General features: G+C 71.3%; 58 protein-coding genes and 1 pseudogene (2 of these 59 only partly in view). 19 read left to right on the forward strand and 40 right to left on the reverse strand.

Features of this window, described 5'->3' with window-relative positions; genetic code table 11:
* The 6 genes and pseudogenes from ACWDLG_RS01990 to ACWDLG_RS02015 form a co-directional block, all read right to left on the reverse strand.
* A protein-coding gene (locus ACWDLG_RS01990; RefSeq protein WP_449914969.1) for an NADH-quinone oxidoreductase subunit N crosses the window boundary here: on the reverse strand, positions 1-1,434 show its 5' portion. It extends 309 nt beyond the left edge of the window; the window shows 1,434 of its 1,743 coding nt (coding positions 1-1,434); it begins with the start codon at positions 1,432-1,434; its stop codon lies off the left edge, out of view.
* 124 nt (positions 1,435-1,558) lie between these two features.
* A complete protein-coding gene (locus ACWDLG_RS01995; RefSeq protein ID WP_449914972.1) occupies positions 1,559-3,286 on the reverse strand; it encodes a complex I subunit 4 family protein in 1,728 nt (575 codons plus the stop codon).
* On the reverse strand, positions 3,283-5,283 hold the full coding sequence (locus ACWDLG_RS02000; RefSeq protein ID WP_449914974.1) for an NADH-quinone oxidoreductase subunit 5 family protein: 2,001 nt from the start codon (positions 5,281-5,283) through the stop codon (positions 3,283-3,285). Before ACWDLG_RS02000 ends, ACWDLG_RS01995 begins: the two co-directional genes overlap by 4 nt.
* A 515-nt stretch (positions 5,284-5,798) precedes the next feature.
* Positions 5,799-6,080: pseudogene (nuoK, locus tag ACWDLG_RS02005) on the reverse strand (NADH-quinone oxidoreductase subunit NuoK); the annotation flags it as partial.
* Positions 6,080-6,649: an NADH-quinone oxidoreductase subunit J family protein gene (locus ACWDLG_RS02010; protein WP_449914977.1), complete on the reverse strand. Its 570-nt coding sequence runs from the start codon at positions 6,647-6,649 to the stop codon at positions 6,080-6,082. The gene ACWDLG_RS02010 and the pseudogene nuoK, both read right to left, overlap by 1 nt.
* Positions 6,649-8,106, reverse strand: coding sequence for a 4Fe-4S binding protein (locus ACWDLG_RS02015; RefSeq protein WP_449914979.1), 1,458 nt, complete (start codon positions 8,104-8,106; stop codon positions 6,649-6,651). Before ACWDLG_RS02015 ends, ACWDLG_RS02010 begins: the two co-directional genes overlap by 1 nt.
* A gap of 211 nt (positions 8,107-8,317) precedes the next feature.
* Here ACWDLG_RS02015 and ACWDLG_RS02020 point away from each other — a divergent pair, with 211 nt between their 5' ends.
* A complete protein-coding gene (locus tag ACWDLG_RS02020; RefSeq protein ID WP_449914982.1) occupies positions 8,318-9,589 on the forward strand; it encodes a serine/threonine-protein kinase in 1,272 nt (423 codons plus the stop codon).
* Here ACWDLG_RS02020 and ACWDLG_RS02025 read toward each other — a convergent pair.
* The 6 genes from ACWDLG_RS02025 to ACWDLG_RS02050 form a co-directional block, all read right to left on the reverse strand.
* Positions 9,567-10,013, reverse strand: a complete 447-nt coding sequence (locus tag ACWDLG_RS02025) for a DUF4407 domain-containing protein (protein WP_449916166.1) — start codon at positions 10,011-10,013, stop codon at positions 9,567-9,569. The genes ACWDLG_RS02020 and ACWDLG_RS02025 overlap by 23 nt on opposite strands.
* Before the next feature lie 175 nt (positions 10,014-10,188).
* Positions 10,189-10,335: a hypothetical protein gene (locus tag ACWDLG_RS02030; RefSeq protein ID WP_449914985.1), complete on the reverse strand. Its 147-nt coding sequence runs from the start codon at positions 10,333-10,335 to the stop codon at positions 10,189-10,191.
* The gene (gene nuoH / locus ACWDLG_RS02035) at positions 10,332-11,285 is read right to left on the reverse strand and encodes an NADH-quinone oxidoreductase subunit NuoH (RefSeq protein ID WP_354907632.1); all 954 of its coding nucleotides are present in this window, start codon (positions 11,283-11,285) and stop codon (positions 10,332-10,334) included. Before nuoH ends, ACWDLG_RS02030 begins: the two co-directional genes overlap by 4 nt.
* Entirely contained in the window at positions 11,278-11,874 is a 597-nt protein-coding gene (locus ACWDLG_RS02040) for an NADH-quinone oxidoreductase subunit C (RefSeq protein ID WP_449914988.1), read from the reverse strand. Before ACWDLG_RS02040 ends, nuoH begins: the two co-directional genes overlap by 8 nt.
* Positions 11,871-12,395 (reverse strand): NADH-quinone oxidoreductase subunit B, encoded by a 525-nt coding sequence (locus tag ACWDLG_RS02045; RefSeq protein WP_449914990.1) that lies wholly within the window; start codon positions 12,393-12,395, stop codon positions 11,871-11,873. The genes ACWDLG_RS02040 and ACWDLG_RS02045 overlap by 4 nt, the downstream gene beginning before the upstream one ends.
* A gap of 302 nt (positions 12,396-12,697) precedes the next feature.
* The gene (locus ACWDLG_RS02050) at positions 12,698-13,069 is read right to left on the reverse strand and encodes an NADH-quinone oxidoreductase subunit A (protein WP_354907636.1); all 372 of its coding nucleotides are present in this window, start codon (positions 13,067-13,069) and stop codon (positions 12,698-12,700) included.
* Between the two features lie 87 nt (positions 13,070-13,156).
* Here ACWDLG_RS02050 and ACWDLG_RS02055 point away from each other — a divergent pair, with 87 nt between their 5' ends.
* The 4 genes from ACWDLG_RS02055 (at position 13,157) to ACWDLG_RS02070 (ending at position 18,452) form a co-directional block, all read left to right on the forward strand.
* Positions 13,157-14,596, forward strand: coding sequence for a polysaccharide deacetylase family protein (locus ACWDLG_RS02055; protein ID WP_449914995.1), 1,440 nt, complete (start codon positions 13,157-13,159; stop codon positions 14,594-14,596).
* A 235-nt stretch (positions 14,597-14,831) separates the two neighbouring features.
* Positions 14,832-16,667 (forward strand): 2-oxoacid:acceptor oxidoreductase subunit alpha, encoded by a 1,836-nt coding sequence (locus tag ACWDLG_RS02060; RefSeq protein ID WP_354907638.1) that lies wholly within the window; start codon positions 14,832-14,834, stop codon positions 16,665-16,667.
* Positions 16,660-17,703 carry a 2-oxoacid:ferredoxin oxidoreductase subunit beta gene (locus tag ACWDLG_RS02065; RefSeq protein WP_449914999.1) on the forward strand — a complete coding sequence of 348 codons (1,044 nt, stop codon included), beginning with the start codon at positions 16,660-16,662 and terminating at the stop codon, positions 17,701-17,703. Before ACWDLG_RS02060 ends, ACWDLG_RS02065 begins: the two co-directional genes overlap by 8 nt.
* A 95-nt stretch (positions 17,704-17,798) precedes the next feature.
* On the forward strand, positions 17,799-18,452 hold the full coding sequence (locus tag ACWDLG_RS02070; protein WP_449915002.1) for a hypothetical protein: 654 nt from the start codon (positions 17,799-17,801) through the stop codon (positions 18,450-18,452).
* Here the strand turns inward: ACWDLG_RS02070 and ACWDLG_RS02075 are convergent.
* The 7 genes from ACWDLG_RS02075 to ACWDLG_RS02105 are packed head-to-tail and all read right to left on the reverse strand — an operon-like array spanning position 18,436 to position 26,907.
* Positions 18,436-19,752, reverse strand: coding sequence for a hypothetical protein (locus ACWDLG_RS02075; protein WP_449915005.1), 1,317 nt, complete (start codon positions 19,750-19,752; stop codon positions 18,436-18,438). The genes ACWDLG_RS02070 and ACWDLG_RS02075 overlap by 17 nt on opposite strands.
* Positions 19,753-19,754: 2 nt before the next feature.
* On the reverse strand, positions 19,755-21,035 hold the full coding sequence (locus ACWDLG_RS02080; protein WP_449915007.1) for a hypothetical protein: 1,281 nt from the start codon (positions 21,033-21,035) through the stop codon (positions 19,755-19,757).
* A complete protein-coding gene (locus ACWDLG_RS02085; RefSeq protein ID WP_449915010.1) occupies positions 21,032-23,170 on the reverse strand; it encodes a glycosyltransferase in 2,139 nt (712 codons plus the stop codon). The genes ACWDLG_RS02080 and ACWDLG_RS02085 overlap by 4 nt, the downstream gene beginning before the upstream one ends.
* Positions 23,171-23,191: 21 nt before the next feature.
* Positions 23,192-23,926, reverse strand: coding sequence for a WecB/TagA/CpsF family glycosyltransferase (locus ACWDLG_RS02090; RefSeq protein WP_449915012.1), 735 nt, complete (start codon positions 23,924-23,926; stop codon positions 23,192-23,194).
* Positions 23,927-23,970: 44 nt separating this feature from the next.
* On the reverse strand, positions 23,971-25,380 hold the full coding sequence (locus ACWDLG_RS02095; protein WP_449915015.1) for an O-antigen ligase family protein: 1,410 nt from the start codon (positions 25,378-25,380) through the stop codon (positions 23,971-23,973).
* On the reverse strand, positions 25,377-26,087 hold the full coding sequence (locus tag ACWDLG_RS02100; protein ID WP_449915018.1) for a hypothetical protein: 711 nt from the start codon (positions 26,085-26,087) through the stop codon (positions 25,377-25,379). Before ACWDLG_RS02100 ends, ACWDLG_RS02095 begins: the two co-directional genes overlap by 4 nt.
* Before the next feature lie 34 nt (positions 26,088-26,121).
* Positions 26,122-26,907, reverse strand: coding sequence for a hypothetical protein (locus ACWDLG_RS02105; protein WP_449915021.1), 786 nt, complete (start codon positions 26,905-26,907; stop codon positions 26,122-26,124).
* Between the two features lie 215 nt (positions 26,908-27,122).
* On the opposite strand from ACWDLG_RS02105, the gene ACWDLG_RS02110 reads away from it, so the two are divergent.
* On the forward strand, positions 27,123-28,043 hold the full coding sequence (locus ACWDLG_RS02110; RefSeq protein WP_449915024.1) for a glycosyltransferase: 921 nt from the start codon (positions 27,123-27,125) through the stop codon (positions 28,041-28,043).
* 1 nt (position 28,044) lies between these two features.
* On the opposite strand, the gene ACWDLG_RS02115 is transcribed toward ACWDLG_RS02110, so the two are convergent.
* The 7 genes from ACWDLG_RS02115 to ACWDLG_RS02145 are packed head-to-tail and all read right to left on the reverse strand — an operon-like array spanning position 28,045 to position 35,362.
* Positions 28,045-29,493 carry an oligosaccharide flippase family protein gene (locus ACWDLG_RS02115; RefSeq protein WP_449915027.1) on the reverse strand — a complete coding sequence of 483 codons (1,449 nt, stop codon included), beginning with the start codon at positions 29,491-29,493 and terminating at the stop codon, positions 28,045-28,047.
* Positions 29,494-29,508: 15 nt separating this feature from the next.
* Complete coding sequence (locus ACWDLG_RS02120; protein ID WP_449915030.1) at positions 29,509-30,468, reverse strand: hypothetical protein; 960 nt, start codon at positions 30,466-30,468, stop codon at positions 29,509-29,511.
* Positions 30,437-31,705, reverse strand: a complete 1,269-nt coding sequence (locus tag ACWDLG_RS02125; protein WP_449915033.1) for a DUF4910 domain-containing protein — start codon at positions 31,703-31,705, stop codon at positions 30,437-30,439. Before ACWDLG_RS02125 ends, ACWDLG_RS02120 begins: the two co-directional genes overlap by 32 nt.
* Complete coding sequence (locus ACWDLG_RS02130; protein ID WP_449915036.1) at positions 31,702-32,721, reverse strand: NAD-dependent epimerase/dehydratase family protein; 1,020 nt, start codon at positions 32,719-32,721, stop codon at positions 31,702-31,704. Before ACWDLG_RS02130 ends, ACWDLG_RS02125 begins: the two co-directional genes overlap by 4 nt.
* 16 nt (positions 32,722-32,737) lie before the next feature.
* Positions 32,738-33,346 carry a PIG-L deacetylase family protein gene (locus ACWDLG_RS02135; RefSeq protein ID WP_449915039.1) on the reverse strand — a complete coding sequence of 203 codons (609 nt, stop codon included), beginning with the start codon at positions 33,344-33,346 and terminating at the stop codon, positions 32,738-32,740.
* Positions 33,347-33,353: 7 nt separating this feature from the next.
* Positions 33,354-34,163, reverse strand: a complete 810-nt coding sequence (locus ACWDLG_RS02140; protein ID WP_449915042.1) for a sugar phosphate nucleotidyltransferase — start codon at positions 34,161-34,163, stop codon at positions 33,354-33,356.
* Complete coding sequence (locus tag ACWDLG_RS02145) at positions 34,160-35,362, reverse strand: methyltransferase domain-containing protein (protein ID WP_449915045.1); 1,203 nt, start codon at positions 35,360-35,362, stop codon at positions 34,160-34,162. The genes ACWDLG_RS02140 and ACWDLG_RS02145 overlap by 4 nt, the downstream gene beginning before the upstream one ends.
* Positions 35,363-35,428: 66 nt before the next feature.
* Here ACWDLG_RS02145 and ACWDLG_RS02150 point away from each other — a divergent pair, with 66 nt between their 5' ends.
* A complete protein-coding gene (locus tag ACWDLG_RS02150) occupies positions 35,429-35,998 on the forward strand; it encodes a dTDP-4-dehydrorhamnose 3,5-epimerase family protein (RefSeq protein ID WP_354907664.1) in 570 nt (189 codons plus the stop codon).
* Here the strand turns inward: ACWDLG_RS02150 and rfbD are convergent.
* The 7 genes from rfbD to ACWDLG_RS02185 form a co-directional block, all read right to left on the reverse strand.
* A complete protein-coding gene (gene rfbD / locus ACWDLG_RS02155; RefSeq protein WP_449915048.1) occupies positions 35,980-36,831 on the reverse strand; it encodes a dTDP-4-dehydrorhamnose reductase in 852 nt (283 codons plus the stop codon). The genes ACWDLG_RS02150 and rfbD overlap by 19 nt on opposite strands.
* On the reverse strand, positions 36,828-37,754 hold the full coding sequence (gene rfbB, locus ACWDLG_RS02160; RefSeq protein ID WP_449915051.1) for a dTDP-glucose 4,6-dehydratase: 927 nt from the start codon (positions 37,752-37,754) through the stop codon (positions 36,828-36,830). The genes rfbD and rfbB overlap by 4 nt, the downstream gene beginning before the upstream one ends.
* On the reverse strand, positions 37,751-38,815 hold the full coding sequence (locus ACWDLG_RS02165; protein WP_449915054.1) for a glucose-1-phosphate thymidylyltransferase: 1,065 nt from the start codon (positions 38,813-38,815) through the stop codon (positions 37,751-37,753). The genes rfbB and ACWDLG_RS02165 overlap by 4 nt, the downstream gene beginning before the upstream one ends.
* Positions 38,816-38,817: 2 nt before the next feature.
* The gene (locus ACWDLG_RS02170) at positions 38,818-40,272 is read right to left on the reverse strand and encodes a sugar transferase (protein WP_449915056.1); all 1,455 of its coding nucleotides are present in this window, start codon (positions 40,270-40,272) and stop codon (positions 38,818-38,820) included.
* Between the two features lie 219 nt (positions 40,273-40,491).
* Complete coding sequence (locus ACWDLG_RS02175) at positions 40,492-40,833, reverse strand: hypothetical protein (RefSeq protein WP_354907672.1); 342 nt, start codon at positions 40,831-40,833, stop codon at positions 40,492-40,494.
* 28 nt (positions 40,834-40,861) lie between these two features.
* Positions 40,862-41,476, reverse strand: a complete 615-nt coding sequence (locus tag ACWDLG_RS02180) for a GntR family transcriptional regulator (RefSeq protein WP_354907673.1) — start codon at positions 41,474-41,476, stop codon at positions 40,862-40,864.
* Entirely contained in the window at positions 41,439-42,320 is an 882-nt protein-coding gene (locus ACWDLG_RS02185; RefSeq protein WP_449915059.1) for a DMT family transporter, read from the reverse strand. The genes ACWDLG_RS02180 and ACWDLG_RS02185 overlap by 38 nt, the downstream gene beginning before the upstream one ends.
* A 51-nt stretch (positions 42,321-42,371) precedes the next feature.
* On the opposite strand from ACWDLG_RS02185, the gene ACWDLG_RS02190 reads away from it, so the two are divergent.
* The 3 genes from ACWDLG_RS02190 to ACWDLG_RS02200 all read left to right on the forward strand — a co-directional run bounded on the left by ACWDLG_RS02190 (position 42,372) and on the right by ACWDLG_RS02200 (position 43,462).
* Positions 42,372-42,749, forward strand: coding sequence for a ribonuclease domain-containing protein (locus tag ACWDLG_RS02190; RefSeq protein ID WP_449915062.1), 378 nt, complete (start codon positions 42,372-42,374; stop codon positions 42,747-42,749).
* Positions 42,746-43,048: a barstar family protein gene (locus tag ACWDLG_RS02195; RefSeq protein WP_449915064.1), complete on the forward strand. Its 303-nt coding sequence runs from the start codon at positions 42,746-42,748 to the stop codon at positions 43,046-43,048. Before ACWDLG_RS02190 ends, ACWDLG_RS02195 begins: the two co-directional genes overlap by 4 nt.
* A gap of 87 nt (positions 43,049-43,135) precedes the next feature.
* Positions 43,136-43,462: a DUF742 domain-containing protein gene (locus ACWDLG_RS02200; protein ID WP_449915066.1), complete on the forward strand. Its 327-nt coding sequence runs from the start codon at positions 43,136-43,138 to the stop codon at positions 43,460-43,462.
* On the opposite strand, the gene ACWDLG_RS02205 is transcribed toward ACWDLG_RS02200, so the two are convergent.
* The 3 genes from ACWDLG_RS02205 to ACWDLG_RS02215 form a co-directional block, all read right to left on the reverse strand.
* A complete protein-coding gene (locus tag ACWDLG_RS02205; RefSeq protein WP_449915069.1) occupies positions 43,449-43,841 on the reverse strand; it encodes a hypothetical protein in 393 nt (130 codons plus the stop codon). The two genes, ACWDLG_RS02200 and ACWDLG_RS02205, sit on opposite strands and share 14 nt — an antisense overlap.
* Positions 43,842-43,946: 105 nt before the next feature.
* On the reverse strand, positions 43,947-44,807 hold the full coding sequence (locus ACWDLG_RS02210; protein ID WP_449915071.1) for a hypothetical protein: 861 nt from the start codon (positions 44,805-44,807) through the stop codon (positions 43,947-43,949).
* Positions 44,808-44,879: 72 nt separating this feature from the next.
* Positions 44,880-45,635 (reverse strand): phosphotransferase family protein, encoded by a 756-nt coding sequence (locus tag ACWDLG_RS02215; protein ID WP_449915074.1) that lies wholly within the window; start codon positions 45,633-45,635, stop codon positions 44,880-44,882.
* A gap of 138 nt (positions 45,636-45,773) precedes the next feature.
* Here ACWDLG_RS02215 and ACWDLG_RS02220 point away from each other — a divergent pair, with 138 nt between their 5' ends.
* Both ACWDLG_RS02220 and ACWDLG_RS02225 read left to right on the forward strand, forming a co-directional pair.
* On the forward strand, positions 45,774-46,121 hold the full coding sequence (locus tag ACWDLG_RS02220; RefSeq protein ID WP_449915076.1) for a PadR family transcriptional regulator: 348 nt from the start codon (positions 45,774-45,776) through the stop codon (positions 46,119-46,121).
* A complete protein-coding gene (locus ACWDLG_RS02225) occupies positions 46,118-46,732 on the forward strand; it encodes an HAAS signaling domain-containing protein (protein WP_449915078.1) in 615 nt (204 codons plus the stop codon). Before ACWDLG_RS02220 ends, ACWDLG_RS02225 begins: the two co-directional genes overlap by 4 nt.
* Before the next feature lie 69 nt (positions 46,733-46,801).
* Here the strand turns inward: ACWDLG_RS02225 and ACWDLG_RS02230 are convergent, their stop codons facing one another.
* Together ACWDLG_RS02230 and lpdA are read right to left on the reverse strand one after the other, a co-directional pair.
* Positions 46,802-47,134 (reverse strand): MmcQ/YjbR family DNA-binding protein, encoded by a 333-nt coding sequence (locus tag ACWDLG_RS02230; RefSeq protein ID WP_354907684.1) that lies wholly within the window; start codon positions 47,132-47,134, stop codon positions 46,802-46,804.
* A 122-nt stretch (positions 47,135-47,256) separates the two neighbouring features.
* Positions 47,257-48,636: a dihydrolipoyl dehydrogenase gene (gene lpdA / locus ACWDLG_RS02235; RefSeq protein ID WP_354907685.1), complete on the reverse strand. Its 1,380-nt coding sequence runs from the start codon at positions 48,634-48,636 to the stop codon at positions 47,257-47,259.
* A gap of 74 nt (positions 48,637-48,710) precedes the next feature.
* On the opposite strand from lpdA, the gene ACWDLG_RS02240 reads away from it, so the two are divergent.
* The 3 genes from ACWDLG_RS02240 to ACWDLG_RS02250 are packed head-to-tail and all read left to right on the forward strand — an operon-like array spanning position 48,711 to position 50,060.
* A complete protein-coding gene (locus ACWDLG_RS02240; protein WP_449915081.1) occupies positions 48,711-49,229 on the forward strand; it encodes a TetR/AcrR family transcriptional regulator in 519 nt (172 codons plus the stop codon).
* Between the two features lie 56 nt (positions 49,230-49,285).
* Complete coding sequence (locus ACWDLG_RS02245) at positions 49,286-49,669, forward strand: DUF4267 domain-containing protein (protein WP_449915084.1); 384 nt, start codon at positions 49,286-49,288, stop codon at positions 49,667-49,669.
* Positions 49,670-49,673: 4 nt separating this feature from the next.
* Positions 49,674-50,060 carry a hypothetical protein gene (locus ACWDLG_RS02250; protein WP_449915087.1) on the forward strand — a complete coding sequence of 129 codons (387 nt, stop codon included), beginning with the start codon at positions 49,674-49,676 and terminating at the stop codon, positions 50,058-50,060.
* Here ACWDLG_RS02250 and ACWDLG_RS02255 read toward each other — a convergent pair.
* Together ACWDLG_RS02255 and ACWDLG_RS02260 are read right to left on the reverse strand one after the other, a co-directional pair.
* Positions 50,019-50,453, reverse strand: coding sequence for an NUDIX domain-containing protein (locus ACWDLG_RS02255; protein WP_449915090.1), 435 nt, complete (start codon positions 50,451-50,453; stop codon positions 50,019-50,021). The genes ACWDLG_RS02250 and ACWDLG_RS02255 overlap by 42 nt on opposite strands.
* Before the next feature lie 21 nt (positions 50,454-50,474).
* Positions 50,475-50,921, reverse strand: coding sequence for a hypothetical protein (locus tag ACWDLG_RS02260; RefSeq protein ID WP_449915092.1), 447 nt, complete (start codon positions 50,919-50,921; stop codon positions 50,475-50,477).
* Positions 50,922-51,080: 159 nt separating this feature from the next.
* On the opposite strand from ACWDLG_RS02260, the gene ACWDLG_RS02265 reads away from it, so the two are divergent.
* The 4 genes in view from ACWDLG_RS02265 to ACWDLG_RS02280 are tightly spaced (at most 7 nt apart) and all read left to right on the forward strand, a layout consistent with a single transcriptional unit that may run on beyond the window.
* Positions 51,081-51,683 carry a biotin transporter BioY gene (locus ACWDLG_RS02265; RefSeq protein WP_354907691.1) on the forward strand — a complete coding sequence of 201 codons (603 nt, stop codon included), beginning with the start codon at positions 51,081-51,083 and terminating at the stop codon, positions 51,681-51,683.
* 7 nt (positions 51,684-51,690) lie between these two features.
* On the forward strand, positions 51,691-53,010 hold the full coding sequence (locus ACWDLG_RS02270) for a class I adenylate-forming enzyme family protein (protein ID WP_449915095.1): 1,320 nt from the start codon (positions 51,691-51,693) through the stop codon (positions 53,008-53,010).
* Position 53,011: 1 nt separating this feature from the next.
* Positions 53,012-54,115 carry a thiolase family protein gene (locus tag ACWDLG_RS02275; protein WP_449915098.1) on the forward strand — a complete coding sequence of 368 codons (1,104 nt, stop codon included), beginning with the start codon at positions 53,012-53,014 and terminating at the stop codon, positions 54,113-54,115.
* Positions 54,116-54,352: the 5' end (the start) of an energy-coupling factor ABC transporter ATP-binding protein gene (locus tag ACWDLG_RS02280; RefSeq protein WP_449915101.1), read on the forward strand. 438 nt of this gene lie beyond the right edge of the window; only the first 237 of its 675 coding nucleotides appear in the window; the start codon lies at positions 54,116-54,118; the stop codon falls past the right edge of the window. It begins immediately after the preceding gene.

Consider the following 54,352-nt stretch of genomic DNA (forward strand, 5'->3'; position numbering starts at 1 on the left):
GCTGAACGCCAGCGCCAGCGCGGCCGCCGGGCGCCTGAACACCAGCCCGCGGTAGTCGTCGATCTCGTTGCCCGGACTGGTCCTGGACACCAGCATGACCACCGCGAACGCCCCGAGGTTCATGGCCGCGTAGAACACCAGGTACGCCACCGACGCCCCGGCCGCCAGCCCGCCGTTCCTCGCCACCGTGATCACCGCGAGCGGCGCGAGGATGTAACCGGACTGCGCGACGGAGGACCACGCCAGCAGCCGTACGGCGGAGCGCTGCCGCATCGCCAGGAGGTTGCCCACCGTCATCGTGAGCGCCGAGACGATGGCGACGATGGGCGCCCAGGTCCGCGTCTGCCCGTGCAGCGCGCTCGTCAGGACGAGGATGAGCCCCGCGAACCCCGCCGCCTTGGAGACGACCGAGAGCAGCGCGGCCACGGGGATCGGCGCGCCCTGGTAGACGTCGCCCGCCCAGGAGTGGAACGGCACAGCGGCGATCTTGAAGGCGAACCCCGCCACCACGAGCACCACTCCGACGGTCACCACCATGGGCAGGCCCGTGGTGATCTCCAGCGCCGAGGCGTAGCCGGCGGCGGATCCCTGCTGTCCGGCGGGCACCGCGCCGCCCACGACCGCTGACATGTGCACGCCGTCCAGAGCCCCGCCCAGACCGGCCCCGCCCAACGCCCCATTCGGGCCGGCCCCGCCCGACGCCGCCCACAAGCCGGACCCGCCCGACGCTGGCCTCGGGCCGGCCCCGCCCAACGCCCCGCCCGGGGCGGACCCGCCCGACGCCGCCCTCAGGGCGGATGCGCCCAACGCCTCGCCCAGGCGCGACAGGTGGACGGTGCCGCTCATGCCGTAGAGCAAGGAGACGCCGAACAGCATGATCGCCGTGGACACCACGGAGACCAGGAAGAGCTTGACCGCGGCCTCGGAGGCCCTGCCGTCGTAGCGTTTGAGCGCTGTCAGCGCGAAGACCGGCAGCGAGACCAGCTCGAGGGCGACGACCAGCATGATCAGGTCACGCGAGGCGGGCAGGGTGGCGGCGCCGACGAGCGTGCAGAGCAGCAGGAAGTACCACTCCCCGACCGGGATGCGGCCACCCGCCAGCTCGGTCATCGACAGCAGCACGACCACCGCTCCGGCGACGAGCGCCAGCCCCGCCAGGACGAGCGTGAACGTGTCGACCACGAACGAGCAGGCCGGAGGACCCTGGCCCGCCAGGTCCGGTGGGACGCAGAACGTCCGCAGGGTTCGGCCCCCCAACGCCTGCGCCACGACGAACCCGAGCGCGACCGCGACACCGGTGAGGGACACGACTCCGAGCGCCGTCCGGACCGCCGCCGAGTGCGGCAGGAAAGCGTCGAGCAGCAGCACCAACCCCGCGACCACGGTCAGGACCAGCGGCGGCGCGATGGCGAAGTAGTCGATCGTCTGGATCACGACGCCACCGCCCTCCGCTGCCGAGCCCAGCGGAACCTGCTCACCCGTGCAACCGTGGGAAGCACGAGCGCCTGGCGAGCAGAGGAGATCGCAGCCGCCTGGCCGGCAGGAGGAGACAGGGCGGTCATGGCGTGCCTCCCAGCAGCATCTGGACGGCGGGCGTGGTCAGCGCCAGGAGCGCCTTCGGCCAGAGCCCGAAGACAAGAGTCAGCACGACGAGCGGCACCCACGCCACGAACTCGTATCCCCGCACGTCGAGCCCGCTGCGGTCGAGCGTGGCGACGGCCGCGCCCTGGTCGCCTTCCCGTGCCTCGGCCCCGCTCCGGTCCGGCGCGGAGACAGCCGTGTCTTCGCCGCCGGGCCCGCCCCTGGCGGGTCGTGCCATGTCGGGGCCGCCCCGCGCGCCTTGCGCCGCGACCAGTTCGCCGTGGTCGTCTCGCGCGACGTCAGGGCCGCCCTGGTCGAACGGGGCGGCGGCGAGTGCCTGGTCACCCTGTGGGCGCACCTCCGCCGGCTGCCCGTGCGTGACACGGGACAGCATGGTGAGGAAGTACGCGGCGGTCAGCACCGCGCCGATCCCGCCGATCGCCATGTACGCCAGGAAGAGCGGCCTGGGCAGCCCGGGTGCCGGTTGGAAGGCGCCCAGGAGCGCCAGCATCTCGCCCCAGAACCCGGCCAGCCCCGGCAGCCCGAGCGAGGCGATGGACGCGAAGGTGAGCAGCGAGCCCAGGTGGCGGTAGCGGGCCAGCATGCCGCCGCCGAGGGTGGGCATGTCGGCCGTGCCGTACCTTTCCTTGACGGCACCGGCCAGGAAGAACAGCAGGCCGGTGATCAGGCCGTGGGCGACGTTGGCGAACAGGGCGCCGTTGATGCCGACGGTGGTCAGCGTGGCGAAGCCGAGCAGGACGAAGCCCATGTGGCCGATGGAGGAGTAGGCGATCATCCGTTTGAGGTCGGTCTGGGCGAGACAGGCCAGCGCGCCGTAGACGATGCCGACGACGGCGAAGGCGCCCAGCCACGGGGCGACGGTGGCGGCGCCCTCGGGCAGGACGGGGATGGCGATCCTGGCGAAGCCGTACGTGCCCATCTTGAGCAGCACACCCGCCAGCAGCACCGAGCCGACGGTCGGCGCCTCGGTGTGCGCGTCGGGGAGCCAGGTGTGCAGGGGCCACATCGGGGTCTTGACCGCCAGGCCGAGGCCGATCGCGACGAAGGCGAGCACCTGTACCGAGCGCGACAGTCCGGCGCCGTGCGCCTGGGTCAGGGCCACGATGTCGAGCGTGCCGGTCTGCGTCCAGATCAGCAGCAGGCCGAGCAGCAGCACGACCGACCCGAGCAGGGTGTAGAGGATGAACTTGATCGCTGCGGCGCGGCGCCCCTGACCGCCCCAGATGGCGATCACGAAGTACATCGGGATGAGCACGACCTCGAAGAACACGAAGAACAGCAGCAGGTCGAGGGCGAGGAACGTGCCGAGCATGCCGACTTCGAGGACGAGCAGGGTGAACAGCAGGGCCCTGGGGCGCGCGGGCAGGTGGCCGGGGCTCCAGCACAGGTAGACGAAGCAGAGGAACGTCAGGAGTGCGGTGAGGACGACGAGTGGCAGGGAGATGCCGTCGACTCCCAGGTGGAAACGCAGGCCGAGGCCGGGGATCCAGGGCAGGTCGACGGTGAACTGGGGCCGCGCCGCCTGGCCGTACGCGAAGGTCGCCGCGAGCATGACCGCGAGCGCGAGAGTGAGACCCGAGACGGCGAGGCCGATGGGCCGGAGACGGCCCGCCGCGGCGGGCACGAGCAGGACGCCGGCGCCGAGCAGCGGCACCGCGAGCAGCGCGACGGACAGCCAGGTCATCCGAGCACCACCGCCCCCACCGCGATCAGCAGGACGCCCGCGAGGACGCCGCTGACGTAGAGCTGCACGTTGCCGTTCTGCGCCAGGCGCAGCAGGCCGGAGGCTCCCTGCGTGGTACGGCCCGAGCCGCGCACCGCGCCGTCGACCACCCTGTCGTCGGTCCGCACCACCAGCCCGGCCAGCGCCAGGACAGGCCGGACGAACAGCGCGTTGTAGACGGTGTCGATGTAGAAGGCCCGTTCGGCCGGCACCCGGAGCGGGCCGAGGATCTTGGCGGGATCGGCCAGCGGGTCGCCGCGCCACACCGCGTAGACGATGCCGGCGCCCAGCAGCGCGAGCGCGACGCTGATGGCCGCGGTGCCCCAGCTGAGGTGGCCGGCGCCGAGGAAACCAAGCCCCAGGGCGGGGACGGCGAGCACCACCACAGGGCCGAGCATGGAGGGCGGCGCCTCGCGGGTGTCGACGACGTGGGCGGTGCCGGGCTGCGGTTCGGGCAGGGCCAGCGACCGTTCCCGGCCGAAGAAGGTGCGCAGCCATGCGCGGGTGGCGTAGGCGCCGGTGACGGCGACCGTCGCCAGCGCGCACGCGTAGAGGAGCAGGCCGGCGGCGTCGGTGAGCGTGCCGGCGCCGACCGCGTGTTCGACGGCGGCCAGCACGCCGTCCTTGCTGAAGAAACCGCTGGTCGGCGGCAGGCCCATGAGCGCGGCGAAGCCGATCGTCATGGCGACGAACGTGACGCGCAGCTCGCGCCGGAGGCCGCCCATCTGGCTCATCAGGTTGGAGCCGACGTGGTGGATGACCGCGCCCGCGCACAGGAACAGCAGCGCCTTGAACGCTCCGTGAGTGAGCAGGTGGAAGATCGCCGCGGTGTCGGACCCCGCGGCGAGCGCGGCGGCCATGAAGGCGAGCTGGCTGATGGTGGAGTAGGCCAGCACGCGTTTGAGGTCGTCATGGGCGAGGGCGGCCAGCGCCGCTCCGAGCATGCCGAGCGCGGCGAGCACGGCCAGGACGTCGAGCGTGGGCGGCGCGGCGAGGAACACCGGGAAGAGCCGGGCGACCAGGAAGATCCCGGCCGCGACCATCGTGGCGGCGTGGATGAGCGCGCTGATCGGCGTCGGGCCCGCCATCGCGTCGGGCAGCCAGGTGTGCAGCGGCACCTGCGCGCTCTTGCCCGCGACCCCCGCCAGCAGCAGCATCGTCGCGGTGACGACGGTGGCGGTCGGCAACTCGGGCACCTTCGCGATCACGTCGTCGATCCTGAAGCTGCCCGCCGACAGGCCGAGGACGAAGATGCCGAACAGGAAACCCACGTCGCCGAGCCGGGTGACCAGGAAGGCCTTGACCGCGGCTCTGGAGTTGGCGCGCTCCTCCCACCAGTGGCCGATCAGCAGGTAGGAGCAGAGCCCCATGATCTCCCAGCCGACGTAGAGGAGGAGCAGGTCGCCCGCGTAGACGACCAGCAGCATGGCGCTGGTGAACAGGCTGATGAACGCGCTGTAGGACGGGTAGCGGGGATCGTCCTTCAGGTAGCCGATCGAGTAGATCTGGACGGCGAGCGCGACGATCGTGACCAGGACGGCGACGATCGAGGAGAGCTGGTCGGCCTGCAGGGTCAGCGCGATGGGGACCCCGCCGGTCTCGATCGTGCCGTACGTGGCGCCCGCGCGGGCGGTCTGGCCCTGGGCCGGCTCGGCGGCCAGGCGGTCGAAGAAGGCGAACCCCTGGCCTGCCGCCAGCCAGAACGCCAGCACCGCGGCGGCGGTGGCCGGGACCACCGCGAACCACGCGGCCCTGCGGTTGGCCTTGGCGTCGGCGCTTTCCAGCGCGGGGTGGACGGCCGAGCCGTACGGCAGGTCATGGCCGGACACCGCCTGGGGCGCGCCGGTGCGCGGGATGTGGCCCCGCGGCCAGCGGGACAGCAGCAGGCCGGCGGCGGCCGCCAGGAACGGCAGGACGATGATGATCGCCGGGAAGGAGTCGACGTAGCTGCGGCTCACTGGGCTCTCCCTCGGCTCGCACGCTCTCCTGGCCTGGGGGCACCTGGTGCACCGTCGCCTGTGGCCGGCGCGCCTTCGCCACCCTCCGGGACACCTTCGCCGCTTTCCGGGACACCTTCGTCACGCGACGGGACCCCTTCGCCACCCGGCGGGACACCTTCGCCGCCCTCTGGGAAACCTTCGCCACCCTCCGGAGGCGCCGCGCGGCCCTCCCCTGCCGGGTTTTCCTGGCTCGGCGCCTCCTGGCTCTGCGCCGTCTGGCTCGGGGCCCCCTGGCTCTGCGCCGCCTGGCTCAAGCTCACCTGACCTGGGCCCTCGTCGCCCGGGCCCTCCTGACCCGAGTTCACCTGACCCGGGCCCTGCTGACCCGAACTCGCCTGACGCGAACTCACCTGACCCGAGCTCACCTGACGCGAGCTCACCTGGTCCTGGCCCTCCTGGACCGGGTGCGGTGGGGACGGACTCGGGGTGGTGAGGCGCGCGACGGCGTCGAGTTCGGACAGGTCGCGGAGCCGGTCGAGGTCGACGGTCTTGCGGTTACGGTAGACGGCCAGGACGATGGCCAGCCCGACGCCGAGCTCGGCGGCGGCGATCACGATGACGAACAGTGTGAGCACCTGTCCGCCATGGAGCCGGTCGCGCAGCCAGACGTCGAAGGCGACCAGGTTGAGGTTGACCGCGTTGAGCATCAGCTCGACCGACATCAGCACCAGGATGGTGTTGCGGCGGGCGAGCACGCCGTACACACCGATGGAGAAGAGCAGCGCGGAGACGACGGCCGGGTAGACGATGTGCACTACTTCCCCCTGCTCTCGGCGGTCGGGGGCGTGTCGTCCGGTCTGATGTCGGTGCGCGAGATCACGATGGCGCCGACCAACGCGGCGAGCAGCAGGACCGAGAGCGCCTCGAACGGCAGCACCCACGTGCGGAAGACGCTCGCGCCGAGCTCTCCCGCCGCACCGCCGCCGGGCTCGAGCGGGGTGTAGGCGTGGCGGAAGCCGTCGATGACCACCGCGACCAGCACGCCCGCCGTCGCCAGCGCGACCACGGCGGCCACGATTCTGTTGCCGCTGTCGAGGTCGGCCGACCTGCCGATGGGTGCGCGGGTGAGCATGATGCCGAACAGCAGCAGCACCACGACCGCGCCGACGTAGATGAGCACCTGCACCCACGCGACGAACTCGGCGGTCAGCACGAGGTAGCACCCGGCGAGCGCGCCGAAGGAGACCACGAGCCAGAGGGCGGCATGGACGAGTTGCCTGGTGGTCACGACGAGCAGTGCGGATCCGACCGCCACCGCACCCAGGAGCAGGAAGACGATTTCTTGCCCTGTGGGGGACAGGTAGGAAGGCACCGCCGCGGTCACTAGTCCTCCTCGGGCTCCTGTGTCTCGTGACGCTTCAGCCCGCCCGGCGGACGGATGGAACGCGGATCGACCATCCGTCGCCTGCGCGGCTCGGTGGCAGCAGTCTGCTCCGCCGATTCCGGCGGCGACGACGACGCGCCGGAACCTGTGGAAAACTCTTCGTCCGGCGAGCGGCCTGTGGATGAACCTGTTTGCGGGGGCTGCGGCGGGGCGGGCAGCGCTCCCGGCGGGCGGATGCCGCGCACGTTGCTCATCCGGGCGGAACGGGGACGTGCCTCGCGCTGGGCCTGTCCGGCTGCGGGCGCCGCCCCGGGCTGCTGGCTCTCACCGCTCCTGTCCTCGCCGGTCCGGCCCTGGGCCCGGTCCGTGGCGTCTTGCCCCGTCTGTTCGGCGCCGCGCGTCCCGCCTGCCGCGGTCTCGGACGTGCGCGCCGCGCTCTCCGCGGCCTCGGGCTTACTCGTGCCGCTCTTCTCGGCCTCGGACGTGCTCGTCCCGCTCTCCGCGGTCTTGGGCGTGCCGAACCTACGCGGTGGCGCGGTTTCGGGCGTGCCCGATGCTCCCGGTGCGACTCCGGCGCCGGTCTCCGGCGTGATGCCGGTCTCCCCGAGCTGGACTCCCGGTGCGGCCTCCGACGTGCCGGATGTTCTTGGTGCGGCCTCTCGCGGGCCCGATGCTTCCGGTGCGACGCCAGCCGCTCCTCCAGCCGTGCGCCCGGCGGCACCGGTCACTTCCGCTGGTCCTCCGGTTCGGTGTGCGGAGGTCTCGCCCGGCGTCGTCTCGGCTCGGGCCGTCGCCGCGCGTTCGGCAGGTGTCTCGGCCGGTGCCGTTCCTTCCGCACGGCCGCGCGCCGTCGCCCTCTCCCCCGTACGGCCGGCCGCAGCCCGCCCGGCTCCCTCGCCACGAACCACAGCCGACCCGGCTCCCTCGCCACGAGCCGGAGCCCGACCGGCTCCCTCGCCGCGGGGCGGAGCAGCGCCCTCCCCCGTACGGCCGGGCGCGCCGCCCGCCGTACGGGTCGGCCGGACGGTCGCCGCGAGCTCCTTGGGCGGCTCGGCTCCCACCTCGTGTGCGGGAGGCGGCGGCACGGCCTGCGTCCACTCCCGCAGCCTGTCCTTCTCGTGCAGGAGGTTCCTGATGTCCCCCTCGGCGTACTCGAACTCCGGCGCCCAGAACAGCGCGTCGAACGGGCACACCTCGATGCAGATCCCGCAGTACATGCACAGCGCGAAGTCGATCGCGAACCTGTCGAGCACGTTGCGCTGCCTGGGCCTGCCGCCCTCGGGCGCGGGCAGTGTCTCCTTGTGCGAATCGATGTAGATGCACCAGTCGGGACACTCGCGGGCGCACAGCATGCAGGAGGTGCAGTTCTCCTCCACCAGCGCGATGACACCGCGGCTACGGGCGGGCAGCTCCGGCCGGACCTCGGGATACTGCTGGGTCACGGACCTGCGCAGCATGTGGCGAAGGGTGACCGAAAGCCCCTTCACCAGCCCTACTCCAGGTATCCGTGCCATGATTCAACATCATGACGCACTATGCGTCGCAGGTGAATCCATCAGCCTGTTGTCCCCAAGGTTTTCCACAGTCATCCACAGGATACGTGCGGGTTATCCACAGCCGCCGTCCACACCCCTGCTTATGTCGCCGCTACCCGATACTCTCTCGCCCATGCCGCACCCCCGCCCCCACCAACCCAGCGCCGGAGCCTGGACGGCCGCCGTCGCCTGGGCCGTGGTCCCGTTGCTCACGTGCGGCCTGGCCACGCCGTTCACCATCGGGTTCGCGGCGTTCTGGCTGCAGAGCAAGTGGCTCGTCATCTCCGCCGCCCTGTACGGCGCCTGCGTCAGCGCGTTCATGATCGTCGTGTGGAGCTACGACGACATCTCGCACGCGCCCGACTGGCTGTTCGGGCTCGTCGGGCTGTGCCTGATGGCGAGCTGGATCGGCGGAGTTATCCACAGCGGCATCCTCGTCCCCCTGATGGCGAGAGGGCGGTCCGGATCCGCCCCTGCGCCCACGCCCCCGGCCGGCACCATGCCCGGCCACCTGCCCGGCCGCATGCCCGGCCGCATGCCCGGCTCCATGCCCGGCCCCCCGCCCGGCACCATGCGTCCTCGGCCGCTGCCCGTGCACGACCGCGCCACCCACCCCACAGGCCACGCGCGGCGCGCGGGCGAGCCCGAGTGGATCGGCCACTATCGCGTGCTGCGCCTCCTGGGCCGCGGCGGCCAGGGCGCGGTCTACCTCGCCGCCGCGCCCAACGGCACCCGGGTGGCCGTCAAGGTGCTCCACGATCTGGGCGACGAGCACGCGCGCAGCCGGTTCGCCCGCGAGGTCGACGCCGCCCGCAGGGTCGCCACGTTCTCCACAGCCAGGCTGCTCGACGTCAGCATCGCCCCTGACCTGGCCTACACAGTGAGCGAGTACGTGGCGGGGCCCTCGCTCGAGCAGCTCGTCCGCGACCGGGGGCCGCGCGACGAGGACAGCCTGACCAGGCTCGCGCTGGCCACGTCCGGGGCGCTGGCGGCCATCCACAAGGCGGGAGTCGTCCACCGTGACTTCAAGCCCAGCAACGTCCTGATCGGCTCCGACGGTCCCCGCGTGATCGACTTCGGGATCGCGCGCTCGCTCGACCACTCCACGATGACCGGCAAGATGGCGGGCACTCCGCCGTACATGTCGCCCGAGCAGCTGTCCGGCACGCCCGTCGGCCCGCCGTCCGACGTCTTCAGCTGGGCGGTGACGATGACCTTCGCGGCGACGGGGCGTCCCGCGTTCGGCGAGGACACCGTGCCGGCCGTCTTCAACCGGGTGCTCAACCTGCACCCCGACCTGTCGCCGCTCCCGCCGTCGTTACGCGGCGTGGTGGGGCCCGCGCTGGCCAAGTCGCCCTCGGAGCGCCCCACCGCCGCCGAGATCATGCTGGCCATCGTCCAGTGACCCTGGCCTGCTTCGCCTGCTTGGCAAACTGGTCCATGCGTGCCCTGAGCTCGGCCTCCCTGCGCGCGGCCGAGAGCCGCACCTCGTGGTCGCTGTCCTCGATCGCGTGCCGTACCCGCAGTTCTTCCTTGTGCAGCCGGATTTCGCCGTCTCCTGTTCGCAGCCGTTCGTCGAGCCGCAGGTCGTTGTCGTGGAGGCGCTCCTTGCTCTCGCGCTGGGCGGCGAGCCGCCGATCGTAGGCGCTGGGCTTGCTGATCAGCTTGGTGAGCACCGGAAAGCAGTCGATGACGATCAGCAGGCCGGCCAGCACCAGGTGCGCCCAGAAGACCGCCCAGTTGGCGGCGGTCAGGCTGCTCAGCGCGCGGAACTGCTCCAGCAGCCCGTCGTCCGCGCCAGTAACCGTTGCCCAGCCGGCCGGTGAAATCCTGGCCGGCGCCCGTGCTGAGGCACTCCTTGCCCTCCAGCGCGCCTACGAGGTTTCCAGCTTCCTGAGCCCGGCCACTTCCTTCTGCCGCTGGTCCCGCTGCGCGATGGTGGCTTCGAGCGTCCGGGTGTCGGCCCACGGGACATCGAGCTTGAACTCGTCGCAGCCGGTGGAGCTAATGGTCCCAGCCCGGATCCGGCACGCCCTGGTGGATGAGCACGTCCCCCGGCCGGCGCATTCTCGCCGGGGCCAGCGCGAGGAGTTCGGCGCCCACGTCGACGGCCAGCCGATCCATCAGCGTGCCCGACGGCCACACGGTCATCCCGCGGCGACCTTGACGACACCCGTGATCGCCAGCTGCAGCAGGGCGAGCGGGACCAGTCCCACCCAGGCGAGGCGCTGCAACTGGTCCTCCCGGAGCCGGGGGAAGCTGACCCGCAGCCAGATCACCAGGAACGCCAGCGCGAACACCTTGAGGAAGGTCCACACCACGCCGGGCAGCAGCGGGCCGTGCCAGCCGCCCAGGAACAGCACCGTCGTGAGGAGGCACAGGACCACGATGCCGACGTACTCGGACAGCATGAACAGGGCGAACCGCATGCCTGTGTACTCGGTCATCGGACCCATGATGATCTCGGACTCGGCGATGGGCATGTCGAACGGCGGGCGGCGCAGCTCGGCGAGTCCGGCGAGGAAGAAGACCACCCCGCCGATCGCCTGCCAGGGCAGCCACCACCACTGCCATGCCTCGACGATGCCGTGCAGGGAAAGCGTGCCCGCCGCCATGGCCACGGACGACGCCGACAGGACCAGGGGAAGCTCGTAGGACATGAGCTGGGCGGCCGCGCGCATCCCGCCGAGTACCGAGTACTTGTTGGCCGAGGCCCACCCGGCCATGATCGCGCCGAGCACGCCGATGCCCATGACCGCGAGGACGTAGAACAGGCCGAGGTCGAGGTCCACGGCGACGAGGCCGGGGCCGATGGGGATGACGATCAGGACGAGCAGGTAGGGGACGAGCGCGACGCCCGGCGCGATCTGGAAGACGCGCCGGTCGGCGGCGGCGGGGATGACGTCCTCCTTCTGGGCGAACTTGACGCCGTCGGCGATGAGCTGGGCCCAGCCGTGGAAGCCGCCGGCGTACATGGGGCCGAGGCGTGACTGCATGTGGGCCATGACCTTGTGCTCGGTCTGGCCGACGATCAGCGGCAGGAGCAGGAAGACGAGCAGGATGACGACGAAGCTCAGGACGATGTCGAGGACTTCACCCATCAGGCTCCTCCACGGGCGCGGGCGGTGCGGGAGACGACGGTCGGGGTGGCTGGGCGGCGGGGGCGGTGCCCGCCCAGTCGGCGGGTACGCCGGGCGGGAGCGTCTTGCGGCGGCTCGGTGCGCCGTGGCCGGACTCGCCCGGCTCCTTGGCCCCTGGCCAGGGCTTGGCGACCCTCGCCGCCAGCACGAAGTCCTTCCGCAGCGGATGCCCTTCGAAGCCGTCGGGCAGCAGCAGCGGCACCAGGTAGGGGTGCTCCTCGAAGACCACCCCGAACATCTCGAACGTCTCCCGCTCGTGCCAGTTGGCTCCCCGGTACACGCCGACAGCGGACGGCAGGCGCGGGTCGGCACGGGAGACCGTCGTCCGCAACAGCAGCCGGTCGCGCGTGGACGGGTTGTAGACGTGCGCGACGATCCCGAACGCGTCCGGCGGTTCGTCCACGCCGGTCAGCCAGTCGAAGAACTCGTAGCCGGTGTCCCGGCAGAACGTCAGCAGTTCGATCCAGTCGGCCGGGGCCACGTCGACGGTGCGCTCGCCCCACGACTCGCTGAGCTGCGCCCGGTCCCCGAAATGCGCGCTGAGCGTCACGCGTCCTCCTGGCCGGGAAGGGACAGGACGTAACGGTCGCCGAGCCGTTCCGCCGCGATCTTCTCCTGGAGCTTCATGATGCCGTGCAGCAGCGCCTCCGGCCTGGGCGGGCAGCCGGGGACGTAGACATCGACGGGAATGATCTGGTCGACTCCCTTGGTCACGCAGTAGGAGTCCCAGTACGGGCCGCCGGTGTTGGAGCAGGCGCCGAAGGAGATGACGTACTTGGGATCGGGCATCTGCTCGTAGAGGCGCTTGACGGCGGGGGCCATCTTGTCGGTGACGGTCCCGGAGACGATCATGAGGTCCGCCTGCCGGGGGCCGTTCGCGAACGGGATCACGCCGAAGCGGATGAAGTCGTGCCTGCTCATCGAGGTGGCGATGAACTCGATCGCGCAGCACGCCAGCCCGAAGTTGAAGACCCACAGGGAGTAGCGCCGTCCCCAGTTGAGCACGAAGCGCATCGGCTTCGGCGCCAGCCGGGAGACCGGCCCCACAGTCGGCATCGGAAGATCGGCCATGTCGCCATTCTCCAACGCCTGGTGCCGGAGGAGTAGAGGGGCACCGCCACATCTCGGCCGGACCCGGCCGGACACGCTGTCCGATTGTTCGGCGGGCCGACCATCGAAAGGACACGTCGGCGATCACCCGGCTCAATGGTTTGGATACTCGCCCATCGAAATGCCAAGGGAGCGCCAAATATGAGGCCGCCGACACCACGCTCCGTCGCGACCGCCGCGGCGGGGTGTCCCTTGATCGTCACGGGCCCGCCGGCGACGGGCCGATCTCCCGGGAGGCCGACACCGGCGCGCCCGCAAGGAGGTCACGTCCAGGTGAGCACGCGCTTGCGCCAGGCGTAGACGATGCCGAGCGCGATGAACCCCAGGAACACGAACATCTCGACCAGCGTGGTCATCCCGTAGCCGGGAGCGGCGAAGACCGTCGCCCACGGGAAGAGGAACACCGCGTCGACGGCGAACACCACGTACAGGTAGGTGAAGACGTAGTAGCGGACCTGCGACTGCGCCCACCCCTCGCCGACGGGGTCGACGCCGCACTCGTAGGTGGTGAGCTTGTCGGCCGTCGGCCGGGAGGGGCGCAGCAGGCGGTTGGCCATGAGGGCGCCGGCCACGATGGCCACGCCGATGACGAACAGCGCGAAGACCAGCGCGTAGGAGCCGAAGTAGCCACCCATGTGCCGATCGTAACCCCGGCCAAAGCCTCTGTCCTCTTACTATCAAATCGGGGCAAAAGGGGTATATGCCCACTTAGCCTGACCTGCATGCATAAAAGGCGATTCTTCGGAGGAATCGCGCTTATCGCGGTCGCCGCCAGCGGCTGCGGAATGGCCACCGCCTCCCCCGAGCGGGAACTGCGCGTCCCCGCCGAACCCACCATGATCAGCTTTGTCGACCCTTCCGAGGTCCCAGGTCTGACAACCAGGACGCTCACCCACGGCGACGCGGGTGACCGGGATGTGTACATCGCCTATCCCGAGCTCAAGGACACGCCCGGCCTCAACGCCAGACTCCGCTCGCTGGCCGAGAGCAGGATGAGCCGCTTCGCGCGGGTCTCGGCCGCCGCGCCCCCGCAGCCGCGCGCCGAGCTCAACACCGACTGGCAGCTGACCGCCGCCACCCGCGACGTCGTCGGCGTGCGCCTGCGCACCGGCGAGTTCGCCGGGGCCAGCTGGGCCAACTCGCTCCGAACGGTTTGGTACGACAGGGTCAGCGACAAGGTCGTCGAGTCTCCCGACCTGGTCACGGCGCTGCCCCCGCTGGCGACGCTGGTCCGGGCCGAGCTGAAGAAACGCGCCGCCGAACTCGACTACGACGCGGTGGGCGCCGACCGGGAGCTGTTCGACTCGATGGCCTTCAACAGCCAGGGCGATCTCGTCGTCGAGTTCGACGACTACCAGGTGGGGCCGGGCGCGCTGGGCCGGGTGGCCGTGGCCCTACCGAAGAAGCGGGTGGAACCGCTGCTGTCGCCGACCGGCTGGCGGGCGCTGGCGGCCGCGAAGGACGCCGTTCCGTCACCCGCGGTCAGCGGGGCCTCCGTCAAGAGCCCGCCGGCCGTGAGCTCGAGGGCCGGCAGCGTCGACTGCGCCAAGACCAAGTGCGTCGCCCTGACGTTCGACGACGGGCCGGGGCCCGCCACGCGACAGCTGCTGGAGACGCTGGACAGGTATGGCGCGAGAGCCACGTTCTTCACGGTGGGCACCAACGTCGCGGCCAACCCGGGGCTGGTCGGACTCATGCGCGAGAAGGGCCACCTGGTCGGCAACCACACGTGGTCGCACCACGACCTGACCAAGCTGTCGAGCAGCAAGGTCACCAACGCCTTCGCCAGGGCGCAGAGCGCGATCAGCGTCCAGATGGGGCAGACGCCCACCCTCGCCCGCGCGCCGTACGGGGCGGTGAGCGAGGAGGTCAAGAACGCCGCCCGCCGGATGGGCCTCTCGCTGGTCTCCTGGGACGTCGACACGAATGACGCGAACGGCGCCGACGCCGCGCAGGTGGTACGGCACGCCGTCTCAGGCGCGCATCCCGGGGCGATCGTCCTCATGCACGACGGCCAGGACACGGCGGTCCAGGCCCTGCCGGAGATCCTGCGGCAGCTGACCGCGCAGGGCTACGCGTTCGTCACGGTCCCCGAGCTGTACGACGCGCCCGGAATGGCGCCTGGCCGCGTCTACTCCTCGGGTAAGCAGCCCCTGACGTAGGTAAGCCTTCGTGGGCGCATATAGTTAGGCAGCGTGAACCGAACCGTCCTCTTCGCCCGCCTGCACATCGACCTGTGCCGGCTCGCGGCAGGGCTGTGTCGTCCTAGTCGTTCTCTCGCGTCTGCCTGATTTCACCGCGTTTACCCGTGATGCTCCTCACGGAAACGTGTGACCCCCGAGGACTTAGCATGGAATTTGAGAACGTGCCACGAGCGCAGTCGAGGAGGACTTCGCTGTGACCAAGCAGGTTCAGCAACTCGACAGAGTGATCATCCGGTTCGCCGGCGACTCCGGCGACGGGATGCAGCTCACCGGCGACCGTTTCACGGCCGGAACGGCGGAGTTCGGCAACGACCTGTCCACTCTGCCCAACTTCCCCGCCGAGATCCGGGCACCCGCAGGAACGCTCCCCGGCGTGTCGAGCTTCCAGCTCCACTTCGCGGACCACGACATCCTGACGCCGGGTGACGCGCCGAACGTCCTCGTTGCCATGAACCCGGCGGCGCTGAAGGCCAACCTGGGCGACCTGCCCAGGGGCGCCGACATCATCGCCAACACCGACGAGTTCACCAAGCGCAACCTGCAGAAGGTCGGCTACGACGCCAACCCGCTCGAGGACGGCTCGCTCAGCGAGTGGCGCGTCCACGCGATGCCGCTGACCTCGCTCACGGTGAAGGCGCTCGAGAACTTCGACCTGTCGAAGAAGGACGCCGAGCGTTCCAAGAACATGTTCGCGCTCGGGCTGCTGAGCTGGCTCTACCACCGGCCCACCGAGCACACGATCACCTTCCTCGAGCAGAAGTTCGCCAAGAAGCCCGAGATCGCCAAGGCCAACATCGCGGCCTTCCAGGCCGGCTGGAACTACGGGGAGACCACCGAGTCGTTCTCGGTCTCCTACGAGGTCAAGCCCGCCAAGCTGGAGCCGGGCGTCTACCGCAACATCTCGGGCAACCAGGCGCTGGCCTACGGCCTGATCGCGGCCGGCGTGCAGGCGAAGCTGCCGCTGTTCCTCGGCTCCTACCCGATCACCCCGGCCAGCGACATCCTCCACGAGCTGTCCAAGCACAAGCGTTTCGGCGTGCGCACCTTCCAGGCGGAGGACGAGATCGCCGGTGTCGGCGCCGCGCTCGGCGCCGCCTTCGGCGGTGCGCTCGGCGTGACGACCACCAGCGGTCCCGGCGTGGCGCTGAAGGCCGAGACGGTCGGCCTGGCGGTCATGACCGAGCTGCCGCTGATCCTCGTCGACGTGCAGCGCGCGGGCCCCTCGACGGGCATGCCGACCAAGACCGAGCAGACCGACCTGCTGATGGCCATGTTCGGCCGCAACGGCGAGTCGCCGGTGCCGATCGTGGCGCCCTCCTCGCCGAGCGACTGCTTCGACGCCGCGATCGAGGCGGCGCGGATCGCGCTGAAGTACCGCACGCCCGTCTACCTGCTGTCCGACGGCTACCTGGCCAACGGCTCGGAGCCGTGGCGGCTGCCCGACATCGCCGACCTGCCGGACATCTCCACGACGTTCGCCACGGCGACGGACGAGGAGTTCCAGCCCTACCGGCGCGACAGCGAGACGCTGGCCCGCCCGTGGGCGATTCCCGGCACGGCCGGCCTCGAGCACCGCATCGGCGGCATCGAGAAGTCCGACGGCTCGGGCAACATCTCCTACGACCCCAACAACCACGACCGCATGGTCAGGCTCCGCCAGGCCAAGATCGACGGCATCGACGTGCCCGACCTCGAGGTCGACGACCCGACGGGCGACGCCAAGGTGCTGGTCATCGGCTGGGGCTCGACCTACGGGCCCATCGCCGCGGCCGTGCGCCGGATCAGGAAGGACGGCGGCAAGGTCGCGCAGGCGCACCTGCGGCACCTCAACCCGCTGCCCGCCAACACCGGCGACGTGCTCAAGAGCTACGACAAGGTGCTCCTGCCGGAGATCAACCTCGGCCAGCTGGCGCTGCTGCTGCGCGCGCGCTTCCTTGTCGACATCATCAGCTACAACCGCGTGCGCGGGCTCCCGTTCAAGGCCGAGGAGCTGGCCGGAGTCATCCAGGACGTGATCGACAGTGAGTGAACTCGTCAACGGCAAGGGGCTGGCCCTGATCCCCAAGGCGGAGGGGAAGCAGACCCTGAAGGACTTCAAGTCCGACCAGGAGGTCCGCTGGTGCCCCGGCTGCGGCGACTACGCCATCCTGGCCGCGGTGCAGAGCTTCCTGCCCGAGCTGGGGCTGCGGCGCGAGAACATCGTGTTCGTCTCCGGCATCGGCTGCTCCAGCCGCTTCCCGTACTACCTCAACACCTACGGCTTCCACTCCATCCACGGCCGGGCGCCGGCGATCGCGACGGGGCTCGCGGCCAGCAGGCCCGACCTGAGCGTGTGGGTGGTCACGGGTGACGGCGACGCGCTGTCGATCGGCGGCAACCACCTCATCCACGCGCTGCGCCGTAACGTCAACCTCAACATCCTGCTGTTCAACAATAGGATCTACGGTCTGACCAAGGGCCAGTACTCCCCCACCTCCGAGATCGGCAAGATCACCAAGTCGACGCCCATGGGCTCGCTGGACAAGCCGTTCAACCCGATCTCGCTGGCGCTGGGCGCCGAGGCGTCGTTCGTGGCCCGCACGATCGACTCCGACCGCAAGCACCTGCAGTCGGTGCTGCGCGAGGCCACCGCCCACCGGGGCACGTCGCTGGTGGAGATCTACCAGAACTGCAACATCTTCAACGACAACGCCTTCGAGCCGCTCAAGGACCCCGAGGTCCGCGACGACATCACGCTGCGCCTGGAGCACGGCCAGCCGATCGTCAGCGCCACCAAGGCCGTCGTCAGGAACGACGGCGGCGGCATCGAGGTGGTGCCGCTGGCCGAGGCGGGCGACCGCGTGCTGGTGCACGACGCGCACAACCCCGACCCGTCGGTGGCGTTCGCGCTGTCGCGCCTGGACGATCCGGCCTTCGAGCACGTGCCGATCGGCATCTTCCGGCAGGTCGACCGGCCGGCCTACGACACCCTGATGGCCGGCCAGCTGGAGGAGGCCGTGGCGCAGAAGGGCCCCGGCGACCTCAGCGACCTGCTCATGGGCGGCGACACCTGGCGCATCAGCTGACCTGACGGGGCGGGCGGCAGGCGCCCGCCCCGTAACGGTGGCCCCGTTTGGACCGATACACCCCACGCTGAGTTCGCGATCAGAGGGGGATGGTCATGAGCACGCTGCAGGCGTTACGCAACCGGTTCGTGGACGCTCCGAACTCCGTGGGCGCCCGGGCCAGGCGGCGGCGCTGGGACCGGTTCGCGGCCGCCTTCCCGAACATCTCCGAGATGTCGGTGATCGATCTCGGCGGCACGTTCTCCGCGTGGGAGCGGGCTCCGGTACGGCCGGCCCGCCTGCACCTGGTCAACCTGATGGACCCGCCCACCGACCTGCCCTCCTGGGCCAGGGCCGACCGCGCCGACGCCACCGAGCTGCCGAAGGCGATCCTGGGCGGCGACTACGACCTCGTCTACTCCAACGCCGTCATCGAGCACGTCGGCGGACACATCCGGCGCGAGCGCTTCGCCGACAACGTCCGGGCGCTGGCCCGCCGCCACTGGGTGCAGGTCCCCTACCGCTACTTCCCCGTCGAGCCGCACGTGCTCTTCCCCGGCTTCCAGTTCCTGCCCGTCGCCGCCCGGCGGATGATCATCAGCCACTGGCCGCTGGTGCACACCGCGCCGCGGGACCGGCTGCACGCGCTGCGCGACGCCATGGAGGTGGAGCTGCTGAGCGTGACGGAGATGCGCTACTACTTCCCCACCTCCACGATCGCCTTCGAGCGGATGGGCGGCCTGGTCAAGTCGATCATCGCGATTGGCTGATCTTGTAGATGTGGTAGCCGTGCTCGGAGGCGAACGTGTCGGTGAAGCGCCCGTGCTCGACAGGGATCGTGCGGTTCTCGAAGAGCACCTCCACCTCGGCGGTCGCGGCCAGTTCGGCGGGCAGGGTCAGCGAGCGGCTGCCCGGTTCGCTGCCCCGCTCGATCATGGCGAAGACGTAGAAGGAGCCGCCCTGGCCCTTCAGCATGGTCTCCAGGCCCTCGCCGAAGTCGTAGGCGTAGGACTGGGTGTTGAGGACCGGAGCCAGCTGCTTGATCTGCCGGTTGACCTCGGTGACGGCGGCCCTGACCGGCCGGTAGCACGGCTCGCGCAACGCGTGGTGGCTGACGCAGGGGCCGCCGAAGCTGTGGTTGAAGTAGAGGATGCCGCGGGCCTCGTGGATGATCGAGCTCATCACCGCGCCCTTCACCTGCTCCGGTTCGACGGCGCGCAGTCCGGTCCTGTTCCGGTCGCTGAAGGGCCAGCCGACCTCGACGAAGTTGTAGACGGGCTGGAGCTTGCCGTCCATGGCGTCGAGCCGGCGCTGCTTGTCCATGAGCCAGCCGTAGCCGGCCGCCCGCGGGCACTCATTGTCCGGAAATTTCAGGATCGTTTTGGCTTCGACGCAGATCCCCGCGTCGGTGTACCAGTACATGTCGGCCGAGACCAGATCGGTGTAGCCGTTGACGAACTGGCTGTTGTCCTTGTCGCTCCACCACATGCCGACGCCCTTGCCGAAGTTGGCGTAGTACATGCGGCCGTCGCCCTTGGGCAGCTTGTCCTTCTGCGTCCTCATCGCGGTGAAGCCGCACCCCTCACCCTTGGGCGGGACGCAGGGATCGCCCGCCCCGGCGAACCTGCCGTCCCACCGGGCGTTGCCCGGCCGCGGGAACATGTCGGCCTCGTCGGCGATCACCCAGCCCACCGTCTCCGGCCCCGACCCGGGCAGCGGCCTGGTCGTCATCGCCGACATCCCGTGCTTGTCGACCAGCTTCAGGTCGCTGTCGCCGGTGAGCTCGACGTAGAGGTTGATCCCGGCCTCCTTGTCGGCCAGCACGTCCTTGTCGGCCAGCACCGACTCGTACCAGACGCCGATGGGGAAGAACGACGGATCCGTCCACCCCCGGGCCGCGGCCACGGGGAAGCGCCCGTAGTAGGCGGGGCCGCCCTCCCACGGCACCCGCGGCAGGTCCAGGGTCACGGCCGCCGGTCGGCGCGGCAGCGCGCCAGGGACCACGGCGAACAGGACGGCCGCCAGCACCGCTACGGCCGCCACCCCGCCGAGCACGTAGCTCCTTCTCACGGTCACGCCTCCCCGATCCTGATCTTGTAGATGTGGTATGTGTCCTCGGAGTCGAACGAGTCGGCGAACCTGCCGTCCGCGCCGATGGCGACGGTCCTGTTCTCGAACAGCACCTCCGCCTCGCGGGCCGTCGACAGCTCGCTGGGGACGGTGATCGTGCGCGGCCCCATGCTCCCACCTCGCTCGAGCATCGCGAAGAGGTAGAGGAAACCGTCGTGCCGCTTCAGCATCGTGTCGAGGCCGGGCGCGTAGCCGTACCTGAAGGACGGGCTGTTCAGGACGGGCGCGAGGCGCACGATCCGCCGGTTGAGCTCGGTCACGGCGGCCCTGACCCGGGCGCCGCACGGCGCCCGCAGCAGGCCGGTGGTACGACACGCCCGCCCCGCGCTGTGGCCCAGGTAGATGACCCCGCGCGCGCCGTGGATCAGCGAGCTCAGCACCGCGCCGCCGACCTGCCGGGGCGTGATGGCGCCGTCCCCCTCGCGCGGCCGGCCGAGCTCGACGATGGCGTAGACCGGTTGCCGGCGCGCGTCCTTGGCGTCGAGCGTGCGCTGCCTGTCGATGGTCTCGCCGTAGTTGGCCGCCAGGCGGCAGTGGGCGCTCGCCAGGTTCATGAAGCGCCCGCCCTCCTCGCAGGCGGCCCGGTCGGTATACCAGTAGAGGCTCGTGGAGACGGCGTCGGTGTAGCCGTTGACGAACCTGGCGGCCTGGTCGCTGGTGAGCCAGTACATGACGCCCTTGCCGTAGGTGGCGTAGCGCAGGCGGCCGTCGTCGGGCAGGCGGCGGGAGAGGGCGCGCATGGCGGTGTGGCCGCAGCCGGCCTTCGCGGGCACGCAGGCGGGCGCGCCGAAACCCGCCACGCCCGACCAGCGGGCGTTCCCCGGACCGCCCCACATGTCGGCCTCGGTGCCGACGAGCCAGCCCACGGTCTCGGAGCCGTGGCCGGGCAGCGGCCGGCTCGTCAGCGCGGACATGCCGTACCGGCGCAGCAGGCGCGGGTCGCTGTCCCCGGTCAGCTCGAAGTAGGTGTTGATGCCCGCCGCCCGGTCGGTGGTCACGTCCTCGCGCGTGCGCACGGCGGCGAACCACACCCCGACGGGGAAGAAGGAGGGCTTGGTCCAGCCGGCCCGCACCGCCGCGGGGAAGCGTTCGTAGTAGCGCGGGCCGCCCTCCCACGCGACCGGTTCCAGCTCGACCCTGACCGGCGAGAGATCGTCACCGGCGGGCGCCGTGCAGGCGGTCAGCGCCAGCAGGATCGCCGTGAGCGCGTACCGCCTCCTCACCCGGGCGGCCTCTCGGCCAGCGCCCGCAGCTCGGCGGCGCGAACCGACCAGTCGTCGCCGAGCACCGAGGCGCGCAGCGCGTCGGGTGGCCGCGGCGGGCCCTCGGCCAGCGAGACCCTGATCGCCTTGACGAACAGGTCGGCGCCGGCCGCCACGCGGACCCTGTCGGTGTAGCGGGACAGCTCGCCGTAGTCGGTGCTGACGACGGGCAGGCCCAGCGCCAGGTACTCCTTCAGCTTGATCGGGTTGGCGTGCCTGATCCAGTCGTTGTCCAGCCACGGCATGAGGGCGACGTCGAAGGCCGAGCCGTAGGCGGGGATCAGCTCGTAGGGACGGAAGCCCAGCCAGTGGACGTTGGGATGCCTGGTCAGCCGCTCGATGGGCCCGTTGGCGTCACCGATGAGCACCAGCGAGACCTCGGGCAGCTCCAGCGCCACCCGCTCCAGCAGGTCGAAGTCGACGACGAAGTCGTCGAGCGCGCCGAAGAAGCCGACGCGCGGCCCGGGGAGGCGGCGCACGTCCGCCGGCCACCGCTCGGCGGGCACGCGGGTGAAATGCGCCAGGTCCACGCCGTGGTCGAGGAAGTGCGCCCGGTCGCCGGCCAGCGCGGCGTCCTCGGCCATGAGGGTCCTGCTGACGTAGACGACGCTGTCGGCGTGGCGCAGGAGCCGGGTCTCCATGTCCTTGACGGCCTGCCCGCCGCCCTCGGGGAAGGCGGAGTGCCGGTCGGAACGGTTGAAGACCAGCGCCCTGCGCGGCATCGGCCGCACCACGTCCCAGGCCGTCGGCAGGGTGACGACGACCACCGGGCGGCGCAGGCCGAGCGCCGCGCACACCGCCGCCACCTGGGCTCTGACCAGGAGCGCGCTCGCCTTCCTGCCTAACGAGGAGCCGTACAGCGGCAGCGGGAGCGGCGACATGACGTAGAAGTCCGGCGCGGGCCGCCGGACGAACTTGGCGACGCTGCGCAGCTTGCGGCCGATGCGCCGCAGCGTGTTCGTGGACCTGCCGGGCACCGGCATGCGCAGGCCGATGCTGTTGACGACCAGCACCCTGCGCTGGGCCGACAGGTGGCGCATCAGCTGGAAGTCGGAGTGCGCCCGGTTGTGGTACCACCAGTCCTGCGCGGAGAAGCAGACGTAGCCCGGCGGGGGCGGGGCGGCACCTGGCGGGGGCGCGGTCGCGCCCGGCGAGACCGGGGTGGCGCCCGGCGAGACCGGGGTGACGCCCGGCGAGACCGGGGTGACGCCTGGCGCGGACGGCCACTCGGCCATGGTGAGCAGCTCGCGCAGCGCCGCCCGGTGCCTGGCCCTGGCCGGCGCCCTGCCGGCCTCGTTGAGGGTGACGGCCGCGCGCATCAGCGCGCCGCGCGGCCTGCCGTACAGGCTGCGGTGCAGGCGCACCCGGTTGGCGGCGGCCAGCGCCCAGAGCCGGTCGGAGGCAACCTGGTCGCCGCCGAGGTGCACGGCGACGGCCTCGGGCTCGTACCGTACGGCGAAGCCGTGCCGGCCCGCGCGCAGCATGTACTCCGTCTCCTCCGAGTACAGGAAGTAGCGCTCGTCGAGCGGGCCCAGCGCCTCGGCGCAGGCGCGCGAGACCAGCCACGCCGCGCCGGTCGCCCAGTCGACGGTGCGCGCCCGCAGGTAGTCGCGCGGGTCGGCCACCAGCTCGCCCAGCGGCGCGATCCGGCCCGCGCGGAACCCGCCGAGCGCGGCCTCTCCCAGCGCCCTGAGCACGGTGGGCCGCCGGCGCAGCGAGAGCTGTAGAGCTCCGCGCTCGTCCAGCAGCCGCGGTACGGCGATGCCCACGCCGGGCCGGTCCAGCGCCCGCAGCAGCAGGGCGACCGCGCGCGGCCGCAGCCTGATGTCGGCGTTGAGCACCAGGACGTCGCGGCCCGCGGCGGCGGCCAGGCCGGCGTTCACCCCGAAGGCGAAGCCGCCGTTGCGGCCGGTCTCGATCACCTCGACGCCCTGGCCGTAGGCGCGGACCCGCTCGACGGTGTCATCGGGTGAGGCGTTGTCCACCACGATGATCCGGGCGTCGGGCACGCCGTCGAGCCCTGGACCGAGCGACCGCAGGCAGTCCTCGATGATCTCGGCGGCGGCATAGGTGACGATCACCACGGCAAGGGGCATGAACCAACCATTCTCGCGAGCTCAGGGCCTGCGTCCGGTGAGCCGCCGGGCGGCGGCGACGGTGAGCACCTTGACAGCGAAGGGGGCGTCCTCCCGCAGGTAGCGGCGGGCCAGCCGGCCGGGCTCCAGCCACAGCCGGTGCAGCCACTCGCCGCCGGCCCGCTGCAGGAGCGCGGGAGCGCGGCTGAACTGCCCCGCGGCCATCGGGATGCCCGCGCCGCAGCCCAGGTGCCAGGCGTGCGGCAGCAGGGGGCGGAGGGCGGCGATGGTCTTCTCCTGCTTGGGGAAGCCCAGCCCGACCAGCACGAGGTCGGGGGCGGCGGCCACGACCTCGGCCACGGCCGCCCGCATGCCGCGGTCGGTGGCGTCGAAACCGAAGGGCGGCGCGTGGCAGCCCGCCACGCGCAGGCCGGGGCAGCGCTTGGCCAGTTCCTCTCCCGCGCGCTCGGCGACGCCCGGCTCGCCGCCGAGCAGGAAGACCGAGCGGCCCTCCGCGGCGGCGCGCTCGCTGAGGCTCCAGACCAGCGAGGCGCCCGTGACGCGCTCGGGCACGCCGAGCCCGGCGAGCCTCGCCGCCCAGACCACCGGCATGCCGTCGGCGACGACCAGCTCCGCCCCTGCCACCAGCGCGGCGAGCGCGGGGTCGCGGCTGGCCTTGCGGACGATGTCGATGTTGGCGGTGACGATCGAGCCGCCGGCGCCACGCGCCCAGCCGGCGGCGACGTGGTCGGCGACGTCGGCTTCGCTGAGTGCCATGACCGCGACCGCGCCGACGCGGACACGCCCCGGGACGGGAGCCCTCACCGCGCCGCCCGATCGCCCGCCGGCCCGCCCGGCGCCCGCCCACCCGCCGGCCCGCCGGGCGCACCGCCACCCGCCGGCTCACCCGGCGCGCGCGCCCCGTCCGGTACGGCCCGCACCGAGCGCAGCAGCGCGCCCGACAGGCCGACGAACAGGAAGGCGATCCCGCTGGTCGTCTCGAAGGAGTTGAGGTCGAAGGTCGCGCAGCCCACCAGGGTGACCAGGAGCGAGGCGGCCAGGCTCAGGCCCAGGTCGCGGGTGGTCGGGTCGCTCGACAGGTAGCGGGCCCGCAGCGCGGCCCAGATGGCGGTGCCGAACAGGCCCACCAGCGTCGCCACGCCGAGCAGGCCGCCCTCGACGGCCGTCAGCAGGTACTGGTTGTCGAAGACGATGTCGTAGGGCGGGTACCAGGTGCCGTGGCCCCTGCCGAGCAGCGGGTGCTGCTCGATCGCGTTGAGCGCGATCGCGTAGTCGGCCGTCCGGTAGCGGATGCTGGAGTCGTTGCCGATGTTGTCGAACAGTCCCGCGATGGCGCCGACGAGGCCGGGGGCGGCCAGCCGTACGACTGCGAGGAAGAAGACGAGCGCGATGATCGCCTGGACGCGCCGCCTGGCGGGCCAGTGCGACAGCAGCAGCAGTCCGGCGGCGAGCAGCCCGAGCACGGGCGAGCGCGACGCGGAGAACACCAGCCCGGCGGCGACGAGCGCGCAGCACACCCACCAGCGCAGCGCGGGCAGGCCCCGCTCGCGTGCGGCGAAGGCGTAGTGCAGCGCGATGGGCAGGATCATCGAGCACACCACGCCGAACTCGATGGGATGGCTGGTGGTGGCCGCGGCCCTGTTCAGGCCGTTGCGTTCGAGGATCGCGGGCGCCTCGCCCCTGACGCGCGTGCCCGGCACGACGATGTCCATCGTGGGGTCGTAGGAGAGGAGGAACTGGATGCCGCCGATCACGCCGAGGATCGCCCCTGCCACGACCGCCGTCTTCAGCACCAGGTCGACGCGGTCGCGGCCGTGGACCCCGTCGCAGGCCACCAGCGCCACGCCGACCAGGGCGAGCGCGATGACGCCGATGTGGTCGGCCAGGTCGAGCTGGCGCGGCTCGAGGTAGGCGACGGCGGCCTGGGCGTAGCTGGCCAGGTAGGCGACCGCGTAGAGGTAGACGGCCGTGCGCACCGGGTTGGCGCCCTTGGCCGCGCCGAGCGTGAGCGTGAAGTGGGCGCACATCCACCACAGCGCCGCGAACAGGCCGACCGCCTCGGCGGGGGTGAGCGCGAACGGCAGGCCCCTGAGGATGAGCCGCGCGGGCACGATCATGAGGATGACGACGAAGAGCGCGGCGAACGTGGCGCCGTCGGCTCGCCGGCGCGCGGGCCGGTCCGTGACCGGCGGCGCGAGCACCGCGGTCACGGCTGGAGCACCTCTTCCCGCTCGGGCACGGCGGGAGCCGTTTTGGCACGTTCCGACCGGCGGCGCAGCGCCGCCGTCGCGCTCTCGGTGGCGAAGGCGGCGGCCAGGCTGGCCAGCAGGCCGAGGAGCAGGACGGCCGCGGTGTAGCGCAGGCGGTCGTTGCGCAGCGCCACGGCGTCGGTAGGCGGCAGGATCTCGGTGAGCACGATGAACGTCGTGGGCGGGGCCTTGAGCTGGACCTGCCGCTTGTCGAGCTCGGCCCTGGCCCGCTGGGTCACCCGCGAGACGATCTCCTTGGCGGCCCGCGGATCGGAGCTCATCCCCTCGATGAGGACGAACGGCTGGCTGAAGAGCAGTTCGGGGTTGGGGCTGCCGTTGTTGACCTCGTAAGTGGTCTCGCCGTGCGGCCGGGCGCCGAGCTTGGTCATCGTGTCCTCGGCGCCCAGGATCTGGACGAGGACCTCCGCGGTCATGTTCAGCCCGTAGTTGTAGTTCAGCAGCGGGTTGGCTTCCATGATCTGGTCGCGCCGGTCGCCCAGCGTGGACGGCCCGGTGATCGGCACGGTCAGCGACAGCACGGCCGACGACTGGTACATCGGCGGGATGCTCGTGTAGATCCCGTAGGAGCCGGCGAGCGTCACCAGCAGGGCGGGGACGGCGACGTACCATCGCCGCAGCACGACCCCGATCGCCGCCCAGAAATCCAACTCATCTCCCCACTAACCGATAAAGCACGATAAATCAGCTCTTTTCCGGTTCGTCATCGTCTTTCACGACCGGGATCGGCGTCGTTCGGTCGACGGTGGATTCCACGTTCCTGGCCTTTTCCCTGCCTTCGGCGAAGACCAGGACCCTGCCATTGATCTTGCGCGGCGGTGTGATCTTCTTTTCCGCCGGCTCGGGCCGGTTCTCGGCCACCGGTACGGCCCGGCCACGGCGGAGGATCACCAGGTACGCCAACCCGAGCCCCAGCGCCACCCCCAAGCCGAAGGCCCCGGCCGTCGCCATGATCGTGTTGCTCCACACCGCCTTGGGGGCGAGGGTGGTCACGTCGTTGAGCGCGATGTAGGTGCTGTGCGGAGCGCCCAGGATGCGCTGCTGGTTGAGCAGCTCGGCGCGGATGCGCTTCTCCGTCCTGGCGATGGTGTCCAGGACGGTCACGCCGGCGGGCGCCTCCACCGCGACGTGGACGAACGGGCCCGCCGTGGTGATGCCCATGAGCTCGGCGTTGGAGCGGCCGTCGTCGACGGTGAGCTTGATCTCGCCGCCCTCCACGATGCCCAGTTCCTTCTGGATCGCGGGGTTGTTCATGGTCAGGATGAGGATGCCGGCGACCGTCCGCATGCTGTCGCTGTACTGCAGCAGCGGGTTGGTCAGGCCGACCGGCTTGGTCTTGTCGAGGGACAGGGTGCCGCCCGAAGGAGGGGCGACGAGGATCATGGACGAGCTGGCCGCGTAGCGGGCCGGGACCTGGAAGAAGGCCACGGTGGCCAGACCTGTGGAGACGAGGAGGACCGGTAAGGTCACCCATTTCCGACGTAACAGCGCAAAAATACTTTCCCAGAAGCCCACATGTACCCCCCACGCCTCTGGCATTGGTACATATTCCTGGCGATCCGCCACCAGGTCCTACAGCCCTCTATCTGAAGATCGCCCTTCAACGTTACGGTTATCCGACTAGCGAGTCCAGCCCGGATAAATCCAGACATGCCTTTTTGCTTCGCCGTAATGGAGGCTGACAAATGGCCGAAAATTCACCCTCGTTCGTGGGGCGCGCGGCACCGGAGATCGGGCTCGGTCTGTGCGTCTACAACGGCGAGCCGTACCTGAGCGGATCGCTGGCCTCGATCCTCGCCCAGGAGGACGCCGACTTCGAGCTCGTCATCGCCGACAACTGCTCGACCGACGCGACCGAGGAGATCTGCCGGGAGGCGGCCAGGAACGATCCACGCGTCCGCTACCTGCGGCGTGACCGTAACATCGGCGTCATCGCCACGCACAACCGGATCGTCAGGGAGACGCGCGGCGCCTTCTTCGCCTGGGTGACCTCCGACGACGAGTACCGCAAGGACCGCCTGTCGCTGCTGGCGGCCGCGCTGCGCGACCGCCCGGAGGCCTCGATGGCCTTCTCCGGCGCCGAGGAGGTCGACGGCGAGGGCACGCTGATCGAGGTCTGGCGCACCACGGCGGCCACCGACCATCCCGACCCGATCGTACGGCTGCGCGCCAAGCTCGACTTCTACGACGAGACGCTGCAGTTCTACGGCCTGATGCGGCGCGAGGTCCTGGAGCGGGCGATGCCGCTGCAGCCGGTCGTGGCCTGCGACAGGGTGCTCCTGGCGCAGCTCGCGCTGCTCGGCCCCATGGTCGCGGTCGACGAGCCGCTGCTGTGGCACCGCAACCACGCCGGCAGCGTCAGCAGGGCCAACCACGCGCGGACCTTCCGCAGGCGCGAGGCGCCGCGGGAGAACCCGCGCTGGTTCCTGCCGAACGTGGAGGAGGGCCGCTGCCTGGTGCGCGTCATCAACCACACGCCGATGCGTCCCGGCGCGCGACTGCGGGCCTACGCCGCGATGCGCCCGTGGCTGCGGCGCAACGCGGTGCCGATGGCCCGCAACCTCGCCCACGTGGGCGTGGGGCTGGTGCGCGGCAGGTCCGGCTGAGTCAGCCGGCGACGAGGGTGCGGATCTCCCTGAACCTGGCGCGGGAGATCCCCACCAGAACGTAGGCGACCAGGCCGGCGGCGCCCGCGAGCGCGAGCCGTACCAGGGAGAAGGCGCCGTCGGTCGCCGTCATCACCAGCCAGGCGGTCCCGCCCGCCGCCAGCCCGCCGAGCAGCGGCCGGACCGCCGCGGGGCCGATCGGCCCGAGCGCGACGCCCGCCCGGCGCAGCAGCACCCCGGTCAGCGGCAGGGTGACCAGCACGCCGACGGCGGCGTGCGCGATCGCCACGCCGCGGATGCCGCCGAGGAGCGCGCCCGCGTACAGGGACGGGATGAGCGTCACCGCCCACACGACCTTGAGCATCGCGATGGAGCCGACCGCGCCCACCGAGGTGAGCACGTCGGAGCAGGTGTTCATGACCATCCGCACGGCCATGAGCACCATGAGGAACGACAGGGCCGCGGCCGAGGGCAGCCACCGCTCGCCGTACAGGAACGGCACCACGACCGGCGCCAGCACGCCGACCAGCACCGCGACCGGCGTCACCACGATCAGCAGCATGGGCACGATCTGCTGCACCTTGGCCGACAGGTCCTCGGGACGCTCGTCGGCGACCCTGGAGAAGCCGGGCAGCGTGACGTGCCGCAACGCCTCCCCGATCAGCCCGGGGACCCAGTTGGAGACGTTGAGCGCCAGCAGGTAGTAGCCGAGCACGGTGGCGCCGAACACCTTGCCGACGATGATGGAGTCGGCGTTCAGCAGCAGGGCCTCCACGCCCAGGCCGAGGGCCAGCGGCATGCCGAAGCGCAGCAGCCTGAGCATCGGCTCGCGGCGCAGCCCGAACCTGATCGGCGCCCCGGACCAGACGATCATCAGGATGCCGCTCACCCCGGTGGAGGCGACGGCCCCGAAGGCGAAGCTGTACGGCCCGGCGCCCGCCAGCGCGCCGCCGATCGCGACCGGCACCTGCACGCCCACGCCGATCATGGTGGCCAGGGCGATCTTGCCCTGCTGGAACCTGCGCAGCAGGACGGCGCTGCGCACCCCGACGAATCCGTCGATGACGATCAGCAGCGCCATGACCCTGACCATGCCGGCGGCCTCGGCGTTGCCCGCGAACCCGGCGAAGGCGGGGGCGCCGAACCATAAGGCGGCGTAGACGGTGAGGCTGAAGGTGAGCACCATCGTGGTCGCGGTGGGCAGCACCTCCTCGATCCTGCCGCGCCACTGGACGATCGCGGCCACGATGCCGGCGTCGTTGATGTGCCAGAGGAACTGCTGGGCGGCCAGCGCGACCGCGTAGATGCCGAAGTCGGCGGGCGCCAGCAGGCGCGCGAGGACCAGCCCCATGCCGAAGGAGGCGAGCCGGGTGGCCACCCTCGCCACCAGCCCCCACCTCAGGCCCTTGCCCGCCGACCCCGCCCTGTCGGTGATCTCAGTCTCCGGCATGTGCCTTCCGCTCCTTCACTCGACTCGTTCGAGCCAGATCTCCCGCCAGTAGCCGAAGTGGCCGCGGGGGCAGTTGAAGTTGTGCCTGCCGGGGCAGACGAACCCCTCGATGAGGACGCTGGGCGTCTTCATCTCGAGCATCCGCCCGGTCGTCTCGTCGAGGCAGCGCTCGACCCGCCCGGTGACGACGCCGGTCTTGCCGCAGTACATGGCCAGGTCGTTGTCGAAGCCCATGCCCCTGTTGCGGAGCTTGGCGTCGAGGGTGCCGGCGATCTCGTCCTTGGACCTGACACGCACCAACTCTCCGGGTTCGAGGTCGAGCGTGGCAACGGGTGTGGGCCCCGCGACCCGGCCCTTGAGGAACCCCCATGGCAGCCCGTCCCTGAACCACAGCCGCCGGGGCAGGATCCTGGTGCTCCACACCTGCAGCCGGCCGAACAGGGCGATCAGGAAACCGCGCAGGGTCTCAAGCGCGCCGGTGTTGCCCGAGCGGTAGTCCCACAGGAACTGGCGCAGATCCTTGAGCGGCAGGCGCTCCGGGGCCGCCCGCAGGATCTCCGTCGACTGGCAGGAGTAGCGGGGGGCGCCGTCCTCGAACGGCGCCTTCCTGGTGGCGCGCTCCAGGACGGTGACGTCGACGGGTCCGACCGCCCGCGACCGCTCCCGGCCGTCGGCCCTCCTCAGCCAGGCCGTCTTCCAGTAGGTGAGGCAGGCGGCCTGGCAGCCGCCGTGCGCCTGGCCGTCGCACCGCGCTTCGGCCAGGTGGACGGCGTCGCGCATCCGCCGGATGCCGGTGCGCTCGACGGTGTCGCACAGCTTGTGCGCGACCTTGGCGACCGTCATCCGCCGGCCGCAGAAGGCCAGCATCTCCGGCATGAACGGCAAGCCGTCGAGCTCGCCGTTCTCGTCGAGCGTGGCCATGATCTCCTCGGCGCTGAGGACCTCAACCAGGTCCCCGACCCTGTACTCGATCATCGTGTTCCTCCTCTTTCAGCAGACCGGCTCGTGCTAGTGCGCTCGCGGCAGCGCTCACCGCGGTGAAAGGGAGCCCCGAACGAATCGCGATGTCCAGCAGGCCGTGCTCCCCGTCGGAGAGGTTGAGCACCCACAGGATCGCCATCTGGTCGATGTCGGGACGTCCGTACAGCCCTCGTGGTCCGAGCCACGGCTCGCCGTACGGCTCGAGATTGATGTAGGTGCCTTCCTCCTCCAGGACGTGCACGATCTGCTCGACGGCGGAGAGGGTGTCCGCCATCGCCTCCTCGGTGACGAACGAGGGGTCGTCCGCCGAGGTGTGATATTCGGGGAACTCGCCGTTGGGCGTTCTGGTGAGCCGCCCGACCGGCAGGTCGAAGCCCGGCGAGCAGAAGTGGCGCTCGTCGTAGCCGAACGGGACGAAGTCGCGCAGCTCGTGCTCGCGGGTGGACAGCACGTGCGCCGCCGCCCTGTCGATCAGCGCGTCGCCTCTGCGGCTGCGCTTGTAGGTCAGCCGTCCCGGATCTCCGGCGCAGGCCAGCACGAGGCCGTGCCTGATCCGGTGCGCCGTGTCCCTGTTGCGGGCCAGCCAGGCGATCGCGCCCAGCGCCGCGGGCGCGAACAGGAACCGGTAGGTGAGGCGGGGCCGCCGGCGCGCCAGCCTGGCCGCCAGCTCGACGGCCACCGCGATGCCCGCGAGCGTCTCGTTGGCCAGCGCGGGATGGCAGGTGTGGCACGAGATGAGCACCTCGTCGGCGGTACGGCCGCGCACCACGTGCTCGCCGTAGGTCAGGTGCCCGTCGGACAGCGTGGCGTCGATGCGCACCTCGTACTCGCCCTCGGGCAGCTCCTTGAGCGCGTTCTCGCTGAGGCAGAAGCCCCAGTCCCGCTTGAAGTAGCCGGTGCGGTACGGCACCAGGTCAGGCTGCTCGGGCAGCGTGTGCAGGCGCGGGCGCAGCTCCTCCAGCGTCATCGTGGCCGCGACCGGCACGCTGTTGCCGACGACGTGCAGCGGCGACCGGGCGAAGTCGATCACCCTGCGCCCCGTCGCGTCCTTGACGTAGGCGTCGGTGATGTTCCACTCCTGGGGCACGACCCAGTCGAGGACCCTGGTTCCCGTGGGCACCTCGTGCAGGTCCAGCGGGATCGTCTCGGCGATGATCGCCAGCGTGCGCCGCACGCCGTCGCCCGTCATGCTGCGGCAGATCGGGTGCAGCCGCTCGACCAGTTCCTTCATGGGCGCAGCGTCTCGTCGACCGTGCCGTCGGCGCGCCGGGCGGCGATCCTGGCCAGGCGGGTGAAGCGGTGGTCGAAGGCGTCCTGGGTCAGGCCGTGCTCCCGGTAGGCGTCGACCAGCTCGTGGGCGCCCGCCTTGACCGACCAGCCCGCCTCGTAGCCGGGCAGCGCGGCGCGGATGCGGGCGAAGTCCACCCGGTAGGAGCGGGGGTCGTTGCCCGCCTCGCCGGTGATGAGCAGCCGCGATCCCGGTACGGCCGCGACGACCTCGGCCGCGATCTCCGCGACGGTCACGTTGTTCTGCTCCGTGCCGACGTTGAAGGCCCTGGCGTGGACGGCCTCGCGCGGCGCGGCCAGCGCCAGCTCGAAGGCGCGGGCGATGTCGCGGGCGTGGACGAGCGGCCGCCACGGCGTGCCGTCCGACAGGACCCGTACGGTGCCGGTCAGCAGCGCGTGGCCGACCAGGTTGTTCAGCACGATGTCGGCGCGCAGCCGCGGCGAGAACCCGAACGCGGTGGCGTTGCGCAGGAACACCGGCGAGAAGTCGGCGTCGGCCAGTTCGGCGAGGTCGTCCTCGACCCGCACCTTGGACTCGGCGTAGGGGGTGACCGGCCGCAGCGGCGCGTCCTCGGCGACCAGCCCGTCTCCTCCCGACGCGCCGTAGACCGAGCAGGTGGAGGCGTAGAGGAAGCGCCGCGCGCCCGCGTCGCGGGCGAGCCTGGCCAGCCGGACGGCGGCGTGGTGGTTGATGTCGTAGGTCAGCTCGGGCGCGAGGGCGCCGAGCGGGTCGTTGGACAGGGCCGCCAGGTGGATCACCGCGTCGCAGCCCTCGACGTGCTCGGGCCGCACGTCGCGCAGGTCCACCGGATGGCCGGGCGGGTCGGCGGGTGCCGGGCCGAGCACGCAGTCGGCGAACAGCCCGGAGTCGAGGCCGACCACCTCGTGGCCCGCCGCGGTGAGGATGGGTGCCATCACGGTGCCCAGATAGCCCTGGTGGCCGGTCAACAGAACGCGCACAACTGCTCCTTGGTCATCAGCGGGGGTCCATGACGAGCTTGGTGGCGTGGAACGCCTCGGCGTACCTGCGCTGGCACTGCACGCCGCGCACCCGGGCCAGGGCGCCGAAGGCCTCGGCGTCGAACCAGCTCCGGCCGTGTTGCGAGGGATAGTGCTCGTGCAGCAGGCCGATCTTCTCGGCCATCAGGTCGTCGGTCAGCGGCACGAAGACGCTGGGCTGGGCCAGGTCGGACTCCCACTTGAGGATCTCGTAGCCGAGCACGTGGTGGTCGCGGAAGACGGTGGGCACCAGCGCGGCGAGGCCGCGATGGTCCTGGTGGGCGTCGTGCGGCGCGGGCGCGAGGATCAGCGAAGGGTCGCAGCCCTCCCGCAGCTCGTGCAGGGCCCGCTTGGCGCGTTCCCAGTGCGCGGGCAGGCGGCCGTCGGGCAGGTCAAGGACGCGCACGTCGAGCTCGGCCTTCGGGCAGAAGGCGGCCAGCGCGGCGCGCTCCTCCGCCTCCCGTACGGTGCCCCCGCCCGACAGCACCAGCGCCGTGACCCGCAGGCCCGGCCGGGCCCCGCACAGGCCGAGCAGGGTGCCGCCCGCCCCGATGGCCACGTCGTCGCAGTGGGCGCCGAGCAGCACGATCTCCTCAGACCGCCCGGGAGAGAGCCGAAACACCGGCGATCCGCCTTCCCTCCCACAGCGCCCAGGGCCGCTCGCCCCTGGAGTACTCCTCGTCCAGCGCGGCCCGCTCCTTGACCGTGTCGGTGGGCCGCCAGAAGCCCCGGTAGGGGTAGGCCAGCAGCCGGCCTTCCTTGGCCATCGCCGCGCACGCGTCGGCCACCAGGTCACCGCCGGGCGGGATCCGGTCGAAGACCTCGGGGCGCAGGACGAAGTAGCCGCCGTTGATCCACAACGGCATCTCGGTGACCGGCGTGATGCCGCCGACCCTGCCGTCGGCCCCCAGCTCGACGCAGTGGAAGGTGCCGGGCGGGGGCACGACCATCATCGACGTGCCCGCGTCCGACGCCCGGAAGTTGTCGATCATCTCGTCGAGCGGGGCGTCGGTGAGCACGTCGGCGTAGTTGGCCAGGAACATCTCCTGCCCGTCGAGGTGGCCGCGCACCCGGCGCAGCCGCTCGCCGATGGGCGAGTCCGTGCCGGTGTGGACGAAGGAGATCGACCAGTCCGAGATGTCCGTCGACAGCAGCTCGATCTTGCCGTCACGCAGGACGAAGTCGTTGGAGGCGGTCTCCTGGTAGTCCAGGAAGAAGCTCTTGATGTGCTCGGCCCCGTATCCCAGGCACAGCACGAACTCCTTGTGCCCGTAGTGGGCGTAGTAGCGCATCACGTGCCAGATGAGCGGGCGCGGGCCGACCGGCTGCATCGGCTTGGGCAGGTCGGTGACGCCGTCGCGCATCCGGGTGCCGCGACCGCCGCAGAAGAGGACGACCTTCACACGACCTCCAGTCGCGGGATGGGGAAGACCAGCCTGCCGCCCCACTCGTGGACGTAGGAGAGCTGCCCGACCAGCTCGTCCCGCAGGTTCCACGGCAGGACGAGCACGTAGTCGGGGCGGTCCTCGGCGATCCGCTCGGGCGGCAGGACGGGGATGCGCGTGCCGGGAGTGAAGCGGCCGTGCTTGTAGGGGTTGCGGTCGACGGTGTAGGCCAGCAGGTCGGGGCGGACGCCGCAGTGGTTGAGCAGCGTGTTGCCCTTGCCCGGCGCGCCGTAGCCCACGACGGTCCTGCCCTCGTCGGCCGCGTCGATGAGGAAGCGCAGCAGGTCGCGGCGGACCTTGGCGACCCGGCCGGCGAAGTCGGCGTATCCGGACAGCTCCAGCAGCCCGGCGGCCTTCTCGCGGGCGATCACGTCGTGCACGCGCGGGGACGGCGTGCCGTACGGCTTGGCCCAGAGCCTGATCGACCCGCCGTGGGTGGGCAGCAGGTCGACGTCGACGAGCGTCAGACCCCCGCTTGCCAGCGCCCGCTGGGCGGCGGCGACCGTGTAGTACTGGAAGTGCTCGTGGTAGATCGTGTCGTACTGGTTGAGCTCCACGAGCGTCAGCAGGTGCTGCACCTCGACGGAGACGACGCCGTCGTCGGCCACCAGGCTGCGCAGGCCCTGGGTGAAGCCCACCACGTCGGGGATGTGGGCGTAGACGTTGTTGGCCACGACGACGTCGGCGGGGCCGTGCTCCTCGCGCACCCGCCGCCCCGTCTCGGGCGTCAGGAAGGCCGTCAGCGTCGGCACGCCCTTCTCCACCGCCGCCGCGCCCACGTTGGCCGACGGCTCGATGCCCAGGCAGCGCACCCCGCGGGCGGCCACGTGCTGGAGCAGGTAACCGTCGTTGCTGGCCACCTCGACCACGAACGCCCCCGGCCGCAACGCCAGCCCGTCCACGAAGCGCCTGGCGTGCTCGACCCAGGAGGAGGAGTAGGAGGAGAAGTAGGCGTACTCGGTGAACGTCTCCTCCGGCGTGATCAGCGGCGGCAGCTGCGCCAGCCAGCAGGAGGTGCACACCCGCAGGTGCAGCGGATAGGTGACCTCCGGCTGGTCGAGCCGGTCGGCGGTGAGGAACAGCTCGCACGGCGGGGTGGCGCCGAGGTCGACGACGTCCGCCAGATCAGGCGAACCACATAACCGGCATATGGTCATGCATCATCTCCAGACACACGGGTTCTTCGGGTGGGAGGCGCGGGTGTTACAGCTACTCTTCGGATCATGAAGCCCCTCAGCATCGACGGCGCGTGGGCGTTCACCCCTCGGGTCCACGCCGATCCCCGCGGCAGCTTCCTGGAGGCCTTCAGGGCCGCCGACCTGCCGGTTCCCTTCGAGCTCGCCCAGGTCAACGTCTCGGTGTCCAAGGCGGGCGTGCTGCGCGGGATCCACTTCGCCGACGTGCCGCCGGGGCAGGCCAAGTACGTGATGTGCGCGGCCGGCAGCGTCCTGGACGTCGTGGTCGACCTCCGGGCCGGCTCCCCCACCTTCGGCAGGTGGGAGGCCGTCACGCTCGACGACCGCGAGCGGACCGCCGTCTACGTGGCCGAGGGTCTCGGGCACGGGTTCATGGCGCTGAGCGCGCAGGCCACGGTCGTCTACCTGTGCTCCACGCCGTACGCCCCGTCCCGCGAGCACGGCGTGCACCCGCTCAGCCTGGGCATCGCGTGGCCGGACCTGGAGCCGCTGCTGTCGGAGAAGGACGCCGCGGCGCCCACCCTCGAGGCGGCCCTGGAGGCGGGGCTGCTGCCCGACTACGCCGCCTGCCGGCGCTTCTACGCGGGACGGCACTGACGGGCCTCCTCCGTCGCCAGCGCCGGCCAGGCCGCGTGCAGCGCCGTCCGCCAGTGCCTGATCGGCTCGCACCTGGTGTTGGCCAGCACGCTGTTGGCGGGGCGGGACGCGGGTCGGGGACAGGCAGCGCCCGGCACCGGCCGCACCCGGCCTGGATCCGCGCCGAGCAGGGTGAAGACCTCCCTGGCCAGGCCGTACCAGGTGGTCTCGCCCGAGCTCGTGCCGTGGTAGACGCCCGGCATCAGGTCGGACGTGGCCAGCCGGACGAGGAAGGCGGCCAGGTCGGCCGTCCAGGTCGGCTGGCCGCGCTGGTCGTCGACGACGTCCACGGTCTCGCGCGCGGCGGCCAGCCTGATCATGGTGCTGACGAAGTTGGGGCCGTGCGCGCCGTAGAGCCAGGCCGTGCGCACCACGTAGTGCCCGGCGGCGGCGAGCTCGCCCGCCAGCTTCGTCCTGCCGTAGGCGTTGACCGGCGACGGCTGGTCGTCCTCCCGGTACGGCACGCGCGAGCGCCCGTCGAAGACGTAGTCGGTCGACAGGTGGATCAGCCGCGCCCCCGCCCACGAGCACGCGTCGGCCAGCACCCCGACCGCCCGCCCGTTGATGGCCAGCGCCTCGGCCTCCCTGGTCTCCGCCGCGTCCACGGCGGTCCACGCCGCGCAGTTGACCACCACGCGCGGCCGGTAGCCGCTGACCAGCTCGCGCACCGCCCGCTCGTCACGCAGATCGAGCTCGGCACGCGTCGGCGCCATGACCTGCTCTCCCGAACGGGCCAGCAGCGCGAGCAGGTCGGCGGCGAGCATGCTCCCGCCGCCGGTGATCAGCCAGCTCACGCCCACCAGTCCCGGTGGTCGGCGTACCAGCGGACGGTTTCCTTCAGTCCCTGGTCGAAGGGGATCGCCGCGCGGTAGCCCAGCGCGCGCAACCTGCTGTCGTCGAGGGAGTAGCGGCGGTCGTGGCCCTTGCGGTCGGCCACCGGCTCGACCTGGTCCCACCCCTTGCCGAACGCCTCCAGGAGGTGGCCGGTCAGCTCCCTGTTGGTCAGCTCGGCGGTGCCCGCGATGTGGTAGGCCTCGCCGGGGGCGCCCCGCTCGGCCACCAGCCGGATGCCGGCGCAGTGGTCGGCGACGTGGATCCAGTCGCGCACGTTGCCGCCGTCGCCGTACAGCGGGACCTTCCTGCCCTGGAGCAGGTTGGTCACGAACAGCGGGATGACCTTCTCCGGGTACTGCCGCGGCCCGTAGTTGTTGCCGCACCTGGTGATCGACACGTTCAGCCCGTGCGTGATCGCGTAGGCGCGGGCGATCAGGTCGCCGCTCGCCTTCGAGGCCGCGTACGGCGAGCGCGGCGCCAGCGGCGCGTCCTCCGTCCACGACCCGGTGTCGATCGAGCCGTAGACCTCGTCGGTCGAGACCTGCACCACCCGCGGTACGGCCGCCGCGAGGCACGCCTCCATCAGCGCCTGGGTGCCGAGCACGTTGGTGCGCACGAACTCGGCCGCGCCCTCGATCGAGCGGTCCACGTGCGACTCGGCGGCGAAGTTGACGACGAGGTCGTGCCCGGGGACGACCTCGCCCAGCAGGCCGGGGTCGCAGATGTCGCCGTGGACGAAGGTGTGCGGGACCTCCTCGAGGTTGCGCCGGTTCCCCGCGTACGTCAGCCTGTCCAGCACGGTCACCTCGGCCTCGCCCGCGACGAGCTGGGCGAAGTGCGAGCCGATGAAGCCCGCACCCCCTGTGACCAGGATTCTCTTCATGAACTGATCTGCACCTTGCTGTGATCGCCCAGCACGAGGCGGTGGGCTCTTGGTGTGTCGGGCGCGGGCGTGACCTGCACGTCGTGGCCGATGAGGGAGGACTCGATCCTGCGCACCCCTTCGATGGAGGATCGGGGCAGCACGATCGAGTACTCGATCTCGCTGCGGGTGATGACGCAGTCGGCGCCGATGGAGGTGAAGGGGCCGACGTAGCTGTCGGTGACGCGCGCGCCCGCGCCGATGATCGCCGGACCGACGATACGGGAGTTCTCGACCGTCGCTCCTGGCTCCACCACGACCCTGCCGATCAGCTCGCTGCCGGTGGAGGTGCCCAGCAGGCGCGGTTCGAGCGACTCCAGGACCAGGCGGTTCACCTCGAGCATGTCCTCGACGTTGCCGGTGTCCTTCCAGTAGCCGGTGATCCGGGTCGACTCCACCCTGCGGCCGTTGTCGATCAGCCACTGGATGGCGTCGGTGATCTCCAGCTCGCCCCGCCACGACGGCTTCAGCTCGGCAACCGCCTCGTGGACGGCCGGGCTGAACAGGTAGACCCCCACGAGGGCGAGGTCGCTCTTGGGCACGGCGGGCTTCTCCTCCAGCCCGACCACCCGCCCGTCGCGGTCGAGCTCGGCCACGCCGAACTGGCGCGGGTCGCCCACCCTGGTCAGCATGATCTGCGCGTCGGGCCGCTCGGCGGCGAACGAGGAGACGATCTCGCCGATCCCGCCGACGACGAAGTTGTCGCCGAGGTACATGACGAAGTCGTCGTCGCCCAGGTAGTCGCGGGCGACGAGGACGGCGTGCGCGAGGCCGAGCGGAGCGGTCTGGCGCAGGTAGGTGACCTGCGTGCCGAAGGCGGAGCCGTCGCCGACCGCGGCCTCGATCTCGGCGTGGGTGTCGCCCACCACCATGCCGATCTCGGTGACGCCCGCCGCCGCGATCGACTCCAGGCCGTAGAAGAGCACGGGCTTGTTGGCCACGGGCACGAGCTGCTTGGCGGAGGTGTGGGTGATCGGCCGTAGCCTGGTGCCCGAGCCTCCCGCCAGCACGAGTGCTTTCACCGCTAGTAAGCCCCTTCTCCACGGGTCACGGCCTTCCAGGTCTTCCACAGGATCTGGAGGTCGAGGATGAGCGACCACCGCTCCACGTAACGCAGGTCGAGCCTGACCGACTCCTCCCAGCTGAGATCGGACCGGCCGCTGACCTGCCACAGGCCGGTCATGCCCGGCTTGACGACGAGCCTGCGCCGTACGTCCGCGCCGTACTTGGCGACTTCCTCCGGCAGCGGCGGCCGGGGGCCCACCAGGGACATCCGGCCGCTGATGACGTTGAAGAGCTGCGGGATCTCGTCCAGGGAGTAGCGGCGCAGGAATCCGCCGATCCTGGTGATCCTTGGATCGTTCCGAATCTTGAACAGCACGCCGTCACCGTCGTTGGCGTGCTCCAGCGCGCGCTTGAGCCGCTCGGCGTCCACGATCATGGTCCTGAACTTCCACACCGTGAACTCTTCGCCACCCTTGCCCACCCTGACCTGCCGGAAGAACGCCGGCCCCGGGCTGGTGAGCCGGATCAGCATGACGATCAACGCGAACGCCGGCAGCAGGACGACGATCGCGATGCCGGCCAGCACGCGGTCGAAGACGTTCTTGACGATCTGCTTGGCCCCGTCGAACTCGGGGTGGTCCACGTGCAGCAGCGGCATCCCGGCGACCGGGCGGATGCTGATGCGCGGACCCGCCACGTCCATGAGCGCGGGCGCCACGAACAGGTCGGTGCGCTGCTCCTCCAGGCTCCAGGCGAGCCTGCGCAGCGTGTCGCCGTCGAGCTCGGGGCAGGCCGCGACGGCGACGGCGTCGGCCTGGGTCAGGGACACGGCCGCGGCCACGTCCTGCAGCCCGCCGAGCACCGGCAGGCCGTCCACGTCGAGGTCGCCCTGCGTCCGGGGCAGGCACACCCCCACGACCCGCATCCCGTGATGCGGCTCCCTGCGGAACTGCATGATCAGATCGAGGACGGCGGCGCGATGGCCCACGGCGATGACATGACGCATGTACTTTCCGTGGGCCCTGGCTAAATGCAGTTTTTTGCGGACCCGAAACCGGAATGCCAGCGTCAGGACGAGCGCGAGGGGAAGGGCGGCCATCACCAGACTGCGCGCGATGCTGGTTTGCGTGGCATATGCGCCAATTGCCACGGTTGCCATCAATCCCACGCCGCCATTAAATACCGCCCGAAATTCCTCACTTCCCTCGCCGTGCCCTCTCTCCCGGTAGGCCGCGCTCAGCTGCATGGTGACGGGCCAGGACGCCATCAGGGCGACACCGGCCACGACATCCTCGACCGGGATGTACGCCCCGAACAGCAGTTTCGTCCCGAGAACCACCATGCAGGCGGCAAAAGCGCACGCGACATCACCCGCCCGGAGAAAGCGGACATACTTCCGAGTCCAGATGCTCGGCGCCCGTTGTGGCGCCGCCTGAAGGAACACGACACCGGGCTCCCCCGCTCCCACGCTCATAGCACCCCACCCTGGAAATCTGCTACGACACCGCAAGGCGCCCCATTCCGCCCCATTGATAACGCCTTTCGCTTCGTCACCAGGGGCGGCAATTCCCACTAAAGACTAAAGATCAATGCGGAATCCGGAAATAACAGCAGATGACCAACATCGGACGCGCGTCGCGCTTGACGGGAACGGTCCAATGATGCCAGGTGCACAATCGATCACCCAGGGTGATCAGTCGTACTCGAGGTCAGGGAGCGAGGAAGGCGGCTCGGGGCTGCGCCACACGACGATCACCTTGTCACGGGCGGTCTGCGCCGCCAGGTGCAACCGGTCGAGATCGAAGTCGGGCAGGTAGCGCAGGCGGGCGAGGAACGTGGCGTCGGTGGCCGACTTCGGCACGACGCAGCCCTCCCCGTCACGGTCGAGGAGGATGTAGAGGATCTCGGCTTCCGTCTCGGCCGCGACTCGGACCTCGACGACATCTTCCCAGGCGAGGGCCTCGACGCTGCCGTCAGCGTAGTGACGGGTCACGCCCTCCTCGGTGACATACACGTAGGAGTCCGGCACGTGCATGGCCGCGATTCTTGCGACTTCTGCCCGGTTACCGCAAGGGATCGGAGCCCCAGGAATGACTGAGATGTTCCTTGACAGCCGCTTGTGCGTCGCCGTGAGCGATCGCGTCAAGAAGCGCGCGGTGTTCGGACACCAGCCGATCGCGGTCCTCGTACACCCGGCGCAGCCGGACGAGGCCCAGCCGGGTCTCGGCGGCCAGCACGCCGTACAGCCTGACCAGCCGCGGGCTACCCACGGCGTCGACCAGCGCCTGGTGCAGCGCCATGTGCTCGGCCACCACGTCCGACCAGGGCGCCTCGTCCGGCAGCGCCGCCATCCGTTCCAGCGCCGCGTCGGCCTCGGCGACCCGGCGGCCCGCCAGCGAGCGGGCCATCAGGTCCTCCAGCGGCCTGCGCACGAACATCAGGTCGTCGAGATCCTCGATCGTCACCTCGGGGACGTAGGCGCTGCGGTTGCGCTCGCGCCTGAGCAGCCCCTCGTGCACGAGTACGGCCAGCGCCTCCCTGACCGTGGGGCGGGCGACGCCGTAGAGCGCGGCGAGCTCCTGCTCGGGCAGCGACGTGCCCGGATCGATCTCACCCGACAGCACCCGCTGCCGCAGCGCGTCAGCCAGCGCGCTGACCGTCGACACCGGTCTCAGCACTGATCGACTCCCTTTCTGGGATCGGCCCTCGCCCCCGGGCCCTTCCGGGGACGGCCACCGCCACGAGGCTAGCGCCCAGCAGCACCAGCCCGCCCCATGAGACCGGGCTCAGAGTCTCGTGCAGCACCACGACGCCGAGCAACGCCGCCACCGCCGGTTCGGCGAGGGCGAGGGTGGCCGCCGTGGCGACCGGGGTGGTGCGCAGGCCCCTGCCGTACAGGAAGTAGGCCAGGGCGGTGGTGCCGAGGCCGAGGTAGAGGGCGGCCAGCAGGCCGCGCGGCTCGGCGAGCCAGCCGGGGCCTGTCGCGATCAGGACCGGCAGCATGATGGCGGCGGCGCCGCCGAACATGACGCCCATCACGCCGTCGGACGGCGCGCCCGCGCTGATGGCGCGGGCCGCCGTGACCGCGTAGAAGGCGTAGATGAGGCCGCCGAGCAGGGCCAGGAGCACCCCTTCGAGGACCCGGTCGCCCGCCTGGGCCTCGCCGCCGGCGATCAGCGCCGCGCAGCCCGCGATGGCCGCCGCGGTCGCCGCGGCCCAGCGCGGCGAGAACTGCCGGGAGAGCAGCCCGGTGAAGACCGGACCGCTGCCGATGGCGACGACGGTGCCGATGGCCACCCCGGTACGGCTGACCGCGGCGAAGAAGCACAGCTGGTAGGCGGCCACGGCGACCGCGCCCAGCAGCAGGGCGGGCGTGATCCGCACCCCTCTGGCCATGAAGGCGAGCGCGAGGCCGCCGATGACGAGGCGGGCGGCCGCGACGGAGACGGGGTCGGCGGTGATCAGCAAGCCTGCCGTGCCCGCCGTACCCCAGAGGACCGCGGCGGCGAGGACGTTCTTCATGGGCACATTGTCTGACAACTAGACAACGTTCGTCTACACATTTGCCCGGGTATGTCACGTGAGGTGAATCTCAGGGGCGTCGCGGCGATCCCGCTGGCCATCGGAACCTTCATCGGGAGCGCCGGAGCCGCCGCCCCACCCGACCTGCCGGTACGCGAGCTGTCCGCGCTTCCGCCCGAGGCGGCGGCGACCTGGCACCTCATCCAGGACGGCGGGCCCTTCCCCTACCGGCGCGACGGCGTCGTCTTCCAGAACCGCGAACGCCTCCTGCCACAGCGCAAACGCGGGTACTACCACGAGTACACCGTGCCCACCCCAGGCGCACGCGACAGGGGCCCGCGACGGCTCGTGACCGGAGAGCGGACCGGGGAGCTCTACTACACCGGAGACCACTACCGGTCCTTCGTCGCGGTAGACGTGAAACGATGAGATTCGAGCACCACATCCACGGAGCCGCGCTCCACACGCCCGACGGCGTGATGACCGCGATCGCGGCCACGCTGAGGTTCCCCTGCTACTTCGGGCACAACCTCGACGCGCTCTACGACAGCCTCACCGACCTGTCGTGGCTGCCACCCGGCGAGCACCTGCTCGTCTGGTCGAACCCGGGCGCGTTGCGCGCGGTCGACCCCGACGCCTACGACGCCATCACCAGCGTGCTGGCCGACGCCGTCGCCGACGGCACCGGCGGTGCGGCCGCCCTCTCGGTCCTGCTGCGGCCCGGCTAGCCTTCCTTGTCGCCGCAAGGGCCCCGCGGATACTGTCACCGACGGGGCCGCGGGTGCCAGTGCGTGGCCGCTTCCCGGAGGCGAGGAATGAGTGAAGACTGGTTAGTCCGGCCGTACATGATGACGCGCGGCCGCACCCGCCCGACCGGCGATGACTTCGACCTCATCGCCATCGTGGCCGCCACCGGCGTGCCGTCGCCCACCGCCGGGCTCACCCCCGAGTACCTCAAGGTGCTCGCCGCCTGCCGCCACCCCGTCTCCGTCGCCGAGGTCGCCTCCACCACCGGGCTGTCGATCGGCGTGGTCCGCGTGCTGCTGGGCGACCTGCGCGAACGCCAGCTGGTCACCGTACGACACGCCGCCGAGGACGTGGGCGTGCTGCGCGAGGTGCTGCAGGGCCTCAGATCTCTGTGACCTCTTCCGCGATCTCCTCCACCAGCCGGTCGAGCAGCCACCTCGCGGGCGAGACGACCTCCCCCACGGCGTCCTCCAGGATCGACACCACCTCGTGGACGCTCCCGGAACTCCGGTCCACCGGCTCGATCAGCGCCCGCTCCTCCACCAGCGCCGCGCCGCTGACGCGGAAGGCCGTCCGGGTGTGGGTCAAGGACACCGAGAACCGCACCAGCCGCCCGTCGGGCAGGGTGAACAGCACCCCGGTCGTCCACCCGTCCGGCTGGAAGTAGGTCAGCGGCTCGCGCCTGGCGTACGGATGGCGCAGCTCGTCGAACGCGGCCGCCGCCCGGCTCATGGCCGTCAGCAGGCCGGCCGCCGCCCGGCTCTCGCTGTCCACAGCCCGAGGGTAGAGGAGCGGATCAGTCGGTGACCAGCCGCGCGTGCCGTTCGAGGGCGCACCGAACCCCGTCGTGGACGAGCTCGGCCGTCCACGCGCGCAGGCTCACAGCGCGAACCTCTCCAGGTCGGCGGCCAGCAGGTCGGTGAGGAACCGCGCGTGCCTGTCGACGTGCCACTCGCCGTTGACGGCCGTCCAGACACCCCATTCCAGCATCATGTACAGCAGCGCCGTCGGCCACAGCGCGCGCTCCCGCTCGGTGAGCTCGACCCTGGCCAGGTAGGCGTCGCGGAAGGCCGCCCACTCCTCCCCCGTGAACAGCCGGGCGGGCTCGCCGTCCAGGTCGTTGTGGAACAGCAGCGCCGCCAGCGCCAGGTCGAGCAGCCGCGGCGCCCGCTCCCCGTTGTCCGGGTCGACCAGCACCGGGCCCGCACCGGTGTAGACGAGGTTGACCGCCTTGAAGTCCATGCTGACCTCGGCCACCGGCAGGTCCGCGTCGCGGATCGCCGGCAGCGTCGACGTCATGAAGTCGCGCAGGCCCTGCTCGAACCGGTCGGAGTACGGCGCGAGCCCGTCGATGTCCTCCTGGACCGAGGCGGCGTCGTGGTCGGGCCACGCGAAGTCCTTCAGCCCCTCCTCGGTGCCCGCCGCGTGCAGCCTGCCCAGCAGGTCGCCGGCCGCCACCAGGTCCGCCGGCGTCCCGGCGTAGCCGCGGCCCTCCACCCACGGATAGGCGACCCACGTCTCGCCGCCGATGTCGTACGGCCCCGCGACCGGCGTCACCACGGGCAGGCCCAGCTCCGCGAGCCCGCGCACCCACCGGCCCATCGCCTCGGCGTCATGGGTGCGCTTCACCGCCACGGGACGGCCGTCGACCTCGCCCCTGAAGACCGGCGCGTAGGGGTAGATCGACTCCTGGGGCGGGATGCCGAACCGTGCGAAGACCTCGTCGTGAGCAACCGTCACGACGCGAGGCTAGCGGCCCCGCCGCGACGGGGGCATTCCGATTTCTCCCCTTCAGCCCGCGGCTTCTCCCCTTCAGCCCTCGGTGTCGAGGCGCGTCACGACCCCGGCCAGGCCGGACTCGACGCTGGACGGGTCATCGGTGTCGAGCCCGTGCAGGACCTCGTGCCAGGGGCCCAGGCGGTGCCAGACCAGGGCGCGGTCCCGCTCCCGCTCGCTCACGCCGTACTCGGCGGCCACGGCGTCGGCGAAGGGGCGCGGCGTGCCGTACAGGATCCAGGACAGATCCAGCGCCCGGTCGCCCACGTGGGCGTCGGAGAAGTCGATCACGCCGGTCAGCTCGCCGCCCTCGGACAGCAGGTGCTCGGGGCCGAGGTCCGCGTGGACGACCGTGTCGGCGGGCAATCCCGCGACCCTGTCGAGCAGCGCATGCGCGGGACGCGGGTCGGGCAGCAGCGGCACGACCACGTCACGCAGCCGTTCGACGAGGGCTTCGCGTTCCTTCACGGCGTCGTCGGGCAGGCCCCGCGCGACCGCCTCCCCGACGTCCGCCCGGTGGAGCGCCCCGAGGAAGGCGCCGACCTGGCGGCCGTGGGCGGCCGTCAGCTCCCGCACCGGGTCGCCCGGAACGGCCTCATGCCGGACGACCAGCGGGTCGTCGCCGGCCACGTGCGGCACGGGGACCCGCATCGGTAGCTGGGGCGCCAGCCATGGCATCACGGTGGTCTCCATCATCAGCAGCCCGGCCACCTCGGGCCGGCGCGGGCGCCGTTCGATCCATCGGCCGTCGACCAGCGTCGCCACGCTGTCCCACCCCTGAGTCACGTTCACGGGGGCGAAGTAAACCATGATCTCGCCGATCGCTCGCACGCCCGCCCCCTGCCCCGCCGACGCCGGCCGTCCCGCTGCGCCTGAGTCTGTCACACCTACTACTAGGCGACGCCTACTAGTTGGTGTTACCGTCCTTTCATGGCGGACGTGACGTCCAGGCGGACACAGTGGCTGCGCGGGGTGCTCGACCTCGCCGTGCTGGCCCTGCTCGCCGAGACCGGCGAGGACTACGGCTACGCCCTGCTCCAGCGCCTGGACCGGGCCGGGATACCCGACATGAAGGCCGGCACGCTCTACCCGCTGCTCAACCGGTTGACCACCGACGGCCTGCTGCGGGCCGAGTGGCGGGCCGGAGAGGGCGGGCCGGGCCGGAAGTTCTTCAGGCTGACCGACGAAGGCCGAGCGGCGCTCGCGACGCAGGGGCCCGAATGGGCGGCATTCGCGAAGACCGCGATCACCGTGATCGAGCGAGGAGTGAAGGCATGACCGCTCTCGACAGGAAGTACCGCGAGGACCTGACGCTGGCGCTGCGCCTGCGCGACATCTCGGGGGCCCGGGTCGGCGAGGTACTGGCGGAGGTCGAGGCGCACGTCGCGGAGACGGGCGAGGACCCCACGACGGCGTTCGGCACCCCCAAGGAGTACGCGGCGACGATCGCCGAACAGCTCGACACGCGGTCGGGCAAGCCCACGGCCCTCCAGAAGACGGTAGGGGGGCTGGCCACGGGCGCTCTGGCCTACGTCGGCGTGACCCTGCTCCTGAGGTCACTGACGCCCGAAGGGCCCGCGGTGTCCTTCACCACGGCGAACGTCGTCGCGGCGATCGCCTTCCTCGCCTTGATGACGACCGGGTTCGTCCTGTCCTTCCAGGCGGCCACCACACTCGCCCAAGGCAAGGTGTACGGCATCCTGGGCGGCTGCACCCTGATCGCCTCGCTCGCGGCCTTCCCCTTGTCGGGGGCTCTGTTCGACGACGAGACCCCGCTCATCGAGATATCGCGCTGGGTGGCGGTGGGGCTTGGAGGGGTGGCGGTCGCGGCCTCCGTCCTGCTGTTGGCCGTCGCGATCAGGCACGGCCGCATCGTCGATCCCCGCTGACCACACCACAGGGCCGGCCCGGCCTCCCGACCCGAGCCCGTCACGCGCGAGGCGCGCCCCATCGGGGCATCACACGGCGCTCAGCAGCCGTTTGGGCGCCGACAGGGACCACGCCTCGAGGACCATCTCGCTCAGCTCGTCGGCCTCGATGCCGTCGAGGTGCACCACGACCCAGCCGAACCTGCCCGCCGTGAACTGGGCCTCGAACACCTCGGGCCGTTCGGCGACCATCGCGAGCTGCTCCTCGATCGTGGCCTTGAGCCCGACCGTCTCGGTCTCCTCCCACAGGTAGCCGAACCCCTTGCCCGTCACCTTGAAACCGACGTAGCCGGCGCTCTCGTGCTGCGACACCTCCGGCAGCCGCATGACGATCCGCAGGAACTCCTCGACGCTCACTCCCATGACCACGATGTAACCAAACCGCACCGACAGTTCGGGCGGGTCCCCGGAAACCGGCGACGAACGGAAGAGGGCAGGCGGCCCGGCGAGCCCGGGCGGCCTGCCCTCTTCCGGGGCCGGAGTCGTCACATGTTGATCATGTGGCCGGCGAGACCGTGGATCGCTTCCTTGACCGCCTCACCGAGCGTCGGGTGGGCGTGGACGTTGCGGGCGACCTCGTGGACGGTCAGGTCCCACTGCTGGGCCAGGGTCAGCTCGGGCAGCAGCTCGGTGACCTCGGGGCCGATCAGGTGGGCGCCGAGCAGCTCGCCGTGCGTGGTGTCGGAGATGATCTTCACGAAGCCCTGGGCGTCGCCGAGGCCGTGGGCCTTGCCGTTCGCGGTGAAGGGGAACTTGACGACCTTCACGTCGTAGCCCAGGTCGCGCGCCTGCGCCTCGGTGAAGCCGAAGCTGGCGATCTGCGGCTGGCAGTACGTCGCGCGCGGGATCATCGCGAAGTCGACCTCCATGGTCTCCGCGCCGCCGATCGTCTCGGCGGCGATGATGGCCATGGCCTCGGCGGCGTGCGCCAGCATCAGCTTGGCGGTGACGTCGCCGATGGCGAAGATGTGCGGCACGTTGGTGCGGCCGCGGCCGTCGACGGCGATGGCGCCGCGGTCGGTCAGCTTGACGCCGGTCTTCTCCAGGCCGTAGCCCTCGACGCGCGGCTGGAAGCCGATCGCCTGCAGCACCTTGTCGGCCTCGAGGACCTGCTGCTGGCCGTCCTTGGTGACGGTCACCTTGACCGAGGCGCCGGTGTCCTCGATGGAGTCGACCCTGGTGGAGGTGAGGACGTCGATGCCGAGCTTGCGGTAGCGCTTGGCCAGCTCCTTCGACACCTCCTCGTCCTCCAGCGGGACCATGCGGTCGAGGAACTCGACGATCGTCACCTTGACGCCGTAGTTGTGCAGCACGTAGGCGAACTCGACGCCGATGGCGCCGGCGCCCGCGATGATGATGCTGCCGGGCAGTTCCTCGGTGAGGATCTGCTCCTCGTAGGTGACCACGCGCTCGGAGAGCGTGGTGCCGGGGATCAGCTTCGTCGTGGTGCCCGCGGCGATGATGCAGTGGTCGAAGGTGACGGTGTCACCGTTCACCTCGATGGTGTTGGCGTCGATGAAGGTGCCGCGCCCGTCGAACTCGGTGATCGCGTTCTTCTTCATCAGGAAGTGGACGCCCTTGACCCGGCCGTCGGCGACCTTGCGGCTGCGCTCGAAGGCGGCGCCGTAGTCGAAGGTCACCTCACCGTTGATGCCGAAGGTCTTGGCCTCCTTGGTGAAGATGTGCGCCAACTCCGCGTTGCGCAGCAGCGCCTTGGAGGGGATGCAGCCCACGTTCAGGCAGACGCCGCCCCAGTACTTCTCCTCGATGACGGCCGTTCGAAGGCCGAGCTGGGCGGCGCGGACCGCCGCCGTGTATCCCCCGGGCCCCGCGCCGAGGACGACAACGTCGAAGTGAGTGCTCATGCTCCGGACACTATTGGACGCCGGTCACTGCGCCGAACTTGACCCCGTTAGTGATTGGCCACTAACTTATTCGCATGGTCAGGATGAGCGCCGAGGAACGGCGAGAGAGCGTCATCCGCGCCGCGATCACGGAGTTCGCGCGCGGTGGCTACCACGGCACCTCCACCGAGGCGATCGCCCGCCGCGTGGGGGTCAGCCAGCCGTACCTCTTCCGGCTCTTCCCCGGCAAGCAGGCCATCTTCCTGGCCGCCGCCACCCGCTGCCTGGCGGAGACACGGAAGGCCCTGGAGGACGGCATGGACCCCGGCGACCCCCACATGTCGATGGCCGCCGCCTACAAGCGGCTCATCCAGGACCGCGACATGCTGCTCATGCAGATGCAGGTCTACGTGGCCGTCGCCGCCATGGAGGACGAGTTCGGCGCGGAGATCCGCAAGGTGTGGGAGGACTGGTGGGACGCCATCCACCTACTGCTCGGCGCCGACGCCCACGAGACCACGTTCTTCATGTCGTACGGCATGCTGATCAACACGCTCGTGTCGCTCGGCTTCCCTCCCGACCACCGCGTCTGGTCGAACTTCGCCGCCCCCTGACGGCGTTTTTCGTGCCCGCGAAACTTAGTAAGTAATAACTAATAAAGGAGCCCCCCATGTCTCGTGTCGCCCTCGCCCTCGCCGTCATCGGTGGCCTGTTCATCTCCTACGTCGGCCTCAACTACCTCATCGACCCGCAGGCGGTCGCGGCGGGCTTCGGCTTCCGCACGGTCCCGTCCGACAGCTCGTTCCTGCTGGTGAAGGGCGTGCGCGACGTGGCCACCGGGCTCATCATCTTCACCCTGCTGATCGTCGGCCAGCGCCGCGCCCTGGGCTGGACGATGCTCGCGATCGCCGCCATCCCGCTCGGCGACGCCGTCGTGGTCCTCAGCCAGCACGGCGTGCCCGCCCTGGCGTACTTCATGCACGGCGGCACCGCCGCGCTCGTCGCCCTCACCGGCGTCCTCCTCCTGCGCAGCACCCGTTCCGTGGTTGGCTAGCGAGATGAGCGACCAGTTAGCCTCCGGGACGCCCGCCCTCGTGACCGTGGCACGGGTGATCCTGATCGTCCAAACCGCCTTCGGCTACCTCGGCCTGCTGGTCGTGGCGGGGCTTCTCGGCCGGTCCCCCTTCGATCTGACCGTCTTCCTGCCGGCGATCGTCATCCCCGTCGCACTGCTCCTGATCATGGTCAGGTGGCGGTCCCGGCGCCGGTGGGTGTGGATCACCGCGCTGGTCGTCGAGGCGCTGACGGCCGTCGTGCAGACCGTCCCCCTTCTGGTCTACGGCCTGCTGCGGCCCACCGACCTGCTCAACGTCCACCTGATCGGCGCCGTCGCCGTGATCGCGCTACTCAGCCTGAGCGACGTCAGGGGCTGGTTCGACCGCTGACCTGATCAGAGGGGCGTAGCCGTCCTCGAGGTCGTCGGGCAGGTCAGCGACGGGGAAGAACCTGAGGTCGCTGTGCTCGTCGCTCGGCGTCAGCGCGGACGGCGGGCAGCCCCGAACGGTGGCCAGGAGGGCGACGATCACCACCTTGCCGGCCTTCCCGATGGTCAGGATCTCGGCGCCGACCACGGGCCCGACCGTCACCTCGAGGCCGCTCTCCTCGCGCACCTCCCTCGCGACGACCTCGGCCAGCGTGGTGTCCTCCTTCGCGGGCCAGCCGCCGGGCAGTTCCCACCTGCCGCGGGGGTTCCTGCACAGCAGCACCCGGTCGCCGTGCAGCACGACACCCTTGATCGAGGCGTGCATGAAGTACCAGCCGGTCTCAGCGTCGATCACGGTGGGATCGTCGCACCGTCCTCACGCCGGGGGAAGAGGAGGGGTGCGGCCCTCCCGCAGGGACGCCTCGCGCGAGGAGGCATCGCGCGAGGACGCCTCCCGCGAGACCTCGGAGGAGGAGTCGCCTGGGGAGACGTCGCGGGACGAGGCGAGCACGCGTCCGATGACGATGCCGAGGGCCACGGCCCCGGCGGCGAAGAGCAGGGGCCGCCTCCTGGCCAGGTCCTTGACGTCCTCGACGATCCCGGCGAATCCCCGCTGGTCCAGGTAGTCGGCCGCGCGCAGCCCCACGCCCGCGATCTCCTGCATCGCCGCGTCCACGGGCGAGCCCGGCTCGCCGGTGTCGGCCGCGGACGCCAGCTCGTCGGACCACTGCCGGATGTTCCGCGCGGCCCGGTGCGCCTGGGAGTCCGCCTCCTTGCCGAAGCGTGTCCTGAGGTACTCGACGACCCCGTTCGTGTCAGACATTTCGGCACCTCCACCCGGAGCGCTACCCGCCTCGGGCGGATCCACGCATGTCAGAGGGCCGGGTACCGTTGTCACGTCCCAGCCGCTCAGACGACCAGCCGGAATGTTGTGGGAAGTCTCCATGCTCGATCCCGGACATCCTGGTGTGTGATCAGACGCATGATGAATGATTCCCCCAGCCGTCGCAGGTTCCCTACCGGGGACATCGCCAGGATCAGTGTGTTCGCCGCGCTGATCGCCGTCCTCGGCCTGCCGGGGGCGCTCAACCTCTTCGGCAACGCCGTCCCCATCACCCTGCAGACGTTCGGCGTGATGCTGGCCGGCGCGATCCTCGGCTCGTGGCGCGGCGCGCTCGCGGTGACCGTCCTGGTCGTGCTGGTGGCCGCGGGCCTGCCGCTGCTCGCGGGCGGGCGCGGCGGTCTCGGCGTGTTCACCGGGCCCTCGGTGGGCTTCCTGCTCGGCTGGATCCCCGGTGCGGCCCTCACCGGCTGGATCGTCGAGCGCGGCGGCAAGAACCCCGGCACCTTCCGCCTGCTCGTCGCCTGCCTCGCGGGCGGCGTCGGCGTGATCTACCTGTTCGGCGTCCCCGTCCAGGCGGCCATCACGGGGCTGCCGCTCGGCGCCGCGGCCCTGGGAAGCCTGGCCTTCATCCCCGGCGACGTGGCCAAGGCGGTGCTCGCGACGCTCGTGGCGCGGGGCACGCAGCGGGCCTATCCCGACGCCGTCCCCGCCGTCCACCGCGAGCGGGTCAAGGCCGGTTGATCAGCGCATGCCCGTCGCCGCACAGGTCCAGCGCCACGCCGTCGAGCGTCCTCACCAGCCGGCGCTGTACGGTCCCCGAGGCTCCCTGACCTACGCCCAGCTGTGGCAGGAGGTGATCTCCAGGCCCCTTGACGGCAAGGGGCTGGTGGCGATCACCCTGTCCGACCCGGTCGACCAGCTCGTCGCCGTGCTGGCCGCCGACCTGGCGGGCGCCACGCCGCTGCTGTGCGACGAGGAGCAGCGCGCGCGGGTGGCCGATACGGTCCCCGTCGACCTGCACGTCGACGCGCCCCTCCCGGTCACCGCGAGTGCGCGGGTCCCGGCCGCGCCGGCCGCCGACGACCTGGCGTGGGCGTGCCTGACCTCCGGCAGCACCGGCAGGCCGCGCGCCGTGGTCCGCACCCGCGCGTCCTGGGCCGGCTCCTTCCCGCACCTCGGCGCGCTGGCCGGCATCGGCCCCGACGACGTCGTACTCGTGCCGGGACCGCTGGTCTCCTCCCTGTACGGCTTCGCGGCCGTCCACGCCCTGGCGAGCGGCGCGACGGTGATCGTCCCCGGACGCTGGTCGCCCGGCTCGCTGACCGTCCAGCTCAGGAAGGCCACCGTCGTCCACGTGGTGCCGCACCGCCTGCCGGCCGTCCTCGACGTGCTGGAGGAGGTCGGCGGCCCGCTGCGCACCGCGGTGGTCGGCGGCGCCGCGCTGTCCCCGCAGGCGTGGGAGGTCGCCGCCCAGGCCGGGGTGGGGGTCGTGTCGTACTACGGCTCGACCGAGACGTCGTTCATCGCCGTCGACGTCGACGGAACGGGCCTGCGCCCCTTCCCCGAGGTCGAGATCCAGGTGCGCGCCGGCGAGGTGTGGGCGCGCTCGCCGTGGCTGTCGCAGGGCTACCTCGCCGGGGCGCGAGGACCGCTGAAGACCGACGGGGAGGGCTGGATGAGCGTCGGCGACCTCGCCGAGCCGTACCGGCGGGGTGAACCGCTGCGGCTGCGCGGGCGCGGCGACGGCGCGATCCAGACAGGCGGCGCGACCGTGGTGCCGGAGGACGTCGAAGCCGTGCTGCGCGGCGTGCCGGGCGTCACCGACCTGGTCGTCGTCGGCTCGCCGCACCCCCGGCTCGGCTCGGTCGTGACCGCGGTGCTGGAGGGCTCGCCGCCCTCGCGGGCGGCGCTCGACGCGATCGCGCGCGGCGGCCTCGACGCCGCCCAGCGGCCGAGGCGCTGGTACGCCATGGGCGACCTGCCGCGCACCCCCACGGGCAAGCCGGCCCGAGGCGTGGTCGCCGCCCGGCTGGCCGGTGGCGATCCCGAGCTGAGGCGGCTCGTCTGACATGAGCGAGCAGCCTGTCGTCGTGGCCGCGCGCCGTACCCCCATCGGGACGGCGGGCCACGCCTACAAGTCGCTGCCGGCCGACCGGCTGGCCGCGCCCGTGATCGCGGCGGTCGCCGGGGAGGTCCCGCACCTCGCGGTCGACGACGTCGTGCTCGGCAACTGCATGGGCCCCGGCGGCAACCTGGCCCGCGTCTCGGTGCTCGCCGCCGGCCTGGGACACGACGTGCCCGGCCTCACCGTGGACCGCCAGTGCGGCAGCGGCCTGGCCGCGATCCTGCTGGCGGGCCAGGCGGTCCGCGCGGGAGACGCCGGCCTGGTCATCGCCGGCGGCGTGGAGAGCGCGTCGACGGCGCCGCTGCGGACCATGCGCGGGGCCGCCGAGCCGTACCGGAGGGCGCCCTTCGCGCCCTCAGGCCATCCCGATCCCGACATGGGACCCGCCGCGGAGGCCCTGGCCGCCGCGCGCGGCATCTCCCGGGAGCGCCAGGACGACTACGCCTTCCGCAGCCACGCCAGAGCGGTCGCCGCCCGCTTCGACGACGAGCTGGTGGAGATCGACGGCAGGCGCGCCGACCAGCGGCCCCGCGTGCTGCGCAGGGAGACCCTGGCGCGGCTGCCCGCCGCCTTCGTGCCCGGCGGCACGGTCAGCGCGGGCAACTCCTCGCCGATCAGCGACGGCGCGGCGGCGGTCGCCGTCGTGCCCGAGCGGCTGCGCGCGGGGCTGCCGGGTCTGCGGCTGGTGGCCGGCGCGGTCACCGGATGCGATCCCGCGCTGCCCGGCTGGGGTCCCGTGCCGGCCGTCCGGCGGGTGCTGGGCCGTACCGGCGTGAGCATGGCGGACGTCGCGGCGGTGGAGATCGTGGAGGCCTTCGCCGCTCAGGTGCTCGCGGTGACGGACGCGCTGGAGGTCGACCTGGATCGCGTCTGCGCCGACGGCGGCGCGCTCGCCCTCGGACATCCGTGGGGCGCGACCGGCGCGGTGGTGGTGACCAGGCTGTTCAGCAGGCTCGTGCGTTCCGGCGCGCCCTCGGGGACGCTGGGGCTGGCGACCGCCGCGGTCGGCGGCGGCATGGGCGTGGCGGCCCTGTTCGAGGTGGTGTGAATGATCGAGTTCAGCGGCGTCAACGTCACGCTCGGCGAGCGTGAGGTGCTGTCCGACCTGACGCTGTCCCTGCCGGAGCGCAGGATCGGCGTCGTGGGCGCGAACGGTTCCGGCAAGAGCACGCTCGCCCGCCTGATCAACGGGCTGGCCCTGCCCACCTCCGGTGACGTCACCGTCCTCGGCCTCGACACGCGCCGCCACGCCGCCCGCATCAGGCGGGACGTGGGGTTCCTGTTC

This window comes from Nonomuraea sp. NPDC003727, from assembly GCF_053586935.1.

Excerpts from the sequence above, each read along its gene's own strand:
- ACWDLG_RS02245 (WP_449915084.1), top strand. The coding sequence starts at position 49,286 with ATGTCTCGTGTCGCCCTCGCCCTCGCCGTCATCGGTGGCCTGTTCATC.
- lpdA (WP_354907685.1), bottom strand. The coding sequence starts at position 48,636 with ATGAGCACTCACTTCGACGTTGTCGTCCTCGGCGCGGGGCCCGGGGGA.
- ACWDLG_RS02085 (WP_449915010.1), bottom strand. The coding sequence starts at position 23,170 with ATGCCCCTTGCCGTGGTGATCGTCACCTATGCCGCCGCCGAGATCATC.
- ACWDLG_RS02175 (WP_354907672.1), bottom strand. The coding sequence starts at position 40,833 with ATGCACGTGCCGGACTCCTACGTGTATGTCACCGAGGAGGGCGTGACC.
- ACWDLG_RS02145 (WP_449915045.1), bottom strand. The coding sequence starts at position 35,362 with ATGACCATATGCCGGTTATGTGGTTCGCCTGATCTGGCGGACGTCGTC.
- ACWDLG_RS02195 (WP_449915064.1), top strand. The coding sequence starts at position 42,746 with ATGAGATTCGAGCACCACATCCACGGAGCCGCGCTCCACACGCCCGAC.
- ACWDLG_RS02200 (WP_449915066.1), top strand. The coding sequence starts at position 43,136 with ATGAGTGAAGACTGGTTAGTCCGGCCGTACATGATGACGCGCGGCCGC.
- ACWDLG_RS02185 (WP_449915059.1), bottom strand. The coding sequence starts at position 42,320 with ATGAAGAACGTCCTCGCCGCCGCGGTCCTCTGGGGTACGGCGGGCACG.
- ACWDLG_RS02125 (WP_449915033.1), bottom strand. The coding sequence starts at position 31,705 with ATGAAGGAACTGGTCGAGCGGCTGCACCCGATCTGCCGCAGCATGACG.
- ACWDLG_RS02190 (WP_449915062.1), top strand. The coding sequence starts at position 42,372 with ATGTCACGTGAGGTGAATCTCAGGGGCGTCGCGGCGATCCCGCTGGCC.
- ACWDLG_RS02045 (WP_449914990.1), bottom strand. The coding sequence starts at position 12,395 with ATGGCCGATCTTCCGATGCCGACTGTGGGGCCGGTCTCCCGGCTGGCG.
- ACWDLG_RS02110 (WP_449915024.1), top strand. The coding sequence starts at position 27,123 with ATGGCCGAAAATTCACCCTCGTTCGTGGGGCGCGCGGCACCGGAGATC.
- ACWDLG_RS02050 (WP_354907636.1), bottom strand. The coding sequence starts at position 13,069 with ATGGGTGGCTACTTCGGCTCCTACGCGCTGGTCTTCGCGCTGTTCGTC.
- ACWDLG_RS02015 (WP_449914979.1), bottom strand. The coding sequence starts at position 8,106 with ATGCTGCGCAGGTCCGTGACCCAGCAGTATCCCGAGGTCCGGCCGGAG.
- ACWDLG_RS02120 (WP_449915030.1), bottom strand. The coding sequence starts at position 30,468 with ATGATCGAGTACAGGGTCGGGGACCTGGTTGAGGTCCTCAGCGCCGAG.
- ACWDLG_RS02090 (WP_449915012.1), bottom strand. The coding sequence starts at position 23,926 with ATGGCACTCAGCGAAGCCGACGTCGCCGACCACGTCGCCGCCGGCTGG.
- ACWDLG_RS02250 (WP_449915087.1), top strand. The coding sequence starts at position 49,674 with ATGAGCGACCAGTTAGCCTCCGGGACGCCCGCCCTCGTGACCGTGGCA.
- ACWDLG_RS02260 (WP_449915092.1), bottom strand. The coding sequence starts at position 50,921 with ATGTCTGACACGAACGGGGTCGTCGAGTACCTCAGGACACGCTTCGGC.
- ACWDLG_RS02020 (WP_449914982.1), top strand. The coding sequence starts at position 8,318 with ATGCCGCACCCCCGCCCCCACCAACCCAGCGCCGGAGCCTGGACGGCC.
- ACWDLG_RS02055 (WP_449914995.1), top strand. The coding sequence starts at position 13,157 with ATGCATAAAAGGCGATTCTTCGGAGGAATCGCGCTTATCGCGGTCGCC.
- ACWDLG_RS02270 (WP_449915095.1), top strand. The coding sequence starts at position 51,691 with ATGCCCGTCGCCGCACAGGTCCAGCGCCACGCCGTCGAGCGTCCTCAC.
- ACWDLG_RS02225 (WP_449915078.1), top strand. The coding sequence starts at position 46,118 with ATGACCGCTCTCGACAGGAAGTACCGCGAGGACCTGACGCTGGCGCTG.
- ACWDLG_RS02030 (WP_449914985.1), bottom strand. The coding sequence starts at position 10,335 with ATGACCGTGTGGCCGTCGGGCACGCTGATGGATCGGCTGGCCGTCGAC.
- ACWDLG_RS02150 (WP_354907664.1), top strand. The coding sequence starts at position 35,429 with ATGAAGCCCCTCAGCATCGACGGCGCGTGGGCGTTCACCCCTCGGGTC.
- ACWDLG_RS02170 (WP_449915056.1), bottom strand. The coding sequence starts at position 40,272 with ATGAGCGTGGGAGCGGGGGAGCCCGGTGTCGTGTTCCTTCAGGCGGCG.
- ACWDLG_RS02115 (WP_449915027.1), bottom strand. The coding sequence starts at position 29,493 with ATGCCGGAGACTGAGATCACCGACAGGGCGGGGTCGGCGGGCAAGGGC.
- ACWDLG_RS02275 (WP_449915098.1), top strand. The coding sequence starts at position 53,012 with ATGAGCGAGCAGCCTGTCGTCGTGGCCGCGCGCCGTACCCCCATCGGG.
- nuoH (WP_354907632.1), bottom strand. The coding sequence starts at position 11,285 with ATGGGTGAAGTCCTCGACATCGTCCTGAGCTTCGTCGTCATCCTGCTC.
- ACWDLG_RS02230 (WP_354907684.1), bottom strand. The coding sequence starts at position 47,134 with ATGGGAGTGAGCGTCGAGGAGTTCCTGCGGATCGTCATGCGGCTGCCG.
- ACWDLG_RS01995 (WP_449914972.1), bottom strand. The coding sequence starts at position 3,286 with ATGACCTGGCTGTCCGTCGCGCTGCTCGCGGTGCCGCTGCTCGGCGCC.
- ACWDLG_RS02070 (WP_449915002.1), top strand. The coding sequence starts at position 17,799 with ATGAGCACGCTGCAGGCGTTACGCAACCGGTTCGTGGACGCTCCGAAC.
- rfbB (WP_449915051.1), bottom strand. The coding sequence starts at position 37,754 with ATGAAGAGAATCCTGGTCACAGGGGGTGCGGGCTTCATCGGCTCGCAC.
- ACWDLG_RS02265 (WP_354907691.1), top strand. The coding sequence starts at position 51,081 with ATGATGAATGATTCCCCCAGCCGTCGCAGGTTCCCTACCGGGGACATC.
- ACWDLG_RS02240 (WP_449915081.1), top strand. The coding sequence starts at position 48,711 with ATGGTCAGGATGAGCGCCGAGGAACGGCGAGAGAGCGTCATCCGCGCC.
- ACWDLG_RS02220 (WP_449915076.1), top strand. The coding sequence starts at position 45,774 with ATGGCGGACGTGACGTCCAGGCGGACACAGTGGCTGCGCGGGGTGCTC.